Source organism: Arthrobacter sp. 05L417 (assembly GCF_056397865.1).
In genome coordinates this window covers 1-57,671 of sequence record NZ_JBFTOG010000016.1, presented here as the reverse complement: position 1 = coordinate 57,671, position 57,671 = coordinate 1, and the positions used below count along the sequence as shown (strand labels likewise).

At 64.5% G+C, this 57,671-nt stretch carries 47 protein-coding genes, 2 pseudogenes and 2 riboswitches (1 of these 51 running past the window's edge); of the genes and pseudogenes, 20 read left to right on the top strand and 29 right to left on the bottom strand.

Annotation, left to right across the window (positions count from 1 at the left end; translation table 11 throughout):
* The 5 genes and pseudogenes from AC1DJW_RS13520 to AC1DJW_RS13500 form a co-directional block, all read left to right on the top strand.
* A protein-coding gene (locus tag AC1DJW_RS13520) for a DUF6314 family protein (protein WP_476901639.1) crosses the window boundary here: on the top strand, window positions 1–429 show its 3' portion. The gene continues 27 nt to the left of window position 1, outside the view; the window shows 429 of its 456 coding nt (coding positions 28–456); its start codon lies beyond the left edge, outside the window; it ends in the stop codon at window positions 427–429.
* Window positions 426–842: an NUDIX hydrolase gene (locus tag AC1DJW_RS13515; RefSeq protein ID WP_476901638.1), complete on the top strand. Its 417-nt coding sequence runs from the start codon at window positions 426–428 to the stop codon at window positions 840–842. Before AC1DJW_RS13520 ends, AC1DJW_RS13515 begins: the two co-directional genes overlap by 4 nt.
* Before the next feature lie 88 nt (window positions 843–930).
* A pseudogene (locus AC1DJW_RS13510) lies at window positions 931–2,799 on the top strand (glycosyltransferase family 2 protein); the annotation flags it as partial.
* 148 nt (window positions 2,800–2,947) lie between these two features.
* Window positions 2,948–6,253 carry a response regulator gene (locus AC1DJW_RS13505; RefSeq protein ID WP_476901637.1) on the top strand — a complete coding sequence of 1,102 codons (3,306 nt, stop codon included), beginning with the start codon at window positions 2,948–2,950 and terminating at the stop codon, window positions 6,251–6,253.
* On the top strand, window positions 6,250–7,182 hold the full coding sequence (locus AC1DJW_RS13500; RefSeq protein WP_284752413.1) for a GGDEF domain-containing response regulator: 933 nt from the start codon (window positions 6,250–6,252) through the stop codon (window positions 7,180–7,182). The genes AC1DJW_RS13505 and AC1DJW_RS13500 overlap by 4 nt, the downstream gene beginning before the upstream one ends.
* A 16-nt stretch (window positions 7,183–7,198) precedes the next feature.
* On the opposite strand, the gene AC1DJW_RS13495 is transcribed toward AC1DJW_RS13500, so the two are convergent.
* Together AC1DJW_RS13495 and AC1DJW_RS13490 are read right to left on the bottom strand one after the other, a co-directional pair.
* Window positions 7,199–9,112, bottom strand: a complete 1,914-nt coding sequence (locus AC1DJW_RS13495) for an ABC transporter ATP-binding protein (RefSeq protein WP_476901636.1) — start codon at window positions 9,110–9,112, stop codon at window positions 7,199–7,201.
* Window positions 9,109–10,779 (bottom strand): ABC-F family ATP-binding cassette domain-containing protein, encoded by a 1,671-nt coding sequence (locus tag AC1DJW_RS13490; protein WP_476901635.1) that lies wholly within the window; start codon window positions 10,777–10,779, stop codon window positions 9,109–9,111. The genes AC1DJW_RS13495 and AC1DJW_RS13490 overlap by 4 nt, the downstream gene beginning before the upstream one ends.
* Before the next feature lie 273 nt (window positions 10,780–11,052).
* On the opposite strand from AC1DJW_RS13490, the gene AC1DJW_RS13485 reads away from it, so the two are divergent.
* The 5 genes from AC1DJW_RS13485 to AC1DJW_RS13465 all read left to right on the top strand — a co-directional run bounded on the left by AC1DJW_RS13485 (window position 11,053) and on the right by AC1DJW_RS13465 (window position 15,042).
* Window positions 11,053–11,778 (top strand): hypothetical protein, encoded by a 726-nt coding sequence (locus tag AC1DJW_RS13485; RefSeq protein WP_284752410.1) that lies wholly within the window; start codon window positions 11,053–11,055, stop codon window positions 11,776–11,778.
* Window positions 11,775–12,482 (top strand): hypothetical protein, encoded by a 708-nt coding sequence (locus AC1DJW_RS13480; RefSeq protein ID WP_459341569.1) that lies wholly within the window; start codon window positions 11,775–11,777, stop codon window positions 12,480–12,482. The genes AC1DJW_RS13485 and AC1DJW_RS13480 overlap by 4 nt, the downstream gene beginning before the upstream one ends.
* Before the next feature lie 246 nt (window positions 12,483–12,728).
* Window positions 12,729–13,547 carry an amino acid ABC transporter substrate-binding protein gene (locus AC1DJW_RS13475; RefSeq protein ID WP_476901634.1) on the top strand — a complete coding sequence of 273 codons (819 nt, stop codon included), beginning with the start codon at window positions 12,729–12,731 and terminating at the stop codon, window positions 13,545–13,547.
* A gap of 15 nt (window positions 13,548–13,562) precedes the next feature.
* Window positions 13,563–14,228: an amino acid ABC transporter permease gene (locus AC1DJW_RS13470; RefSeq protein WP_284752407.1), complete on the top strand. Its 666-nt coding sequence runs from the start codon at window positions 13,563–13,565 to the stop codon at window positions 14,226–14,228.
* Window positions 14,215–15,042, top strand: coding sequence for an amino acid ABC transporter ATP-binding protein (locus AC1DJW_RS13465; RefSeq protein ID WP_476901633.1), 828 nt, complete (start codon window positions 14,215–14,217; stop codon window positions 15,040–15,042). The genes AC1DJW_RS13470 and AC1DJW_RS13465 overlap by 14 nt, the downstream gene beginning before the upstream one ends.
* A gap of 143 nt (window positions 15,043–15,185) precedes the next feature.
* Here AC1DJW_RS13465 and AC1DJW_RS13460 read toward each other — a convergent pair whose 3' ends face one another.
* The 12 genes from AC1DJW_RS13460 to AC1DJW_RS13405 all read right to left on the bottom strand — a co-directional run bounded on the left by AC1DJW_RS13460 (window position 15,186) and on the right by AC1DJW_RS13405 (window position 31,577).
* A complete protein-coding gene (locus tag AC1DJW_RS13460) occupies window positions 15,186–17,249 on the bottom strand; it encodes a glycosyltransferase family 39 protein (RefSeq protein WP_476901632.1) in 2,064 nt (687 codons plus the stop codon).
* A gap of 47 nt (window positions 17,250–17,296) precedes the next feature.
* Window positions 17,297–18,616, bottom strand: a complete 1,320-nt coding sequence (locus AC1DJW_RS13455) for a bifunctional glycosyltransferase family 2/GtrA family protein (protein WP_390282236.1) — start codon at window positions 18,614–18,616, stop codon at window positions 17,297–17,299.
* Between the two features lie 96 nt (window positions 18,617–18,712).
* Window positions 18,713–21,736 carry an alpha-mannosidase gene (locus AC1DJW_RS13450; protein WP_476901631.1) on the bottom strand — a complete coding sequence of 1,008 codons (3,024 nt, stop codon included), beginning with the start codon at window positions 21,734–21,736 and terminating at the stop codon, window positions 18,713–18,715.
* Between the two features lie 91 nt (window positions 21,737–21,827).
* A complete protein-coding gene (gene fdhD / locus AC1DJW_RS13445) occupies window positions 21,828–22,703 on the bottom strand; it encodes a formate dehydrogenase accessory sulfurtransferase FdhD (RefSeq protein ID WP_284752402.1) in 876 nt (291 codons plus the stop codon).
* Window position 22,704: 1 nt separating this feature from the next.
* Window positions 22,705–25,041 (bottom strand): FdhF/YdeP family oxidoreductase, encoded by a 2,337-nt coding sequence (locus tag AC1DJW_RS13440; RefSeq protein WP_390282233.1) that lies wholly within the window; start codon window positions 25,039–25,041, stop codon window positions 22,705–22,707.
* 62 nt (window positions 25,042–25,103) lie between these two features.
* Window positions 25,104–26,429, bottom strand: a complete 1,326-nt coding sequence (locus tag AC1DJW_RS13435) for a molybdopterin molybdotransferase MoeA (protein WP_476901630.1) — start codon at window positions 26,427–26,429, stop codon at window positions 25,104–25,106.
* Window positions 26,426–26,713, bottom strand: coding sequence for a DUF6457 domain-containing protein (locus AC1DJW_RS13430; protein ID WP_390282232.1), 288 nt, complete (start codon window positions 26,711–26,713; stop codon window positions 26,426–26,428). The genes AC1DJW_RS13435 and AC1DJW_RS13430 overlap by 4 nt, the downstream gene beginning before the upstream one ends.
* 31 nt (window positions 26,714–26,744) lie before the next feature.
* Window positions 26,745–27,362 carry a molybdenum cofactor guanylyltransferase gene (gene mobA / locus AC1DJW_RS13425; protein WP_459341563.1) on the bottom strand — a complete coding sequence of 206 codons (618 nt, stop codon included), beginning with the start codon at window positions 27,360–27,362 and terminating at the stop codon, window positions 26,745–26,747.
* A 37-nt stretch (window positions 27,363–27,399) separates the two neighbouring features.
* Window positions 27,400–27,900 carry an HNH endonuclease gene (locus AC1DJW_RS13420; protein ID WP_028266173.1) on the bottom strand — a complete coding sequence of 167 codons (501 nt, stop codon included), beginning with the start codon at window positions 27,898–27,900 and terminating at the stop codon, window positions 27,400–27,402.
* Window positions 27,901–28,645: 745 nt separating this feature from the next.
* Window positions 28,646–29,407, bottom strand: coding sequence for an NlpC/P60 family protein (locus AC1DJW_RS13415; protein WP_284752397.1), 762 nt, complete (start codon window positions 29,405–29,407; stop codon window positions 28,646–28,648).
* 5 nt (window positions 29,408–29,412) lie between these two features.
* A riboswitch (cyclic di-AMP (ydaO/yuaA leader) is annotated at window positions 29,413–29,579 on the bottom strand.
* A gap of 145 nt (window positions 29,580–29,724) precedes the next feature.
* Window positions 29,725–30,543 carry a M23 family metallopeptidase gene (locus tag AC1DJW_RS13410; RefSeq protein ID WP_390282230.1) on the bottom strand — a complete coding sequence of 273 codons (819 nt, stop codon included), beginning with the start codon at window positions 30,541–30,543 and terminating at the stop codon, window positions 29,725–29,727.
* Between the two features lie 2 nt (window positions 30,544–30,545).
* Window positions 30,546–30,755, bottom strand: a riboswitch (cyclic di-AMP (ydaO/yuaA leader).
* Window positions 30,756–30,881: 126 nt separating this feature from the next.
* Window positions 30,882–31,577: an iron-dependent transcriptional repressor DtxR gene (locus tag AC1DJW_RS13405; RefSeq protein ID WP_269997631.1), complete on the bottom strand. Its 696-nt coding sequence runs from the start codon at window positions 31,575–31,577 to the stop codon at window positions 30,882–30,884.
* Between the two features lie 362 nt (window positions 31,578–31,939).
* On the opposite strand from AC1DJW_RS13405, the gene serC reads away from it, so the two are divergent.
* A complete protein-coding gene (serC, locus tag AC1DJW_RS13400; RefSeq protein WP_284752395.1) occupies window positions 31,940–33,070 on the top strand; it encodes a phosphoserine transaminase in 1,131 nt (376 codons plus the stop codon).
* A gap of 21 nt (window positions 33,071–33,091) precedes the next feature.
* Here the strand turns inward: serC and AC1DJW_RS13395 are convergent, their stop codons facing one another.
* Genes AC1DJW_RS13395 through AC1DJW_RS13385 form a run of 3 tightly spaced genes read right to left on the bottom strand, consistent with a single transcriptional unit; the run spans window position 33,092 to window position 35,467 of the window.
* Window positions 33,092–34,456 (bottom strand): MFS transporter, encoded by a 1,365-nt coding sequence (locus AC1DJW_RS13395; RefSeq protein WP_284752394.1) that lies wholly within the window; start codon window positions 34,454–34,456, stop codon window positions 33,092–33,094.
* 44 nt (window positions 34,457–34,500) lie between these two features.
* On the bottom strand, window positions 34,501–35,076 hold the full coding sequence (locus AC1DJW_RS13390; protein WP_476901629.1) for a DUF3027 domain-containing protein: 576 nt from the start codon (window positions 35,074–35,076) through the stop codon (window positions 34,501–34,503).
* A 7-nt stretch (window positions 35,077–35,083) separates the two neighbouring features.
* The gene (locus AC1DJW_RS13385; RefSeq protein ID WP_078106274.1) at window positions 35,084–35,467 is read right to left on the bottom strand and encodes a cold-shock protein; all 384 of its coding nucleotides are present in this window, start codon (window positions 35,465–35,467) and stop codon (window positions 35,084–35,086) included.
* A 244-nt stretch (window positions 35,468–35,711) separates the two neighbouring features.
* Here AC1DJW_RS13385 and AC1DJW_RS13380 point away from each other — a divergent pair, with 244 nt between their 5' ends.
* Genes AC1DJW_RS13380 through AC1DJW_RS13370 form a run of 3 tightly spaced genes read left to right on the top strand, consistent with a single transcriptional unit; the run spans window position 35,712 to window position 40,093 of the window.
* Window positions 35,712–35,927 carry a hypothetical protein gene (locus AC1DJW_RS13380; RefSeq protein WP_284752392.1) on the top strand — a complete coding sequence of 72 codons (216 nt, stop codon included), beginning with the start codon at window positions 35,712–35,714 and terminating at the stop codon, window positions 35,925–35,927.
* A gap of 49 nt (window positions 35,928–35,976) precedes the next feature.
* Window positions 35,977–38,439 carry a helicase-associated domain-containing protein gene (locus AC1DJW_RS13375; RefSeq protein WP_284752391.1) on the top strand — a complete coding sequence of 821 codons (2,463 nt, stop codon included), beginning with the start codon at window positions 35,977–35,979 and terminating at the stop codon, window positions 38,437–38,439.
* 10 nt (window positions 38,440–38,449) lie between these two features.
* On the top strand, window positions 38,450–40,093 hold the full coding sequence (locus tag AC1DJW_RS13370; protein WP_390282227.1) for a DNA repair helicase XPB: 1,644 nt from the start codon (window positions 38,450–38,452) through the stop codon (window positions 40,091–40,093).
* Window positions 40,094–40,110: 17 nt separating this feature from the next.
* Here AC1DJW_RS13370 and AC1DJW_RS13365 read toward each other — a convergent pair whose 3' ends face one another.
* Window positions 40,111–40,338 carry a hypothetical protein gene (locus AC1DJW_RS13365; RefSeq protein ID WP_284752389.1) on the bottom strand — a complete coding sequence of 76 codons (228 nt, stop codon included), beginning with the start codon at window positions 40,336–40,338 and terminating at the stop codon, window positions 40,111–40,113.
* A gap of 124 nt (window positions 40,339–40,462) precedes the next feature.
* A complete protein-coding gene (locus AC1DJW_RS13360; RefSeq protein WP_476901628.1) occupies window positions 40,463–41,371 on the bottom strand; it encodes a LysR family transcriptional regulator ArgP in 909 nt (302 codons plus the stop codon).
* A gap of 69 nt (window positions 41,372–41,440) precedes the next feature.
* Here AC1DJW_RS13360 and AC1DJW_RS13355 point away from each other — a divergent pair, with 69 nt between their 5' ends.
* The 4 genes from AC1DJW_RS13355 (at window position 41,441) to AC1DJW_RS13340 (ending at window position 44,795) form a co-directional block, all read left to right on the top strand.
* Window positions 41,441–42,076 carry a LysE/ArgO family amino acid transporter gene (locus AC1DJW_RS13355; protein ID WP_459341559.1) on the top strand — a complete coding sequence of 212 codons (636 nt, stop codon included), beginning with the start codon at window positions 41,441–41,443 and terminating at the stop codon, window positions 42,074–42,076.
* Between the two features lie 83 nt (window positions 42,077–42,159).
* Entirely contained in the window at window positions 42,160–42,870 is a 711-nt protein-coding gene (locus tag AC1DJW_RS13350) for a response regulator transcription factor (RefSeq protein ID WP_059388206.1), read from the top strand.
* 2 nt (window positions 42,871–42,872) lie between these two features.
* Entirely contained in the window at window positions 42,873–44,354 is a 1,482-nt protein-coding gene (locus tag AC1DJW_RS13345) for a sensor histidine kinase (protein ID WP_284752386.1), read from the top strand.
* Between the two features lie 150 nt (window positions 44,355–44,504).
* Window positions 44,505–44,795: a WXG100 family type VII secretion target gene (locus AC1DJW_RS13340; RefSeq protein ID WP_059388207.1), complete on the top strand. Its 291-nt coding sequence runs from the start codon at window positions 44,505–44,507 to the stop codon at window positions 44,793–44,795.
* Window positions 44,796–44,941: 146 nt separating this feature from the next.
* Here AC1DJW_RS13340 and AC1DJW_RS13335 read toward each other — a convergent pair whose 3' ends face one another.
* The 6 genes from AC1DJW_RS13335 to AC1DJW_RS13310 all read right to left on the bottom strand — a co-directional run bounded on the left by AC1DJW_RS13335 (window position 44,942) and on the right by AC1DJW_RS13310 (window position 50,974).
* Window positions 44,942–46,039 carry an RNase H family protein gene (locus AC1DJW_RS13335; RefSeq protein ID WP_459341558.1) on the bottom strand — a complete coding sequence of 366 codons (1,098 nt, stop codon included), beginning with the start codon at window positions 46,037–46,039 and terminating at the stop codon, window positions 44,942–44,944.
* A 311-nt stretch (window positions 46,040–46,350) separates the two neighbouring features.
* Window positions 46,351–47,979 carry a chaperonin GroEL gene (gene groL / locus AC1DJW_RS13330; RefSeq protein WP_476901627.1) on the bottom strand — a complete coding sequence of 543 codons (1,629 nt, stop codon included), beginning with the start codon at window positions 47,977–47,979 and terminating at the stop codon, window positions 46,351–46,353.
* A 297-nt stretch (window positions 47,980–48,276) separates the two neighbouring features.
* The gene (locus tag AC1DJW_RS13325; protein ID WP_476901626.1) at window positions 48,277–49,629 is read right to left on the bottom strand and encodes an ABC transporter substrate-binding protein; all 1,353 of its coding nucleotides are present in this window, start codon (window positions 49,627–49,629) and stop codon (window positions 48,277–48,279) included.
* Window positions 49,629–49,832, bottom strand: a complete 204-nt coding sequence (locus AC1DJW_RS13320) for a cold-shock protein (protein ID WP_059388209.1) — start codon at window positions 49,830–49,832, stop codon at window positions 49,629–49,631. The genes AC1DJW_RS13325 and AC1DJW_RS13320 overlap by 1 nt, the downstream gene beginning before the upstream one ends.
* A 139-nt stretch (window positions 49,833–49,971) precedes the next feature.
* The gene (locus AC1DJW_RS13315) at window positions 49,972–50,589 is read right to left on the bottom strand and encodes a LytR C-terminal domain-containing protein (protein WP_284752382.1); all 618 of its coding nucleotides are present in this window, start codon (window positions 50,587–50,589) and stop codon (window positions 49,972–49,974) included.
* Window positions 50,590–50,638: 49 nt separating this feature from the next.
* Window positions 50,639–50,974, bottom strand: a complete 336-nt coding sequence (locus tag AC1DJW_RS13310; protein WP_059388211.1) for a DUF3263 domain-containing protein — start codon at window positions 50,972–50,974, stop codon at window positions 50,639–50,641.
* A gap of 135 nt (window positions 50,975–51,109) precedes the next feature.
* Between AC1DJW_RS13310 and AC1DJW_RS13305 the strand changes: the two genes are divergently transcribed.
* Window positions 51,110–51,877, top strand: a complete 768-nt coding sequence (locus AC1DJW_RS13305) for a uracil-DNA glycosylase (RefSeq protein WP_284752380.1) — start codon at window positions 51,110–51,112, stop codon at window positions 51,875–51,877.
* A 15-nt stretch (window positions 51,878–51,892) separates the two neighbouring features.
* Window positions 51,893–52,732 (top strand): siderophore-interacting protein, encoded by an 840-nt coding sequence (locus tag AC1DJW_RS13300; protein ID WP_284752379.1) that lies wholly within the window; start codon window positions 51,893–51,895, stop codon window positions 52,730–52,732.
* Between the two features lie 44 nt (window positions 52,733–52,776).
* On the opposite strand, the gene AC1DJW_RS13295 is transcribed toward AC1DJW_RS13300, so the two are convergent.
* The 4 genes and pseudogenes from AC1DJW_RS13295 to AC1DJW_RS13280 form a co-directional block, all read right to left on the bottom strand.
* Window positions 52,777–54,255 (bottom strand): threonine/serine exporter family protein, encoded by a 1,479-nt coding sequence (locus AC1DJW_RS13295; RefSeq protein WP_284752378.1) that lies wholly within the window; start codon window positions 54,253–54,255, stop codon window positions 52,777–52,779.
* A gap of 78 nt (window positions 54,256–54,333) precedes the next feature.
* Entirely contained in the window at window positions 54,334–55,407 is a 1,074-nt protein-coding gene (locus tag AC1DJW_RS13290) for a lipid II:glycine glycyltransferase FemX (RefSeq protein WP_284752377.1), read from the bottom strand.
* 376 nt (window positions 55,408–55,783) lie between these two features.
* The gene (locus tag AC1DJW_RS13285; RefSeq protein ID WP_459341555.1) at window positions 55,784–57,214 is read right to left on the bottom strand and encodes an L-serine ammonia-lyase; all 1,431 of its coding nucleotides are present in this window, start codon (window positions 57,212–57,214) and stop codon (window positions 55,784–55,786) included.
* Between the two features lie 297 nt (window positions 57,215–57,511).
* Window positions 57,512–57,671, bottom strand: a pseudogene (locus tag AC1DJW_RS13280) (serine hydroxymethyltransferase); the annotation flags it as partial.

Sequence of the window (57,671 nt, the reverse complement as noted above, 5' to 3'; positions counted from 1 at the left end):
CCGACGCAAGACCTGCGGGCCTACCTGCTGGGCAGCTGGACCGTGGAACGGTCCCTGTGGGACCGGGCGGGCGGCACCCGCGGTACCTTCACCGGCGTCGTGCGCTATTCGGAAACCCCCGACGGCGGGCTCCTCCTTCGCGAGCACGGCACCATGACCTGGCCTACCCACACAGGCCCGGCCTTCCGCGAATACCTCCTGAGGCCTTCTGGTTCCCTCGAAGCCATGGATGTCTACTTCCCGGATGGGAAACCGTTCCACCGCATGAGCTTCCGCGACCACGCCAACGAGGACAGCCACTGGTGCGATCCCGATGACTACAAAGTCAATTACCTCTGGGGCGGGCAGGACGCTTTCAGCTACGCCTGGGACGTCCGCGGACCGGCCAAGGATTTGCTGCTGGAATCCCGGCTAAGGAGAGAGCTATGACCGGAAACAGTTCAACCAAGGACCTGATAGTCGTCAGCGCGGTCTGCGTGTACGACGACGCCGGACGGCTGCTGACGGTGCGCAAGCGTGGCACGGACAAGTTCATGCACCCGGGAGGCAAGCCCGAACCGGGTGAAACCGCGGCGGAGGCTGCATCCCGCGAGCTGGCCGAGGAAGTCGGAATCGACGTCGACCCGGCGGATCTGCAGCTCTTGGGGAGCTGGCTCGCCGTCGCAGCCAACGAGGCCGCGACGGAGATCGAGGCCACCGTCTTCACCGCACCTGGCACGTGGGAAGCCCATCCTTCGGCTGAGATCGCGGAGATCCGCTGGTTGGATCTCTCTGCTGAACTTCCGGACGATTTGGCTCCGCTCCTGACGGACCACGTCCTGCCCCTGCTCGTGAAAAGATGAAGAACCAGTAGAGCTTTCAGGCTACCGGTGGCAAAGTTTGATTTAACTTAATTCACATCTGCATCGTCAGATCCAGCTGGGGGATCGCATGCAATCTCTTGAACAGCGCCGACGCGCCTGGGGAGACGTCGGGGCAGTAACCGACGGAGCACGGACACAGTTCCGTGACACTCCTGCCGAGGTCAAGGCGTACTCGACCGCGGGAATGGCCGGCTGGGCGGCACAACTGGGTTCTCCCGCTCCCGAGGCTCCGCGTTCCCGCAGGATGGCCAGGACCGGTGGGATAGCTGCGATCGCGGCGTTGGTCGTCTATTTGACGTGGCGGATCGCATTTACCATGCCTCTTGGGGGCGGGGATCTCGTCGTCGCGTGGACGCTGGTGACGTTTGAGGCCCTTCCGCTGATAGGCCTGGTCCTGAAGTCCATCACGCTGTGGAACATCGACTGTTATGCGCCGGAGCCGGTTGCCGAACCTCCCAATGGCATGAGGGTCGCAGTGCTGATCCCCACGTACAACGAACCTGTTGAAGTCCTTGCGCCCACCATCGCCGCGGCCTGCGCGCTTCAGCCGAGCCACGAGACATGGGTGCTGGATGACGGGGACCGCCCGTGGGTTGCCGAGATGTGTGCGGCTTTCGGCGCGAGGGTTGTCACCCGCGCGGAGCATGACCATGCCAAGGCGGGCAACATGAACCACGCACTGGAGCTGATGGCCGCGGAGGAAGCGGCCGGGAAGGATGCAATAGGCATCATTGCCGTGCTGGACTGCGACCACGTACCGCTGCCGACGTTCCTGACGGCCACCCTGGGGTGGTTCGCCGACGAGGAAGTCGCCCTCATCCAGGGGCCGCAAGCGTTCTACAACTCCGGAGCCTTCGACGACGACGGAATCTCCGGGGAGCAGGGGTTGTTCTTCAACGTCCTCATGCCGTCGCGCAACGTTCCTGGCGCAGGCCCGTTCTGGTGCGGATCGACCTCCCTGCTCCGGGTCAAAGCGCTTCGCGAAGTAGGTGGTGTTGCCACCGAGACCATCACCGAGGACATGCATACGACCCTCAAACTCATCCGGCTCGGGTGGAAGACCGTCTACCACCACCAGACCCTGGCAGTGGGCCTGGCCCCGGCGACAGCCGATCAATACCTGCTGCAGCGCCGGCGTTGGGGCATGGGCGCGATGCAGATCCTGACGTACGAGCGCCTCTGGGCCGCCAAGACCTGGATGACCTGGCGGAACTTCCACGAATACATCAACGGAACCTTATGGTGGCTGGAGGGCATTGCCACGTTGATTGCCTTCATCATCCCCATGGCGGTCATGGTTTCCGGCGCGCAGACCTCCACCGCCGGGCCCGTGGAGTTCACCCTTGCGTTCGCAGCCATGTTCTGGGTCCGTTTGTGGGGCGCCAAGAGACTCATGCGCCACCAGATCCACTGGCCGACGGCGTTCGCCCTGCGGATTTTCCGGGTTCCCGTCGGCATGGCTTGCCTGTGGTGGCTCGTTTCCCGGAAGTCCTTGGAGTTCCAAGTGACACCGAAAGGCGCTGCGGAACTCCGACTCCGCGGAAGGGCCCCGCGGATCCTCATTGTGCTGATCGTCATCGTGGCCGCGATAATTCTCTATGCGAGCGCCGGGGTCCTCGGCTGGGTGCCTTGGCGGACGAGCCCGGGCTCCACCATTGCCGCCGGCGTCTGGTTGGTACTGGCAGGGGTTGTCCTGGTGCTGGGGACACTCCGGATCCGAGCCTCTGAATTCGCCACCTCGCGCAGGAGCGCCCACCGGGTTCCCATCAAGGTGCCCGTCACGGTTGCCGGGACCCCTGGCCAACTGCTGGACATCTCCATGGGGGGCGCCGCAGTCCGGGTCGGGGCCGATGCGTTGCCGGAATCCGGCCGTGTCCTTTTGGAACTCCCGGGAGCCGCACAGATTCCCCTGGATGTCGTCCGGATCTGGTCAAGTTCGAAGGGAGAGCACACCGCTTCGCTCCGGGTTCGTGACCGGGACTGGGAAGCGTATCGCAGGCTCTCACTCTGGCTGTTCCACACCCCCGATGATGTTCTTCCCGGCTTTCCCCCGGCGTCCCTGCCGTCGCAACCCGGGAGTCGGCATGAGCGGCCGCAGCCTGCCGAAGCCCAACCTGGCCTGGACAGTCATCGCCGCCGGTGCGGCGGTCGCTGTCCTGGCGATCGTCCTGGGAGCAAACCAGGGGACGTCCGCGGCGCAGTCCGCCGGGGATCTCGCCATCCTGGCGGCCGCGCTGCTCGCCACAGTCAGTTGTGCCCGGGCTGCACGGCGCAAAGACGAAAGCTCCCGCGCGTGGTGGGTCATGGCCCTGGCAACGATGGTCTGGACAACCGGCCAATCCATCTGGACCTTCTACGGGCTGACGCTCGACCATGACTATCCCTACCCCTCCATAGCCGACGCCGCATTCGTGGGCTATTCGATCCCGGCCGGGATCGCCCTCTACTTGTTCCCCCGGCCACGCGTTTCCCGGGTCGCTTTCGTGCGCGGACTCCTGGACGCGGCAGTGATCGCAGCCGCCGTGCTGTTCATGAGCTGGGCCACCGTGCTCGGATCCATGTACAAGGCCGAGGGGCAGGACCTCCTCGTCCATCTCACGGGCCTTGCCTATCCGATTGCCGATATCGTGATGGTCTCCATCGTCCTCATGCTCACCATGCGCAGGTCACCCGGGGAGCGCCTCAGATGGGTCTGCCTGGGCGGCGGACTCCTCATCCTGGCGTTCACCGACAGCACCTATGTGAAGCTGACGTCCGACGGCGTCACGGGGCTCACCGGAACTCCGCTGGCCACCGGCTGGATCGTTGCCTTCCTGCTGATCGCCCTCGCCCCACTGGTCCCCTACGCCCCGCGTCCCCGGACGGACGGGCGCCTCTACACCCTGGCGTTGGAACTCCTCCCCTACGTCCCCGTCTTCGGAGCCGTCATGGTGGCGCCCATACGGACCGGGCGGCCCAGCGACCCCTTCCTCCAGACCGTCGGACTCACCGTGTTGGCCCTCGCCGTCACGCGCCAGATCCTCATGATCCTGGAGAACATCAACCTGACACGGGATCTCGAATCCAAGGTTGCCGAGCGCACTGCGGAGCTCGAAGGCCTCGGCGCGATCGTGAACTCCTCCACGGACGCAATTGTGGGCAAGACCCTCGACGGTGTCATCACCAGCTGGAATCCCGGCGCCGAACGGATCTACGGTTACAGCGCCGCGGAGGCAATCGGCAGGGATGTTTCCTTCATCATTCCGGAAGATCTTCAGGACGAGGAAAGAGATCTCATGGCGGCCATCCGGGCCGGCGGAGAAACCCACAGCCACGAAACAACCCGGGTCCGCATCGACGGTTCCATCGTTCCGGTCTCATTGACAATGTCCCCGATCCGCGGCACCGGCGGCATCCGCGGAGTCGCCACGATAGCCCAGGACATCACTGAACGCAGGATCGCCCAGGCCGAGTTGGTGACCGCCCGGGAAGCCGCCGAGGAGGCCAGCCGCTTGAAGTCGGAGTTCCTCGCGACGATGAGCCATGAGATCCGCACACCGATGAACGGTGTGATCGGGCTGACCGGCCTGTTGCTGGACACCCCTTTGGAGGAAACCCAGCGCCAATATGCCGAGGGCGTCAAGGGTGCGGGCGAAGCCTTGCTGACCCTGATCAACGACATTCTGGACTTCTCGAAACTCGAAGCCGGAAAAGTCGATCTGGACCCTGCGCCCTTCAATCCACGCACCCTCGTGGAAGAACTCGCAGTCCTCCTTGCCGAAGCAGCACAGGCCAAAGGCCTGGAGCTGATTGCGTACTGCCGGCCGGAGGTTCCGGCGATGCTGGTGGGCGATGCTGGCCGCATCAGGCAGATCCTGCTCAATTTGGCCTCAAACGCCGTGAAGTTCACTCCCTCGGGGGAAGTCGTCATCAGCGTGAAGGTAGTGGAACAAGAATCCGCGAACGTGCGGGTACGTTTCGAAGTCCGTGACACCGGAATCGGGATCGAGGAGGCAGACCATCTCAGGCTCTTCGAGTCGTTCTCGCAAGCCGACGCCTCAACCACCCGGCGCTACGGCGGAACCGGACTTGGGCTGGCGATCTCGCGGAGGCTTACCGAGGTGATGGGCGGCGAGATCGGGGTGGACAGCTCCTTGGGCAACGGCAGCACCTTCTGGGCCACCCTTCCCTTGGCAGTGAGCGGAGCTGCGGCAGCTCCGCCGTCGATCTCGCCCGACCAACTCACGGGACTCAGGGTCCTCGTGGTGGATGACAACTCGACCAACCGGCTGGTGCTCCAAGCACAATTGGCGGGCTGGCGGATGTATCCGGAGGCTGTCGGCGACGCCCAAAAGGGCTTGGACCGTTGCCGCGAAGAGGCCGCCGCCGGACGTCCCTTCGACATTGCGGTGCTCGACATGTGCATGCCGGACATGAACGGGTTGGAGCTGGCCCACAAATTGAGCACCGACGTCGCACTGGACTCCACGCGTATCATCATGCTGACCTCCACCATGAATGTGGACAAAGCCGAACTCGTGGCCGCCGGGGTCCAGGAGTGGCTGACGAAGCCCGTGCGTAGCTCCGAGTTCTACGACCGCCTCATGCGTCTTGTGGCGGCCCGGCCGCTCCCGGCTCCCGCGGTTTCTCCAGCAATCCCCGTGACCATCAGCCAGCCTTCGCGCGGCCTGATTTTGGTCGTCGAGGACAACGAGGTCAACCAGCTCGTGGCCCGCAGCATGGTCGCGAAGCTCGGGTATGAGGCCGACGTCGTAGCCGACGGCAGCGAAGCCGTTGCCGCTACTGCTGCCACAGAGTATGCCGCGGTCTTGATGGATTGCCATATGCCCGTCATGGACGGATTCGAGGCCACCAAGGCCATCCGGGCACGGGACGATGGCCGCAGGAGGCTCCCCGTCATTGCCATGACCGCAGGCGCCCTGGATGAGGACCGTGAGCGCTGCCTTGCCGCAGGCATGGACGACTATTTGACCAAACCGGTGGACGCGGGCAATTTGGAGCGGGTTCTCTCGCGATGGATACCCGAAACATCGAAGGAAAGTGCCCTCGACCCCGCGAGGCTCGAAACGTTGCGTGACCTCGGCCCGGCAGACGGACTGGGGTTGCTGCCTGCCGCGGCCCAAGCCTTCAGGCAAGACATCCAACCGAGCCTGCAAGCGCTCCGCAAGGCTTTGGACACCGGAAGCGGAGATGCTTTCAGGCAAGTGGCCCACAAATTGAAAGGCGCCGCAGCCAACATCGGAGCAGCCCGCGCAGCCCGGATGTGCGAGGAATTGGAACGCAGCTCATCAAACGGCAAGCCGGTCGATCCCGCGCTCCTGGCCGGCCTTGAAACGGAACTTGCCCTCGTTGACAAAGCGTTGGACCATGCCCTGTCGGTGACCTCGTGAAGGTCCTGGTGGCGGACGACGACTTCGGTTCGCGTCTGGTGGCGAAAGCGGCAGTGGAGCAGTCCGGCCACGAATGCATCGTGGCCGCGGATGGCAGCTCCGCTTGGGAGCTGTACAGGCAACACCGGCCGCAAGTTGTCGTGACCGACCTGATGATGCCGGGGCTCAACGGGCTGGAGCTCTGCCGCGCCATCCGCAGCTCGGAAGAGGATTCCTACACATACCTTGTCCTTGTCACCTCGAAGGATTCACGCGAGGACGTCGTCGCGGGCATGCAGGCCGGTGCCGATGACTACGTGGCCAAGCCCCTTGACCCTTTCGCCTTGCATACCCGGCTGCTGGTGGCGCAGAGGGTGACTTCGCTGCATACGGATCTTGCCCGCTACCGTGCCGCCCTCGCGGAGCAAGCGCGTACCGATCCCCTGACGAAACTCCACAACCGGCTGAAGCTCTCGGAGGACCTGGAACAGCTGCACCAGAGATGCGCCCGATACGGGACGGATTACAGCCTGGCGATCTGCGACGTGGACAACTTCAAGCGATACAACGATCTTTATGGCCACCAGGCCGGTGATCTCGCCTTGCAGTCGGTTGCGGCCACCCTTGCCGGCCAAGGGCGCGAAAGCGACGGAATCTACCGCTTCGGCGGGGAGGAATTCCTCTTCCTGCTGCCCGGCCAGACGGTATCCGGCGCAGAGACAAGGCTGGCACGCGCGCTGGAGGCCGTGCGGGACCTGGGCATTGCACACTCGGGAAACCCCTCGGGCACCCTGACCTTGAGCGCTGGTCTCTCGGCCTTTGTGCCCGACCACCGAGTCAGCAGCGAACGGCTCCTCAAAGAGGCCGATATGGCGTTGTACGCCGCCAAGTCCGCCGGCCGGAACCGCGTGGAAGTCGCGCCGGAAGTCCGTCAACACACCCGGAGCTAAGAGCCCGGCACCGCGTCTACAGTTCCGGAACAGCTTCCTGGGCCACAGCCGTCGCCTCGGCGAACTGCGTGTTGTACAGCTCGGCGTAGCGACCGTCCGCGGCGAGGAGCTCTGCGTGTGTGCCGCGCTCAACGATCGATCCGTCTTCCACCACCAGGATGACGTCGGCGGCCCGGATGGTGGAGAGCCGGTGGGCAATCACGACGGCGGTGCGTCCCTCGAGTGCCTCGCCCAAGGCCGCCTGGACCGCGGCTTCGCTGGTGGAATCCAAGGCAGCCGTGGCTTCGTCCAGGATGACGACCCTCGGTTGGGCGATGAGGAGGCGTGCGATGGTCAGCCGCTGGCGTTCCCCGCCGGAAAGGCGGTAGCCGCGCTCCCCCACCACAGTCTCCAGTCCATCCGGCAAGGAGCGGACCATGGCTTCGAGCCGGGCGCGCCGGAGCACGTCCCACATTTCTTCGTCCGTCGCGCCGGGCCGGGCCAGTCGCAAGTTGGAGGCGATGCTTTCATGGAAGAGGTGGCCGTCCTGCGTGACCATGCCCAGGGTCGCCCGGAGGGAATCGAACGTTGCGTCCCGGATATCCAAGCCGGTACCTCGCCCGTGCCCGCCCAAGCGCACGGCGCCGGAGTCGACGTCGTACAGGCGTGACAGCAACTGGGCCACAGTGGACTTGCCCGCGCCGGAGGACCCGACGAGCGCCACGGTTTGCCCGGGCTCCACGCGGAAGCTGATCCCGTGCAGGACCTCCTCGCCGCCGCGGGTATCAAGCGTCGCTACTTCCTCCAGCGACGCAAGGGAGACCTTGTCCGCGGACGGATAGGCGAAGCGGACGTCGTCGAACTCGACCGCAACGGGTCCCGAGGGCACCGTGACGGCGTCGGGCTTCTCCTGGATGAGCGGCTTGAGATCCAGGATCTCGAACACCCGCTCGAAGCTGACCAACGCGCTCATGACCTCAACATGGGCACTCGACAGCGCGGTGAGCGGCGCATAGAGGCGGGTGAGCAGCAGCGCCAGCACGACGACGTCGCCCGCCGCCAGCTGCCCGCTCAGCGCAAGCCAACCGCCCAGTCCGTAAACGAGGGCGAGGGCCAGGGCGGAAACGAGGGTCAGCGCAGTGATGAACGTGAACTGCAGCATGGCGGTGCGGACACCGATGTCCCGCACACGGCCGGCGCGCAGGGCGAACTCGGCGGACTCTTCGTCCGGGCGGCCGAACAGTTTGACGAGCGTGGCGCCGGGGGCGGAGAACCGCTCCGTCATTTGGGTTCCCATGGCCGCGTTGTGGGACGCGGCTTCGCGACGGAGGTCGGCAAGCTTGGAGCCCATGCGGCGTGCGGGGATGAGGAAGATCGGCAGTAGCACCATCGCGAGGACGGTGACGAGCCAGGACGTGTTGAGCATGACAATGAGGGTCAGTGCCAAGGACACGACGTTGCTGACCACCCCGGAGAGCGTGCCCGCGAACGCCGACTGGGCTCCGATGACGTCGTTGTTGAGCCGGCTGACGAGGGCTCCGGTACGGGTCCGGGTGAAGAAGGCGATGGGCATGCGCTGGACATGGTCGAACACCCGGGTGCGCAGGTCAACGATCACACCTTCGCCGATCACGGAAGACAGCCAACGGGTCAGCAGTCCCACTCCGGCGTCGGCGACGGCCACAGCCGCGATGAGCGCGGCCAGCCCTACCACGACGTCCACGCCTGCATGGGCGATGATCGCGTTCACCACCCTGCCGGCCAGCACCGGGGTGGCCACGGCAAGGAATGCACCGGCAATGGAGGCCAGCACGAAGGCGATCAGCTTGTTGCGGTGCGGTTTCGCGAACGCAAGCACGCGCTTGATGGTTTCCCGGGAGAACGGCTGGGAGCCGCTCTTGGCCCGGGTGATGTTGTAGAGCGAGCGCCAGGCGACGCCATCCATGCTCATGGCTTGTGATTCCCCATTCCGGAAGTGTGGTGCAGTTCGGTCACGGTGCCGTTGTCAAGATGCCAGCGGGAATCGAGCCGGACGTTTTCGAGCAAGCGGCGGTCGTGCGTGACCAGCAGGAGCGCGCCTTCGTAGCCGTCGAGGGCTTCCTCGAGCTGCTCGATCGCCGGCAAGTCGAGGTGGTTGGTGGGCTCGTCCAGGACCAGCAGGTTGACCCCGCGGGCCTGCAACAGCGCGAGCGCCGCGCGGGTGCGTTCGCCCGGGGACAAGGAATCCACGGTCCGGGAGGTGTGGTCCGCTTTGAGGCCGAACTTGGCCAGCAGGGTGCGGACATCCGCGGAGTTCCACTCGACCAGGACGGATTCGACGGCGTCTGCCAGGGCGAGGTGCCCGGCCAGCAGTCCCCGGGCTTGGTCGATCTCACCGATCGCCACGGATGCACCCATGGAGGCGTCTCCGGCGTCGGGCTCTTGAATCCCGAGCAGCAGCCGCAGGAGCGTAGACTTTCCCGCGCCGTTGGGTCCCGTGATGCCAATGCGTTCGCCGGCATTGAGCTGGAGGTTGACGGGCCCCAGCGTGAAGTCGCCCTGGTGTGCCACGACGTCGCGCAAAGTTGCGACGACGGAGCTCGAGCGCGGAGCCTGGCCGATGCTGAACTGCAGCTGCCATTCCTTGCGTGGCTCTTCCACCTCGTCAAGCCGGGCGATGCGGGACTCCATCTGCCGGACTTTCTGGGCCTGCTTTTCCGAGGATTCGACGCTCGCCGCCCTGCGGATTTTGTCGTTGTCCGGGCTCTTCTTCATGGCGTTGCGGACGCCCTGCGAACTCCATTCGCGCTGCGTCCGGGCCCGGGACACGAGATCCGCCTTGGTGTTGGCGAATTCCTCGTAGCGTTCGCGGGCGTGCCGCTTTGCTACCGCCCGCTCTTCGAGGAAGGAATCGTAACCGCCGTCGTAGACCGCCACGCTGTTCTGGGCCAGGTCCAGTTCCAGCACCTTGGTGATGCAGCGTGCCAGGAACTCACGGTCATGCGAGACCAAGACGGCGCCACCGCGAAGGCCTTGCACGAATGATTCAAGCCGGGCGAGCCCGTCAAGGTCCAGGTCATTGGTGGGTTCGTCGAGGAGCACGACGTCGAAGCGGCTCAGCAAGAGCGCCGCCAAGGCAACGCGGGCGGCCTGACCGCCGGACAGGCCCGTCATGAGGGCATCGGGACCCGATTCCAGGCCAAGTTCCGCCAGCACCGCCGGGATCCGGTCTTCGAGGTCCGCGGCACCCGATGCCATCCAGCGGTCAAAAGCCACGGAGTACGCGTCGTCGGCCTCCGCGGTCCCGGCTGCGAGCCCTTCGGCGCCGGCCTCCATCTCGGCTGTGGCCTGGGCGCAGCCAGTACGGCGGGCAATGTAGGCGGCAACGGTTTCGCCGCGGGTGCGTTCGTGTTCCTGGGGCAGCCAGCCGACAAAAGCGTCGCTGGGAGCGAGGCTCACCGAACCTTCTTGGGGGCGGTCAGCTCCCGCAAGGATGCGCAGCAGGGTGGATTTCCCGGCACCGTTGGCACCAACGACGCCCACAACATCTCCGGGCGCGACAGTAAGGGAGAGCTTCGAGAACAAGGTGCGGTGACCGTGGCCGCCGGAGAGCTCTTTGGCGACAAGCGTTGCAGTCATTGGTCTATCCTCTCACTGCTCCGCTCCTGAGCGGAAAGGCCGGCCACGCGAAAGGGCGGCCGTGCGAATACCGTGCCGCGAAAAGACCGGGGCATGGAAGAACCCGCTGGTCCGTACTTGGGGGGTGTGCGGACCAGCGGGTTCGAGAATCAAGCATAATTCAATGTGCCCGCATCGTAAAATCGACCTCTCAGACCTGCCAGTCCTGCCAGTACGGGCGGAAACCGTCCGCCAGAAGCCGTCTTCCAGTCACCGTCCATCAGAAAGTGGTTCATGTCCCTCCCTTCCAAGGCGTTCCAACGCTGGCTGCACGGGATCGCCCCGAACACCAGCACGGCCGATGTCTGCCGTTTTTCGGGAGTGAAACGCACCACGCTGGCCCAGCAATTGGTCCGCGGCAAGGTGGCCGAGAGTTCGCTCGTGAGCATCAGCCGGGCCTTCGACATGAATCCTTTCGATGCCTTGGCACAATTCGAGGCCTACGCGGCGCTTCGCGGGACTCCGGTTCCGCCCACTGACGCGGAACTCGTCAGCCAGGTCTCCACCATGGATCTGCTGCGTGCAGTTGTCGAGCGCGAGGAGCCCAGGGAGGGCGTCGCGCCCTTGGTCCTGGCGGAGACCCCGCACGCGAGTTCAGTCAGGAACTGGGTGGACGCGATCGACGACGGCGAGCTGCGCCACCGGGTGAGCGACGCCACCGGGATCGCACCGCAGAACTTCTCCGCGCACCTGACCGCCAACCGGCTTCCCCCGGAACTGGCCTTGGCAACGTCCCGGGCGGGCGGCGTCGGACCGGCCGGAGGCCTCGTAGCCAGCGGCCTCGTCACTGAGGCCGAAGCAGGATGGCGCCCCGGAGCCCGGCGGGACGCCCTGGACAGGATGACGGAAGGCGAACTAGCCCTGCTCGCCGGAGAACGGCTGCAAGCCCTGGGCAAGGCCCTGCGCCGCCATGAACACGAGCTCGACCACACCAACAGAATCTGGGAGAACCTGGGATGACCACCGTGTTGGCGTGGGCCACGCTCTCCATTTGCCTCATTTTGACGGCCATTCGCATTCCCAGCGCCGTACGGGGCGAGAACCGGATGATGTTCGTCCTGTTCGCACTGATTTCCCTCGACATCCTTCTCAGCATCGAGGAACCCTACTTGCTGATTGACGGGTGGCTCGGCAACTTCAACCTCGGCAACCTGCTGCTCCGGTTCATGCTCTACGGAACGTTCCTGCTCATGGGCATCAAGGTGGCCAGGGCCTTTGGCTCAGCTAGCGGGGAACGTGCCATCCGGGGGCCGGTTGGCCTGGCCGTTTTGGGAGCAACCGGGGTCCTCACGGCCTTCTTTTTCTTCTCGATGGACACCCGGGACTCCACTGTCGGCCTGAATGACCTGGACCCGGGGCCGGCCCTTGATCTCTATGCGGCCCTGGGCAGGTTCTATCCGGGCTACGTTGCCGTATGCCTCATCCCGGGCATCTGGCGGTCCGTTCGAGGTTCCGGTCCCGTTCTGCTCCGGACCGCCTCTGCGACACTGCTCCTGGGCCTTGCTTTGCTGGCGGTTTCGCAGGTCTTTCCGCTCATCCCGCTATCGAATACGTGGCTGCGGCCGCTTATCAATTACTCTGCCGCTCTGGCCACTGCGCTTGGCTTGGGAGGCATTTGGCTGTCAAAAACCGTTGCCAGGCGGACTAGCCGCACGGTAATTTAAAAACATACCGCGTAACCTCTTTCATAAATCCATTATATCGTGCCATAATTATGAATGTGTGAAGGCGACGCAGCCTGACCTTTGAATCAATGAACGGGTTTCCAAGGTTCGTGGCGCGTGCGGAAGCACTTTTGGGGGGATGAGTGGTGGCGGGCTGTTGGGGACCGCCCCCACTCAGCCTTTTAAGCGTCCTTTCGGGCACCGCCCGCAGCACCCCAGTCCGGTCCCGTGACTAAGATGGCTTTCATGAAGAGCCTGCCCACTCGCCGCACAGCACTGTCCGCAACCCTTGCCGCCGTCGCGCTGGCACTGTCCGCTTGCGGCGGCGGCTCATCGCCGTCGTCGACGTCGGGTGGAGACACCTCGCTGTCCGCCATCAAGTCCAAAGGCGAGATCGTTATTGCCACGGAAGGCACCTACCGGCCCTTCAGCTTCCATGAGAACGGGGCAGGTCCACTGACGGGCTTCGACGTCGAAATCGCCCAGGCCGTGGCCGCCAAGCTCGGAGTAAAGGCGACATTCCAGGAAACCCAGTTCGATGGCATCTTCGCGGGCCTCGATTCCAAGCGCTTCGACACGATCGCCAACCAGATCTCCATCAACCCTGAGCGCACAGCCAAGTATGACTTCTCGGCGCCGTACACTATCTCCAATGGCGTCGTCGTGACCAAGTCCGACAACAACTCCATCAACAGCTTCGCCGATCTCAAAGACAAGACCACCGCCCAGTCACTGACCAGCAACTTCTACAAGATGGCAGTTGACGCAGGCGCCAACGTCCAGTCCGTCGAAGGCTGGGCGCAAGCCGCCACCCTGGTCCGCCAAGGCCGCGTCGACGCAACCGTCAACGACAAGCTGACCTACCTCGACTACGCCAAGAGCACCCCGGACTCCGGTTTGAAGATCGCCGCGGAGACCACCGACAAGACCCAAAGCGCCATGGTCTTCCGCAAGGGATCAACCGAACTCAAGGCCGCAGTGGACAAAGCCCTGGCGGACCTTCGAGCCGACGGAACCCTGGCCAAGATCTCCCAGAAGTACTTCGGCGCAGACGTTACCAAGTAGCCGGCGGCCAAACAGATGACCTTCAACTGGGACCTCGTCTGGAGTTCCTTCGGGCCAATCATCGGCGGCGCCGTCACGGGCACCATCCCCCTGACCTTGGCCTCGTTCGCTTTTGGCCTGGCATTGGCGCTCCTCGTCGCGCTCTTGCGCTTGAGCCCCAACAGCTTGCTCTCCGGCATCGCACGCTTCTACGTCTCGGTGATCCGCGGGACCCCCCTGCTGGTGCAGTTGTTCGTGATCTTCTATGGCCTCCCAAGCATCGGCGTGAAGCTGGAGCCGTGGCCCAGCGCCATCATCGCGTTTTCGCTCAATGTGGGTGGCTACGCGGCCGAGGTCATCCGCGCGGCGATCCTGTCCGTGCCCAAGGGCCAATGGGAGGCCGGGCACACTATCGGAATGTCGCGGCCGCAAACGCTCGTGCGGATCATCCTCCCGCAAGCGGCAAGGGTCTCGGTGCCTCCACTGTCCAACACCTTCATTTCCCTCGTGAAGGACACCTCGCTGGCTTCGCTCATCCTCGTCACCGAGCTTTTCCGCAACGCCCAGCAGATCGCCGCGTTCAGCCAGGAATTCATGATCCTGTACCTCGAGTCCGCCTTGGTTTACTGGGTCATTTGCCTCGTCCTCTCCACGGGCCAGTCCGCCCTGGAGCGCAGATTGGACCGTTATGTCGCCCACTGAGCCCAGCAACGCCGCCCAAGGGAACTCCGGGCTGGTGCTGTCCGCCCGGGACCTCGCCAAAGCTTTCGGCAGCAACAAGGTGCTGCGCGGAATCGACATCGATGTCCGCCGCGGGCAGGTGGTCGCCTTGATCGGGCCGTCCGGTTCGGGCAAGACGACGGTCCTGCGCTCGCTCAACGGCCTCGAAGTGCCCGACGCCGGCACGGTCACCTTCGGGGACGCCGACGCCGGTACGGTCCGGGGGTCCGGCGCGGGACTGACCCTCGATTTCGCCGGTACCGTCGGGAAGCGGGAGATCGCCGCCCTCCGGGACCGTAGCGCCATGGTGTTCCAGCACTACAACCTGTTCCCGCACATGACGGTGCTCAAGAACATCATCGAGGGACCGCTCCAGGTCCAGAAGCGTCCCCGGGCGGAAGTCGTGGCAGAGGCCGAGCGGCTCCTGGCCCGGGTAGGCCTCGCAGACAAGCGGGACGCCTACCCCTTCGAGTTGTCAGGCGGTCAGCAACAACGCGTGGGAATCGTGCGCGCATTGGCCCTGAAGCCACAACTTCTGCTCTTCGACGAGCCCACCTCAGCCCTGGACCCGGAGCTCGTGGGTGAAGTGCTCGGTGTCATCAAGGAACTCGCCGACGAGGGGTGGACCATGGTGATCGTGACTCATGAGCTCGCCTTCGCCCGCCAGGTTGCCGATGAAGTCATCTTCATGGACGGCGGCGTGGTGGTGGAACGCGGTCCCGCCGCGGAGGTCTTGCGGGAGCCGCGGGAGGAACGTACCAAGCAATTCGTCAAGCGCCTCCAGCACGACGTCTGACCCTCCCTCCCAACTAGTCCCCACCGCCACCCTCGCCTCGCAAGCTCGGCCAGGGAACCCTGGCGGCGTGGGCCCACGCATTTGTTGTCGTTTTGGGCCTCCTAACGACAACAACTGCGAGCCAGTTGGGTGGGGCCGCCCGCTCATTGGTGCAGATGGTAGACGGTGCTGTTACCGACCCTTGTGGCCGGGAACGTTGCTTCGACCCACTGGGTGATGGCCGACGACGTGCCGTTCCCGCCTGCCCGTCCCAGGCCACCCGGACCCCCAAACGGACTGCCCGGGACGAAATAGGAAATTTGTCCCGTGGCAACCATTTGCTTGAACTGGTCCAGGGTCGGAAACGGATCAGAGCCACTGAATCCGCCAATGGCCATCACCGAAGTATTGGAACCAAGCTCAAGGGCGGCTGCACTGTTCGCCCCGACCGTGGCGGCAGACCACTTCGTCTTCGTCGTCTGCAGAAGGGTATTCACGGCGGAATTTCCGAGGGGCTCGGTGAATCCCCCTGCCGCGGCAGGGGCGTTGGCGGGACCTGAACCACGGAAGCGGCCGAATGCCCCGCCGCGCGAGGCTGCACCGGCCGGGCTGGTGATGCCGGCCAGCCCCATCGCCTGGTTGTTCGTCCCTGGGTCCGGTCCGGCGGATGGCGACCCTCCCGTGTGGCCCGTCGCCGCAGTAGCTACGGTCCACGCACCAGTGCCAAGGCCAGCTGACAGGAGCGCCAGAATCGCCACTGCCACACCGGCCCTCCCAAGTCGGACCGGACCAGCCGCGATCAGGACCGCGCTCAAGACGCCCGCAGCGAGAACCGTCCAACGGAGCCACGGGAGCCACCCCGGGTCGCTGGACAGCAGAACGAAAGACCAGATCGACGTAAGCAGGACCGCCGACGCGAGCACGGCCCGGGACGCAGGCTGGGACCGGTGTTTCCAGAGTTGGACCCCAACGATGCCGATCACCGCGGCTACGGCAGGGGCAAGCTCAACCGTGTAGTACGCATGGATGGTGCCACTCATGAAGGAAAAGACGGCGGCGGTGATGACCAGCCACGTGCCCCACAAGACCAAGGAAGCGCGGATTGCGTCGGTTCTCGCCGCCCGGCGCGTGAACCATAATCCTGCCGCAAGGAGGAGCAACGCGGTGGGCAGTAACCACGCCACTTCCGCGCTGAACTCGCCGCCGAACAGGCGGAGGATGCCGGGAGGGCCACCAAAGGAAAATCCGCCTCCGCCGGGTACGGCGCCTCCGGGCTCCGCGCCGATGCCACCGGGATAACGGGCGAAGTCCGGTGCCGCACCCCCGGGGATCCCGTTGCCCCGTCCCACGATTCGGCTGAGCCCGTTATAGCCGAACACGAGTTCCCACAGGGAATTTCCCTGCGACCCCGCCATGTAGGGCCGCACGGATACCGGCGTGAGCTGGAAAACAAGTGCGTACGCGCCAGTGACCAGCGTGATGCCTCCTGCGGCGCCGAGCAAGTGCAGAAGCCTCTTCTTGAGGGGAACCGGGGCGGCCAATAGGTAGGCAAGTCCGAGCGCCGGGATGGTCATGAACCCTTCGAGCATTTTGCTCAGAAAGGCCAAGCCAATGAATGTGCCGGCCCAGAAAAGCAAGGCAGGGCTGGCCTTCTGGGTGGCGGTCACGGTCATCCAGGCGGCCACCATAAGGCAGAAGACCATCATGGCGTCGGGGTTGTTGAAACGGAACATGAGTGCGGCTACCGGCGTCGCGGCAAGCGCGGCTCCTGCAACAAGGCCTGCGGCCGGTCCCGCCGCCCGCTTAACGGCCAAGTAGAGCATCCCGACGGAAGCGATTCCCATGGCGGCTTCGGGCAGCAGCATCGTGAAGGAACTGAATCCGAAGACGCGTCCCAGCAGGGCGGGTATCCAGAACGCTGCGGGCGGCTTATCGACCGTGATGGCGTTCGATGGGTCCAGGGATGCGAAGAGCAACGCTGTCCAGTTCTTTGTCCCCGACTGGATGGCTGCCGCGTAGAAGGAATTGGCGTAGCCGGAGTTCGTCAGATTCCACAAGTAGACAAGCGCAGCTACCAGGAGGAGTGCCGCAGCCGAGGGCCGGACCCATCGCGCTTGCTTCTCGCCGAATGCCAGGCGCTCCCACCGTTTGGCAAAAACGGCCTCTCGGGAAGTGGCTGCGTTCCGGTCCCGGTCCGTAGGGCTGACAGTGATGGATTTGGAGCTCATTGTGTCTTTCACTTGATCATGGAGCGTTTGTGGGCCCCGCGGCACGACTAGGGCAATCGCGGTTGTTTGAAGACCCAGACCCTGAACAGGATGAACTTCAGCAGGGTTGCCAGGAGGTTGGCACCGACGACGCCCGCTATTTCGACCCCTCTGGAGGGTTCACCTCCGGAGGCCAGCCAGAAGAGTACCCCCGAGGTCAACGCCAGGCCGAGGGCGAAGACCACGAGGCCCTGGAACTGATGCCGCACGGCGCCCGTGGTTCCGGAGACCCCGAAGGTCAACCGCCGGTTTGCCGCCGTGTTGGCAACCGCGGTGACAAGCATTGCCACGAAATTGGCGGTCTGGGCATCGGCGATCGTGCGCATGAAGACAAACAGGGCGAGATAGGCCAATGTCGAGACGACACCGACGACGCCAAATCGGAGCATTTGCCCGAGGAGTGCGCCGTTGCTTTTGTCCGGAGCCTTGCGGCCGAGGGCGCTGCGCAGCTCGGCGACAGGGATGCGCCCGGTCATCATGTCCCGCCCGATCCGCGCGATCCCTTTCAAGTCATCGATGGAAGTGCGCAGTATGTCAACCGACGAGTCCGGGTCGTCAACCCAGTCCACCGGCACCTCGGCCACCCTCAGGCCGGCGCGGTCGGCGATGACGAGCAGCTCGGTGTCGAAAAACCAGGCGTCGTCGACGGTGCACGGCAGGAGTGCACGCGCAATGTCGGAACGGATCGCTTTGAAGCCGCACTGGGCGTCTGAGAAGCGGGCGCCTAGTGAGCCGCGGAGGATGAGGTTGTAACTCCGGGAGATGAACTCCCGCTTGGCCCCTCTAATCACGCGTGAGTTGCGGTTCAGGCGTGTTCCGACCGCCAAATCCGAATGCCCTGACAAGAGCGGGGCAATGAGCGGTCCGAGGGCAGCCAGATCCGTGGACAAATCGACATCCATGTATGCCACCACTGCCGCCTCGGACGCGAGCCACACGGTGCGAAGCGCTCGCCCGCGCCCCTTCCGGTCGAGGTGCTCGACGCGCACTTCACTGAGTTCGCTGCTGAGCTTACGTGCAATCTCGAGGGTCGAATCTGTGCTGGCGTTGTCCGCGATCGTAATGGTAAACAGGTGCGGGAAACTGCCTTTGAGGTAGGAATGCAGGCGACGGACCGCCGGTTCGAGGGCCTCTTCTTCGTTGTACACCGGTATCGCGACGTCAAGAATCACGCTGCCGTCGGACGTGCTGATCGGCGCCCGTTCGGGCCGGATGGCAGGGATGTGGCCGGCGCCGGACTCGGCCGCTTGCCTTGGTCCCCCAGGCTGCTGCCGCCCCGGTTGTCCGGCAGGCAGCGGCCCGGAGTGGGTCGTCATCGCATTGGACATAGTCCCAAGGTATGCAACGAAGGTGAGGGCTTCCCTGACGGAGCCTGTGCGTCCGCCGTAAACCGGATCGGACGCCACCCGGCTCCGCCGCCACCACTAACTGAAACGCAAGGTCACCAACTGGAACGGGCGCAGGGTCAGTTCGGCGGCGCCCGCTCCGGGCGTCACTCCGGGAGCATCGACGGGGCGCTCCAGGAGGTCCACGGATTGCACCGTCCGGGAATCGAAGTTGGCCGTGATGAGACCGGTGGAGCGCTCTCCCAGCGATTCGTAGAGCCGCACAATGACGTCTCCGGAGCCGTCTTCGGCAAGCTTGACGGCCTCAATGACCAGCGCTTGGTTGAACACCGTGAAGAGCGGCTCCACTGGGTTCGCCCCCGCCAGCAGCCTCGGTTTGAGGTTGGTCCGGTAGCCCTCCTCCACTGCGTCGCCGATGCTGGCGCCGGGCCGGACGCTCAGATCCAGGACATGCATACCGAGGTCGGCCCGGGGGTCCGGGAACTTGGGCGCCCGCAACAGTGACACACGGACGTTGGTGGTGGTTCCGCCGTCGTCGCGGATGGTCCGGGTGACGTCATGCCCGTAGCTTGACGCATTGGAAATGGCGACGCCGTAACCCGGCTCTGCCACATGGATCCATCGGTGGGCGCAGAATTCGAACTTGGCGGCTTCCCAGGAGGTGTTGGTGTGCGTAGCCCGGAATACGTGCCCGAATTGGGTCTCCGAGGCGGAACGGTCCGCACGGACATCCAGCGGGAAACCGATCTTCAGCAGCTTCTCGTGTTCCTGCCAGTCCACCGTGGTGGAAATCCCGAGGGATTCCGCGCCCGCCTCGAGGGAAATGCGCTGCGTGATGGTGGAGGAGCCGATGGTCCGCTCCACCACGACGACGGCGTCCCAGCCCGCGCTTTCCAGCGTCACCGATCGCGCCTCGACTACCGAGACGACATTCCGGCGGTAGAACTCGTCGATGTCCCAGGCATCCCATTCGTTGGGCGTGTCCCGGTGGAGCTCAAGATGGTTGCCGAACTGACCGGGCGCAATGGCTTCGCGGCCTGTTGCGTAATCCGAGAGGGAGGTCAGCAATCCGTTGGCGTCCAGCACCGCGCGGATGATGCCGTTGTCCAAAACATAGCCGCCGGCGCGTTCTGTGACGTTGACTGGGCTATCCGAGTGGACCGCCTCCGCTGCGGCGAGCGCCGGAACACCGTTGCGCTCATGCGGGGCCGCATTGAGCAGGAACATGGTGTCTCCCTCGCCCAGAAGGGCAGACGCGGCACCGGCAATGATGCCTTCCAGCTCCCTGGCGATCGCGGCATAGTTCCGCTCCGCATCCTGGTGGACCCACGCAATGGCGCTGCCCGGCAGGATGTCGTGGAACTGCTGCAACAGTACAAGCCGCCACAAGCGCTTAAGGTCCGCCGCGGGATAGGTGAACGAACCGGCAGTCCGCACTGCCGCCGTCGAGCACCAAAGTTCGGCCTCGCGGAGCAGGTGCTCCGAGCGGCGGTTGCCTTGCTTGGTATTTGCCTGGCTCGTGTAGGTGCCCCTGTGCAGCTCGAGGTACATCTCGCCCACCCAGACCGGGAGGTTGTGGTACTCGGCCTCGGCCTGCGTGAAGAACTCCTTAGCGGTTCCCATGCGTACTTTCGGTGAACCTTCCAGGTCCGCCGTTCGGTGGGCTGCGGCAACCATTTCGCGCGTGGGTCCGCCACCGCCGTCGCCGTATCCGAAGGGGACCAGCGAAATGGTGCCCCGGCCGTGCTCCCGGTAGTTGCGCTGGGCGTGGGCGAGCTCGCGGCCGTGGAGCTCGGAGTTGTAGGTGTCCACGGGCGGGAAATGGGTGAAAAGCCGCGTGCCGTCGATACCCTCCCAATTGAAGGTGTGGTGCGGCATCTTGTTGACCTGGTTCCAGGAGATCTTCTGGGTCAGGAACCACCGGGAACCAGCGGACTTGACGATCTGCGGGAGGGCCCCGGAATATCCGAAGGAGTCAGGCAGCCAGGCCTCCTGGCAGTCGATGCCGAACTCCTGCAGGAAGAAGCTCTTGCCCTCGACGAATTGGCGGGCCATTGCCTCGCCGCCGGGCATATTGGTGTCCGATTCAACCCACATGCCGCCAACCGGCACGAATTGCCCGGCCTTCACCTTCTCCCGGATCCGGATGAACAGCTCAGGATAGAACTCCTTCATCCATGCCAATTGCTGCGCCGAGGAGCAGGAGAAGACGAAATCGGGGTTCTCATCCATGAGGGCGACAACGTTGGAGAAGGTGCGGGCGCATTTGCGGATGGTCTCACGGACCGGCCATAGCCAGGCCGAGTCAATATGGGCGTGGCCAGTGGCCAGAAGTTCGTGGGCCGAGGCGTAAGCAGGCCGGCTCAAGACCTCGGCTAGGGCATCCCTGCCGGCGGCTGCGGTACCCGCAATATCGTCCGGGTCCATGACGTCCAGCATGCGCTCAAAGGCGCGGAGAATCTCGTGCCGCCGCGGCAGTTCGAAGGGCAGCTCGTGCATCAACCCGCTGAGGGTCCAGATGTCTTGGTGGAGCTCCCAGACCACCTCGTTGAGTTCGGCTATGGCGATGCGTCCGAGCCGGTAGCGGGGCTCGTCTCCGGAGGTGGACTTGTCCCCCAGGGGGGTTGCCGCGAAGCTCCACTCCTGGCTGAGATCCGGATTAGCTGCGGCTTCGACGTAGAAGTCGACTGACAGGCCGCCACCCAAAAGCTTCAGCGGGACGTGCTGATTGCGGGGAGAAATGGCCTTGATGATGGTGCCGTCGGGCCGCCAGGCGATGCCCTCGCACTGGAATCCGGGGGAATCGTTGCTGAACCCGAGATCGACGACGATCTCCACCGTGGTGCCATCGGCAACTCCCCAGCCCTCCGGAACCTCGCCCCGAAGCCGCAGCCACTTGGTGCTCCAGGCCTTGCCCCACGCAGCACCGTGTTCCTGGGGTTCGAAGACCTGGCGGAGTGCTTCCGAGGCTGGAACCGGCTCGCCCGGGGCATCCCAGCTGCTCAGTTCAAGGGGCAGCGCGCGGCCATAGATGGCGGGGGCTATCCGCTCCCGGACAAAACGTTCGAGCCGCTTCTCAGTGATCCGGCGGTCGTCGTGCAATTGAAGTCCCCTTTGGCGGTGGGCTAGGTTGAGATTCCATTCGATGGATAAAATCTACGTTGTTCCGGGACAATAGCCAAGTGATTGGCGGCTATCCCTGCAGGTCCTTAGCCCCCACCGCCACCCTGTCACTGCCCGCGTAGACGTTCAGGCTGGTCCCCCGGCTGAATCCCACCAGGGTCAAACCAGTCTCCTGGGCGAGTTCCACGGCGAGGCTGGAGGGTGCGCTGACGGCGGCCAAAACCGGGATTCCTGCGAGCGCCGCCTTCTGGACCAGCTCGAAGGATGCCCTCCCGGAGACCTGCAGGACCGTGCCACGCAAGGGCAATAATCCTTCGCGCAGAGCCCAGCCCACTACCTTGTCCACCGCATTGTGCCTGCCCACGTCTTCCCGGAGGCACAGTAGCTCAGCCTCGCCGTCGTCGTGGATTCTGAAGAGTCCGGCGGCGTGCACTCCCCCGGTCTTGTCGAAAACCGCCTGTGCTTCGCGGAGGCGGTCAGGCAGCGAGGCAAGAACCTCCACCGGAACGCTCAGGGGGTCGCCCGAAGGGCTGAAGTGTGAGGATTTGCGCACTGCCTCGATAGAGTCGGTGCCGCAGATCCCGCACGAGCTGGAGGTGTAGACGTTGCGGCCCGTCTCCGGAAGGACGACGTCGGGACGCAACTGGGCCTCCACCACGTTGAAGGTCTGAACGCCGTTCTCGTCCTCGCCGGCGCAGAAGCGCAAGGAAATGAGCTGGGCGGGGTCCCAAATGACGCCTTCGGAGACCAGGAAGCCCGCCACGAGGTCAAAGTCGTCGCCAGGGGTCCGCATGGTTACGGAGAAGGACATGTGCCCCAGGCGCACCTCGAGCGGTTCCTCGACCGCAAGGAAGTCTTCGCGGTAGCGGACCGGGTGCTCCAGCGCCTGTTCGGAGCCATCCAGGACGAATTTGTGCACCTTGCGGCGCTGGGTCACCCGTCCCATCTCAGATACCCACCGTCCCGGCAGCTTCAGCGTGCTCGGCGGCTTCCCCGTGCTTGACGAACCGCACCGTCATGGCCTTGTAGCCCGGCGTGTTGGATTCGCGGGCAACGAGCTCCCGGTGGACCAGGGCGTTGGCCTCCGGGAAGTACGCGGCCGCGCAACCCTTGGCTGTGGGGTAGGCAACCAGCCGGAACTTGTTCGCCCGGCGTTCCGTTCCGCCGAAAGTGGAGATGACGTCCACCATGTCCCTGTCCCCGAAGCCGAGCTCGCTGAGATCGTCCTCGTGGACCAGGATGACCCGGCGGCCTTCGGAAATGCCCCGGTAGCGGTCGTCGAGGCCGTAGAACGTGGTGTTGTACTGGTCGTGGCTGCGGACTGTCTGCAGGATCAGGTGGCCGGCCGGGGCTTCAAGGTACTCCAGCGGGCTCACGGTGAATCGTGCTTTGCCGATATCCGTGGCGAACGTGCGGGTGTCGCGTGGCGGGTTGGGCAGCACGAAGCCGTTCTTGGTCCGCACCCTTGCGTTGAAGTCCTCGAAGCCGGGGATCACCCTGGAGATGTGGTCCCGGATGACGTCGTAGTCCTCGGCCATGGCACGCCAATCCACGGGGTGGCTATCGCCGAGCACCGCCTGCGCCATGCGTGCGACGATGACGGGTTCGCTGAGCAGGTGCTCCGAGATCGGGGTCAAGCGGCCCTGGGTGGAGTGGATGACGGACATGGAGTCTTCCACGGAGAGGATTTGCCGTCCGCCCGGGTGTTTGTCGTCCGTGTCCGTGCGGCCCAGGGTGGGCAGGATCAGGGAGGTCTTTCCGTGCACCACGTGGGCGCGGTTGGGCTTGGTGGAGATGTGGACCGTCAGCCCGGCCTTCTTGAGCCCTTCTTCCAGCGCGACAGTGTCAGAGCCTGCCGCGGCGAAGTTTCCGCCCATGGAAACGAACACATCCACGTCGCCCTTCTCCAAGGCGTGTTGGGTTTCCACGGAGTCGTATCCGTGTTCCCGCGGCATGGTGAATCCAAACTCTTTGTCCAGGGCTGCCAGGAAGCCTTCGGACGGCTTCTCCCAGATGCCCATGGTGCGGTCGCCCTGCACGTTAGAGTGGCCGCGGACGGGGCAGGCGCCGGCGCCACGCTTGCCGAAGTTTCCCTGCAAGAGCAGCAGGTTGATGATTTCCCGCAAGGTGTCTACGGAGTGGGGTTGCTGGGTCAGTCCCAGCGCCCAGCAAATGATGGTGCCCTTCGACGCGGCCAGCATGCCGGCCACCTTGGTGATTTCGATGCGGCTCAGGCCCGTGGCGCGTTCCGTCTCTGCCCAGTCCAGCGTAGCCCGGGTTTCGGCGTAGGCCTCGAATCCGTCGGTCTGCGCCTCGATGAAGGCTCGGTCCACCACTGTTCCCGGCTGCCGCTTCTCCTCCTCCAGCAGGAGGTGGCCCAGCGCCTGGAACAGAGCGAGGTCGCCACCTACCTTGATCTGCAGGAATTCATCGGCAATGTCCGTGCCACCGCCCACCACGCCGTTGAGCGACTGGGGATCCTTGAAGTTCAGGAGTCCGGCTTCCGGCAAAGGATTGACGGCTACAACCTTGCCGCCGTTGTTCTTGCAATCACGCAGGGCTGAGAGCATGCGCGGGTGGTTCGTGCCCGGGTTCTGCCCCACAACGAGCACAAGCTGCGCTTCATGGATGTCTTCGAGTGAGACAGTGCCCTTGCCGATGCCGATGGTCGGGTTGAGTGCGCTTCCCGAAGACTCGTGGCACATGTTCGAGCAGTCGGGCAGGTTGTTGGTGCCCAGGCTCCGGGCGAACAACTGGTACATGAAGGCTGTCTCGTTGGCCGTGCGCCCGGAAGTGTAGAACACGCAGCGCTCCGGCGTGGTGGCATTCACGTGCTCGCCGATCAGGCTGAAAGCATCCGTCCAGCTGATGGGCGAATAGTGCGTGTCGCCAGGGCGGATGACGACGGGCTCGGCGATGCGCCCTTGGCTGCCCAGCCAGTATTCGGTCTTGTCCTCGAGCTCGGCCAGGGAGTGCCGGGCCCAGAACTCCGCGTCGACTACGCGCGTGGTGCTCTCCTCGGCGATTGCCTTGGCCCCGTTTTCACAGAACTCGGCGGGACTGCGTTTGCCGGTAATGGACTCCGGCCAGGCGCAGCCGGGACAGTCGAACCCGTCCCGCTGGTTGACGCGGAGCATTGACTTGACAGTCCGGCTGACGCCCGCTTGGGCCCAGCCCCGTTCCAATGCCACGGTGACTGCCTTGACGCCCGCGGCGGAGCGCTTGGGTGGGTGGATCTGGAGGTCATCTTCATTGATGTCCTGTTCGGGAGCATGCCTGTTCATGTCCCCATCATTGCAAGGCCTGACTCGCTAATCCACCCGCGTCCATCCTGCACGGGAAGTTCTCAGCCTGTCAGGGCGCTCCAGTCCACCGGCCCGGACGGAACTTTGCGGGCTGGCCGGGCGGGAGTCTTCTTGGCCTTGTCCTGTGTGGGCTTCGGCAGGGGAAACGGCGGCCCCCACGGCAACGGAAAAGCGGGCACTGCTTCGCCCAGTTGCACGCCGTGCGGTGGCACCACCATGACGCCGTCCGCGCCGGCGAGGCCGCGCATCATCCCTGGCCCCGCATGCTGGGCAGGCGACGCCAAGCCGTACACGAACCTGAAGGGAAGCAAACGCGTTCGCCCGGGATCGGCGTCGAGCATTGCGCCGCAAGGCACCTCTCCCACCTCGGGCAGCGTCCCGTGGCCCAGCCCCGCGAGGAGGGGTGCGCCGATCGTGAAGAGAACCATCATGGCCGCGAGCGGATTGCCGGGAAGACCCAACACGAAGCGGCCGTCCGGCAACTCGGCCAGGACGGCAGGATGTCCCGGACGCATCGCGATTCCATCGATCAGCAATCGGCCGCCGAGTTCCGCAATGGCCCGCCGGAAGTGGTCCGTCCCCGAACGGCCGGTTCCCCCGGTGGTGATGACGACGTCGGCGGGTGGCGCGTCCGGCGACGGCTCGCCTTCCTCAAGGGCCGAGAGCCATTCCTCATAGGAGTCGCCCACCTTGGTTTGCCCGCCGCGGATCCCGCCAAGGAGTTCGACGACGGTGCCAAGCTGGGGACCGAAGGTATCCCTCACCCTGCCGGGGGCCGGGACACCCGCGGTCACCACTTCGGAGCCGGTCAGGAGCATCTTCACGAGGGGTTTGCCCAGGACGTCCAGTTCGTCGCGGCCGGCCAAGGCGGCGAGGGCGAGATGGGCCGGATTCAAGACAACGCCGGATTTGATCAGCAGCTCGCCCGCCGCGGCTTCTTCTCCCGCGTTGCGGATATGTTGCCCGTTGCGCGGTTCGCCGGGCTTCGCGTTCCCGCCGAGGGCGAGTAGCGGCAAGCCGTCTTCGTCGGTGGTCAGGACCCCGCTCTCGCTCCGCAGCACGGCTTTGGCCCCCGGCGGAATCAGGCCGCCGGTGGCGATCGGGCTCGCTTGGTGCGGGGCCAGCCGATGGCCCGGCTCCGCCAGGATCCACGGGCCGCTGCCGTTGACCGCCCAGCCATCCATCGCCGACGACGCATAATGCGGCAGGTCCTGCAAGGCATGGACATCCAAGGCCAGGGTCCTGCCGATGGCGTCCTTCAGCGCAACGGGTGCGGCGGGAATGGGCGTGGCACTATCGAAGGCAAGTTGCCGCGCCTCCGCCCACAAGTGGTCGGCGTGCGGGACATGCACGGGGGCTTCCGTCATCCGGCGTCGGTTCCGGGGTTCGTATAATCTTTCGCGAGCGTGCGTGCCAGGCCCATGGCGGCATCCATCGACGCGGATTGAGTGGCTTGTCCCGAACCCGCGGCAAGTCCGGCCGCGAAGCCGGCAATGAAGGTAGTCAAAGGAGCCGCCGGCCGAACCACTGAATGGGCTGCAACGCCTGCCAGGGACAGGACATCGTTGATGTCGATCTCGACGTCTTCCAACTCATATGCTTGCAGCAGGCTCCTGCACCATTCCTCGAGCGTTTCTTCCTGGCTCTTCACGATCCGCCTCCACAGTCCGGTACAGCTGTTGTCACGGCAGGTCGCCGTCCACTCCAAGCGCCGCGGCATCGTCCCAGGTATCCACGTCATCGGTGGATCCTGCGGGGACAGGCACGGCCAGCAGATCAAGCGTAGCAAGCAGCCGGAACACCGCGGCGTTGACCAGGCCACCTTGTTCTGCCGCAGCCTGCACTTCCCGCCGCAAAGCGGATACCTGGTAGATCCCGAGCAACGGTTGTTTCCGGCCATCTGCCGATACGGACATGGCCCCTTCCGCTTCCGGGTGGGCGGCAAGTTCCTGGAGCAGTACCGGAACCGCGGCCGCGGCCAGGGGCATGTCGCAGGCCAGGACGAGTACCCAGGGCGCGCACTTCGGGGACGGACTGTCGCCGTCTTGTCCCTCTAGCACGGCGAGTCCGGCGGCGATCGCGGCTGCCGGTCCGGCGAAGGGCGGGTCCTCCCGCGCTGTCAATGTGCCGTGCGGCAAAGTCCCGGGATCAGGCCCGACGACGACGACAGTCCCGGCGCCGCGCGCTGCCGCCACGGCGCGGTGAAGGAGCGTGGCGCCGTCGTACCTCAGCTGGGCTTTGGGCACGCCGCCGAGACGGGAGGACTTGCCACCCGCCAATATCACCGCATCAAAGTCCACCCGCCCAGATTACCCGGGGAGCAGGCTCAATTCCGGTTCAGGCCGCCGATTCAGGCAGGAGGAAGGGATCCCATGCGGGCGCAGGTTTCTCAAGCTCCTTGATCTGCCAGATAGTCCCGGTGGGCGCCGCGGGAGTGAACCTCAGTTTCCAGCCCATCTCCGCCGGCGTGTGGTCACTCTTGGCGTTGTTGCAGCGCAAGCACGCTGCCACCAGGTTTTCCCAGGAATCCGCGCCGCCCCTGGATTTGGGGTGGACGTGGTCAATGGTGTGGGCTGCTTTCCCGCAATAGGCGCAACGGTGGCCGTCGCGGCGCAAAACGCCGCGGCGTGTAACCGCTGTGATGGTGTTGTATCTCGGCCGGATGTAGCGATTGAGTAGAATCACGGACGGACGTCCGAGAATCTCCTGTGGCCCGACGACAGGCTCGTCGCCTTCGGCCACTACGCTCGCTTTTCCGGTGAGCACAAGGACCAGCGCCCGGCGGAAGGTTACTACCGCCAGCGGTTCATATCCAGCATTCAGAACGAGTGTGCGCATGCACGTACCTCTTCACGGCCGCACCCGTCAGGGGCGCGAGGGCCGGCTGCCCTCTGCATGTACGGGCTGTGGATCGACAACCTAAGAGTAAACACCCGGAGGCCAGATCAACGAATCCTTGCGGAGGTTCCGGCGCAGTGTCGGTCAAAGTTCATGTGCCGGACACGTAGCCGGAACCTTCCAAACCGCCCGAGGTCCATGACCAGATCCAGATCGACGGGATCTAATGGACGCTGTCGGATTCTGCTGGATCCACGGATGCCGTCGGATTCTGCTGGATCACTCTCTTCGCCGAAGTTGCCGGTCCCGTGATTCCGTGGGCCCGGCAATGGTCCATTCGAATGATTGAGCAGAATCCGACATCCGAGCGAAAACAATCCCGGGACGGACATGACCCGCCCGGGGCCGAGCGAGCGCTACAGCAAAAGCCGGGCGACACGCCAAATCCCTGTCGACACATGTATTCAGGTGTCGACAGGGATCTAGCGCATCCCCAGGTAATTTGCGCGTCGCGAAGTAGTCGGGTTATAGGACAAAACGTGTGTATGGGAGGTGCTTGCTTCCCACCAGAGCTCTACAGCACCGGGCTCCGCCGAGGAGGGCCTATGGCACCGCCTAGGCTGGGCGGGACGGACATAGCGCGCCCGGGATTTACACACGTTTTGCCCTGTAACCCGTTAAAACAGAACATCCCCGCGGGCGGACCAGCGGGGATGTTCCAGTGAAGCTCTGTAGCCGGAGCTATTTAGCCACCAACGCGGATGAAGACCGGGCCGGAGCCGACGTTGACGCTGTACAGGGCGGTGGTGCCGCCGTTCCAGCCACCGTGGACTGCCATGCCGTTGCCGACGTAAACGGCGATGTGGGCCATGCCCATGCCACCGTTCTGGTAGTAGACCAGGTCTCCCGGCTGCGCTTCAGCAGCGCTGACCGTGCGGCCAAGGGAGAGGTAGTCTGCCGGCCAGCCGTGGAAGTTGATGCCAACAGCGGCCAGGGAGTTCGAAGCCAGGGCGGTGCAGTCCTGGGCAACGCCAAGCTGTGCGTAAGCTGCGGCAGCAATTGCTGCTCCCTTGCCACTGGCAACCTTGGTGGCGGGTGAAACAGCAGCCGTGACAGAAAGCGTTGAGACGCCGGTAGCGGCACCCGCAGCCTGCGAAGCCGGAGCGGCTTCCTGGGTGGCAACCGGAGCTGCGACAACCGGAGCAGCTTCGGTGGAAACCACCGGGCGCTCGTACTTGATGGCGACGGAGGAGTCGGCCGAAATGCTGGCTTGGGCGATGGACTGGACTTCCAGGGCGGAGGTCGAAGTGGACTCGCGGGGGACGTTGGTTTCTGCAGCGTTGGCTGCGATACCGCTAGTAAGCACCAGGCCGGAAGCAGCAGCGATAACTGCCGCCTGGCGGCCTACGCCACCGGCGTTGCTGCCGACAGTCTTAGCGATAACGGCAAGCGAGTTGGTCTTGGTGACCGCGGCACGGTGGCGCGCAACAGTAGAGCGTGAAGACACGTTAAGAGGCCTCTCCCTATGCCCGCGAGGTAAGCTGTCGGATTCGGATGGGAGTCATCCGGCCACACTTCTCCCTCTCGGAAGTCATGCGACTTAACCCCAAGGCCATCGGTGAAGATGACCAAAAGTGGGTCCCCCGCCTCTGCCAGACGATGTTTTGCGAACGGAACCTCGGGCAGTGGCAGAGCTAGGCAATCCACCCGAGTGCATCAACTCTCTAAAAGTTGATGCGAGTTAGACGGTACATGAGTTTTGGCTGAATGTCACATTCAGGTCACGGAGCGTGACAAGCATGCGAGAGACGTCCATCGGATTGGCTACAGCCAGCCCAGGGGGTCAACGACGTCGCCGTTGACCATGACTTCAAAATGGAGGTGGCAGCCCGTAGAGGCGCCAGTGGTACCGCTCAAAGCGATCACATCGCCGCGGCTGACCGTTTGGCCCACTTGGACGCTGAACGAAGACAAATGGTTGTACGTGGTTTCCAGGCCGTTGCCGTGGTCCACCACGATGCGGTTTCCGCCGCCATACGGATGCCATCCAGCGAATGTGACCTTGCCGGCCGCGGCCGCGTGGACCTGGGTGCCGCACTGGGCCACGAAGTCCTGGCCCCGGTGGAACTCCCCCAAACCGCCCGTGATGGGATTCACGCGGTAGCCGAACGGCGAGGCGGTGACCAGCGTGTCCAGCGGCGCCCCCAGGGTGCCCTTGGAGGACGACTCCTTGATGGTGCCGACGGACTGCGCACTCAAGAGCTGCTTGAGCTTGCTGTCCGGATCCGCCGTGGTGGAAACCGCAGCGCGGCTGAAGTCGATCGTGGCGCTTGCCGCGGCCGGAATCTCGGGCTGGGTGCCCACGGCCGACGCGACTTGGTTTGAGTTGGCAGTGGCCGTCAGGGCGCCGGTGCCCGGCATGGCGACCGTCAGAATGAGGCCTGTGGCGGCAAGGGCCACTCCGGCCTTCTGTCCTGCTCCGCTCGCGGCGGCGAACTCGGCCATTTGCCGCAAGGGACCCTTGCGGCGGCGGACTTCGCGATGGGGATCGCGGGGCCGCTCGTGCACGACGGCGCTTGTGCTCCGCAGCTCAGCAGTAGGACCGGACGCGCGTCTGCGGCCCCTGGTGTTCTGCGTAGTCAAGGTTTTCCTCTCTGACAAGCCTGCGAAGTTAGCTGTCGGATTCGGGCCAGAGAGATCGTGGACCCGGTCCGCGCGAAGGGCGCGAAGCGCAGGTATGTCCCGGAGGAACCCTGCGCTGCTTGCACTTCCGCTGCGGACTTCACCCCAAGGCCGCCTTTCGACAGCCGATGGTGGTTCCCCCGCTTCTGCCAGTGAATGGACTAATCCACCTGATCCGCTGGCAGAACTCGGCTTCGGATCAGGTAACGCTTTGGTATCGGCGCCAGTAGTCAACTATAGGGGATTAACCCCCGCAGTAATAATTTCGTTATCTTTGCCGACGGCCCTTACCGGGCAGCTTAGGCGACCGTGACAAACACGTGCGAGGCAACCTCGGGCGGCAGCTCCAGCGCGCCGTCGATATTGGGTACGCGAACGGAGATGTACTCCCCCACACGTTCCAGGGAAACCCTCGCGCCGGGCCGGATTCCGCCCTCGTCCAGCTGCACGAGCAGTTCCGGTTCCACCTGGATCGGTTCGGCCAGCCGACTGACGGTGACCCTGTTTTCCGGTGAGTATTCGTTCATTGCTTCAAGAAGGTTGACCACGCCATCCGTGAAGGCATGCGATGCGGCTCCACCCAGTGCTTCGAGTCCGGGAATGGGGTTGCCGTACGGCGATTCCGTGGGGTGGTCCAGGAGCTCGTAGAGCCGCCGTTCCACGCGCTCACTCATAACGTGCTCCCAGCGGCATGCCTCATCGTGGACGTAGGCCCAGTCCAGTCCGATGACATCGGCCAGGAGCCGCTCGGCGAGCCGGTGCTTTCGCATGACCTCGGTGGCGCGTTTCCGGCCGGTTTCGGTCAGCTCAAGGTGCCGGTCATTTGAAACAATAACCAGGCCGTCGCGTTCCATGCGTCCGATGGTCTGGGAAACGGTTGGGCCGGAGTGCCGCAAGCGCTCGGCGATGCGTGCGCGAAGAGCCACGATGTTCTCTTCTTCAAGCTCCAAAATGGTCCGAAGATACATCTCAGTGGTATCGATCAGATCCGTCATCCAGCTCAGCTCCTCGAGCGCAGTATCTTGCGTATTTTCCACCGTACCGCAGCCGACTCAGTGGTCGAACAATGGCCGAACCGGCCGGCCGTCCCGGTCCGGGCGCCAGCTCCAAGCTTAGCCTATTTTGAATTACTCCGGATAATTCCGGCACCCGCTCAGCGTCCCGCTCCAGCGCCCCTCCGTCGCCCGGTCAGGCACGGGCCCCACGCCCGGTGGAACAAATGCTTTCCACGTGGCGGACTATGACACCTTCGGTTCTGTCCCCGCCCGCGGAGTCAGGCAGAATTGGGGAGTCGAAGGGGGCAGCTTGCCGCCTGCCACGACCCATCTAGGCCGCTACTTCACCATTGGAGCATCCCGTGAGCGACAACAGCATCACCATCCCTGCCGATTTGCTGCCCAAGGACGGCCGCTTCGGCGCCGGGCCCTCCAAGGTCCGCCCCGAGCAGATCGAGGCACTGTCCGCCGCCTCGACAACGATCCTCGGCACCTCCCACCGTCAGGCGCCGGTCAAGAACCTGGTGGGCTCGGTCCGCGAGGGGCTTAGCCAGTTCTTCCGTGCACCCGAGGGCTACGAGGTGATTCTCGGCGTCGGAGGCTCCACCGCGTTCTGGGATGTCGCCAGCTTCGGCCTGGTCGAGAAGAAGGCCCAGCACCTCTCCTTCGGTGAGTTCGGCTCCAAGTTCGCTTCGGCCACCAACAAGGCACCGTTCCTGGAAGCTTCGTCCATTATCAAGTCCGAGCCTGGCACCCGGCCCGTTTCCCAGGCTGAAGCAGGCGTGGACGTATACGCCTGGCCGCAGAACGAAACCTCGACCGGTGTGGCCGCTCCGGTCAAGCGCGTTCACGGTAGCGACGAGGGTTCACTTGTCTTGGTCGACGCGACGTCCGCAGCCGGCGGCCTGGATGTCGATGTTACCGAGGCCGACGTTTACTACTTCGCCCCGCAGAAGAACTTTGCCTCCGACGGCGGCCTGTGGCTTGGCCTCTTCTCCCCCGCCGCCCTGGAGCGCGCCGCCCGCATCAAGGCAAGCGGCCGCTGGATCCCCGATTTCCTGGACCTGCAGACGGCCATCGACAACTCGAAGCTCAACCAGACCTACAACACGCCGTCCCTGTCCACCTTGGTGACCTTGGATGCCCAGGTCCAGTGGCTCAACAGCAACGGTGGCCTCGACTTCGCCAGCAAGCGCACCGCGGACTCCGCAAGCCGCATCTACAATTGGGCGGAGGCTTCCGAGTACGCCACCCCGTTCGTGGCGAAGGCAGAGGACCGCTCCAATGTCATCGCCACGATCGACTTCGATGACTCGATCGACGCCGCTGCCATCGCCAAGGTGCTCCGCGCCAACGGGATCGTGGACACGGAGCCGTACCGCAAGCTGGGCCGCAACCAGCTGCGCATCGCAACCTTCGTCGCCATCGAACCGGACGACGTCTCGGCACTGCTCGCCAGCATCGACTTCGTGGTGGGCGAACTGAAGAAGTAAGGGCCTGCCGCGTTCCCGCGGTCAGGACTGGTCGGCGTCGTCCGGGTGAGGATCCCGGGCGGCGCTAGCTTCCTTAACGGCGCTGTCCCTTTTAACAGCGCTGTCCCCTTTAAGAGCATCCCCCGCGCCTTGGGACTCAATGCGGAAGAACTGCAGTCCCCGGGCGCTGCGATCGAAACGGAGCCGCAACTGGCGGGCGCGGATGATCCACACGATCCCGACGACGGCGGTGCTGGCGCCCGCGGCCGCGGCCACGCCCACAGCCCATCGGGGTCCGGCCACGTTGGACACCCAGCCGACGAACGGTGCACCGATGGGCGTTCCACCCATGAAAATGGCCATGTAGAGCGCCATGACCCTGCCGCGCATGACGGGTTCGGTGGTGGACTGCACATAGCCGTTGGCACTCGTGATCATGGTCAGGGCAAACAGGCCGCAGGGAATCAGGGCCAAGGCAAACATGGTGTAATTCGGTGCCAAGGCGGCCAGTCCGCTCGCGAGGCCGAACCCGCCCGCCGCCGCGAAGATGAGCCGCATTCGTGGCCGTCCGCGCCGGGCGGCCAACAATGCTCCTGCGACGGAGCCGATCGCCATGACTGAGTTGAGCAGCCCGAATGCTCCCGCATCCATGCCGAACTCCGTGCCGACCATGGCAGCGATGAACAGGACGAAGTTCAGGCCGAACGTGCCCATGATGAAAATCGCGACGAGCACAACCACGATGTCCGGGCGATTGCGGACATAGCGGAGCCCTTCGCGGATGCGGCCCTTGCCCGCGGCCGCCCGGGGTTGGACGCGCAAGGAAGAAAGGGGAATGGCCCGGATCGCGCCAAGCATTGCGAGGAAGGTCAGGGTATTGATCATGAATACCCAGCCCGGCCCCACCGCAACCGTCAACACGCCGGCCACGGCGGGACCGATCATGCGGGCGACGTTGAAGGATGCGCTGTTCAACGCAACGGCGTTGGACAGATAGTCGTCCTTGACCAGCTCCGAGACGAACGTCTGGCGAACCGGGGCGTCAAGTGCCGAGACGACGCCAAGCAACAGCGCGAACACATAGACATGCCATAACTGCGCTGCACCGCTTAGGACCAGGAGTCCCAAGCCAGTGCTCAGGACCGCCATGGCCGATTGAGTCACGACCAGGAGCCTGCGCCGGCTGTAGCGGTCGGCAAGCAGTCCGGCCCACGGGGCCAGGAAAAGCTGCGGGCCCAGTTGGAGCGCCAAGGTCACGCCCATGGCGCCGGCATCGTGGTTGCTCAGATGGGCGAAGACCAGCCAGTCCTGGGCGGTGCGTTGCATCCACGTGCCGATATTGGAAACGAGCGCACCGATGAACCAAATGCGGTAGTTAAGGACACCGAGCGACTTGAAGGTGGACATCAATTTCCACCTTCACGGAATTCACTCGCCGGGTCCGCCAAGGGCTAGTCAGCCTCGATGTCGTCGGCGTCGTCGTTCTCTTGACCGTCACTGGAGGCGGCAAGGTCCTCAGCGGAGGGGTCGCCGTCGTCGTCCGCGTCAACGGGGGCGCCAGCCTCCTCCGCCAACTCTTCGGCGGCGGCCGCCTCGTCCTCCGGACGGACGCGCTTTGCCCAAGGCACCCATTCAGGAGCCAGGATGGAGTCCTCCGACGGCAGCAGGCCAAGCTCGCTGACGGTGACCACTTTGGAGCGCGAGTTGCGGGTCACCACCGCGTACCACTGCCAACCGCCGTATCCGGCCAGCCGCGATTCGAAAAGGTGCGTGACCACGCGTTCGCCTTCGGAGCGCGCGGCAATATGCGGTCCGATTTCACTCGGTTTGGCAATGGTCTCCACCGCGTTGCGGGCGACGTCGACTGCGGCCGCCAGGAAGGCGTCCGGCTTGCCGACCCGCCACACAGGAATGCCGGTGCGGGGTTTCGCCGTTGCCGGCTTCCGCTCAGCACCGGGTCCAGCCGTGGCTGGAACGGCACCAGTGCCGTTTTCTTCAGGACTGGCTTCAGCGGATTCCGATGTCATGGCAGCTTTAGGCTTCCAGCTCGTCGGCAACCTTGCGCAGGGCTGCGGCGATGGCTTTGCCCTTGGCGCCTTCAGGGTACTTGCCGGCGGACAACGTTCCGGAGAGGTTGTCCAGGACAGATACGAGATCCTGGACTACCGGGGCGAGCTCGCGGGCGTTCATGCGCTTGGCTTTGGCGATGGATGGCAACTTGTCCAGCACACGCAGGCCCAGCGCCTGGGCGCCCCGGCGACCGTCGGCGACGCCGAACTCAACCCGGGTGCCTGCCTTGAGATCCGCTACGCCTTCGGGCAGTGCGGATTTGGGCAGAAACACTTCCTGGCCGTCCTCTGCTGCGAGGAATCCGAAGCCTTTGTCCTTGTCATACCACTTGACCTTGCCGGTGGGCACGTAATCAACCTTCTTCGTTCTTACTTGCGAGACACAGCAGGCGCGCCACCGCATCCGCAGGAAACTGCGGGAATAGGGGTGACTGCCTGGACCGTGTTGGTCTATTGCTTCAAGGTTATCCTGCCCGGCCACGGATTCGCGCTTTGAGACCCCCGCAGGCAGGTCTCGCCGCCTTTTGCCCGCAACCAGGCTGCACCCTGGCCTGGAACAGGGGATGCGGCCCGGGACTGTTAGCGTTGCTTGCATGATTCCCCACGGCTTCCGCCGCCCGCTCACGATCGTTGCCGCCGTCGTCGCAATCCTGTCCCTGGCGGCCGTAGCCGCCGTCATGGCCGTCGCTTTTGCCAACGGCGTGGCTCCGGTCTGGGTCACGTCAACTGCTCTCTACGGGCTGCCGCTCGCCTTCATTCTGATGGCCGCATTGGTGGTTGACTCGGTGTGGGCACGGCGTCGCCAATGAGCAGCCGGAAAGCCCGACGGCGGGCCCGGCTGGCGGTAACGTTGAACTGATGTCCCTTATTCGCGCGCTCAGCAAGGAACTGGAAGCGCGCAGCGACGATTCGCTGCGGGCCTTGTTTGCCGCGCGGCCGGACCTCATCTCCCCGATAGCCCCGGACTTCGCTGCCCTCGCGGCGCGGGCAAGCGCACGGGTGAGCGTGCAGCGTGCCCTGGAGCGGCTCAACAAACCGGAGATGCAGGTACTGGAGACACTCCACCTATGCACCAACACGGACACCGGCCACAGCGTCTCCGCCGCGGGATTGAAGAAATGCATCAACGGCGCCACCCTTGCCGCGCTCGAACCGATCCTGAACAAGCTCCAGGAGCTGGCCCTCATCCACCGGGCTGATCCGCCGGCCACGGTGCACAATCCAGGCAGGCAGCGTTTCTACTTGCCGGTGGGCAGCCTCAAGGACGTCATCGGCATCTACCCGGCCGGTTTGGGCCGCAGCTACACCGAGTTGGTACGGCTTCAACCGGCCTTCGCCCAGCGCGTGGTGCATCTCGTCGCCGAACTCCACCAGAGCGGCGCCAAGGTCCTGGCCGCCACGACGCCCATGGACGCGGCGCTGGCTCTGCAGCGATGGACCTCGACGCCGGAGAACCTTCAGCACATCCTGTCCGAGGCACCTGTACGGACGCGTCCCCTTTTGAACAAGTTCGGCAGCTGGGCCATGGGTGCCGTTCCCCAGGCACAGCGCAAGGCCTCCGTCCTCCACGAAGGTCGCGACGTCGGTCCCGTGGACTGGCTCTTGGCCCGCGGCTTGCTTGTCCCCCTGGACGCCGGCCACGTTGAGCTCCCGCACAGCGTCGGCCTGTCGCTGCGCGGCGGCGCGATCGTGGACCACTTCACGTTGAAGCCTCCCGTGCCGGAGCTGGGCCAGACGAGTGCGGCCTTGCGCCGGAATGCCGCCATGGGTGCCATAGCCGAAGCGCTCCGACTGGTGGGTGAACTCCTGTACGCGGTCCGCGAGCAGCCGGTGGTCACCTTGCGCAGCGGAGGGGTGGGCGTTCGTGAGCTCAAACGCCTGGCCGACAGCCTCCGCTTGGGGTTGTCCGAGACGGCGTTGATCCTTGAGCTCAGTGCCTTGTCCGGATTGCTGCGCCTCGATGTGGACAGTTCCACCTGGGTACAACCGCCATCGCTGGAATGGCTCACGCTCCCCCGCCAGGAACAATGGCTCTGGCTGGTCAACGCCTGGCTCGCGAGCGAGCGCGCCCCCTCCCTCGTGGGCCAGACCCTCCCCGGGCCTGCCACCACGGCACCGCGATCCGGCTCTCCGGCAAGTTCCATCAATGCCCTGTCCGCCGAGGCCCAACGCCCTGACGCCCCGCTGGTCCGAAAACGGATCCTGGAGATCCTCGAAGAGCTGACCCTCGAGGTGGAAGCACCGGACGGAAAGGCTCCGGTGCTCAACGCCGAAGCCGTCATGGAACGCGCTGAATGGGCCCAGCCCCGGATGTCGCGGCGGTTCAGCTCCCTCGTCCGTGGCATCCTGCACGAAGCGGAACTCCTGGGGCTCATGGGTTCCGGCGCCCTGACCCAGCTTGGTTCGGCGATTGCCACTGAACAGCCCGAGCTGGCCCTGAGGATCCTCGGCGAACACCTGCCTGCCGCGGTCAACCATGTCCTGCTCCAAGCAGACCTGACCGCCGTCGCGCCTGGGTACCTGGCACCTGAGCTGAGCGAAAAACTGCTCTTGATCGCCGACGCCGAAGGCCAGGGCCCAGCCACGATCTTCCGCTTCTCCGGAGATTCGATCCGGCGCGGTTTGGACGCAGGGCAGGACGCGGAAGCCATCCTCGCGTTCCTGCATACCCACTCGGCCACCGATGTTCCCCAGCCGCTCCGGTACTTGATCAAGGACATCGCATCGCGGCATGGCCGGATGCGCGTCGCCAGCAGCCCCAGTTTCATCCAGAGCGACGACGAGGCCGCCATCGCCGAGCTCGTTCAGGAGCCGGGGGCCGCAAGCCTCGGGCTTGTCCGGATCGCCCCCACGGTACTGACCTCCACAGCGAGCCCCCGGGAGACCGCCAGGGTGCTGCGCGAGCTGGGACTTTCGCCCGCCGTGCAGGAGGCGGAGACCGCCGTCGTGCGCTATAAGAGGACGGCATCGGTGGCCGCTGGCGTCCGCCCCGTGTACACGGCGCCCCGCACCGCACCGCCGGACGACGACGTCGACGCCCAGCTCGCGGTCTTGAGGCACCATCGCGCGGTCCACGGCGACGTGACCGGCGAGGCGGCAACGCAACTGGGACTCGAAACCCTGCAGAGGGCCATCCGGCTGAAGCAAGCGGTCACCATGAACGTGGTTGACGGCTTGGGGAATTCCAACACCGAGACCGTTGTTCCGGTATCGGTGTCCGGAGGGCGCGTCCGGGTGTTCGACGCCGCCAGGGACACCGAGAGAGTCTTGTCCATCCACCGCATCATCGATGTGGAACCTGCGGGCGAGCCGCACAAGTGAGGAAGCAATAGTGAGCGACGGTCCGCTGATCGTACAGAGCGACAAAACCATCCTGCTGGAAGTCGACCACGAGCTCGCCACCGAGGCTCGGCATGCGATTGCGGCGTTCGCCGAGCTCGAGCGCGCCCCCGAACACGTCCACAGCTACCGGCTCACCCCTCTGGGCCTATGGAATGCGCGCGCCGCGGGACTGGACGCCGAAAAAGTCCTCGACACGCTCCTGCGCTACTCCCGTTTCCCGGTGCCACACTCATTGCTGATCGACATCGAAGAGACGATGTCCCGCTACGGCCGCTTGCGCCTGGAAAAGGACCCGCAGCACGGGCTGGTCATGCGGACCACCGACTACCCCGTGCTCGAGGAAGTCAGCCGGGCCAAGAAAATCGCACCGTTGCTGGGGCCCAGGATCGATGGCGAAACCGTGGTGGTGCATTCCTCCCAGCGGGGTCAGCTCAAGCAATTGTTGCTCAAGCTCGGATGGCCGGCCGAGGACCTCGCGGGCTACGTGGACGGTACTCCGCACCTGATCGCCTTGAACGAGGACGGCTGGCACCTGCGGCCATACCAGAAGCTCGCCACGGAGAACTTCTGGGCGGGCGGCAGCGGCGTCGTCGTGCTGCCCTGCGGTGCGGGCAAGACCCTGGTGGGGGCTGCAGCCATGGCCACCAGCTCGACAACCACGCTGATCCTGGTGACCAACACGGTCGCGGCCCGGCAATGGAAGGACGAACTCCTCAAGCGGACGTCGCTGACGGAGCAGGAGATCGGTGAGTATTCGGGCGCGGTCAAGGAAGTCCGGCCTGTCACGATCGCCACCTACCAGGTCCTGACCACCAAGCGCGGCGGCCTGTACCCGCACCTGGAGCTCGTGGACGGGCACGACTGGGGACTCATCATTTACGATGAGGTCCACCTCTTGCCTGCACCGATTTTCCGGATGACGGCGGACTTGCAGGCCCGGCGGCGTCTTGGACTCACGGCGACGCTTGTGCGTGAGGATGGTCGCGAAGGTGAGGTCTTCAGCCTGATCGGTCCCAAACGCTACGACGCACCGTGGAAGGACATCGAAGCCCAGGGCTACATTGCGCCGGCGGACTGCGTGGAGGTCCGCGTGGACCTGCCCCGGGACGAGCGCGTGGCCTACGCGATGGCCGAAGATGCGGACAAGTACCGGCTCTGCGCGACGTCCGAGACCAAGACCCACTTGGTGGAGCAGCTCGTGGCCCTGCACCAAGGCGAGCAGCTGCTGGTGATAGGCCAGTACATCGACCAGTTGGATGAGATCGGCGAGCGCTTGGACGCACCCGTGATCAAGGGCGATACAACAGTCAAGGTGCGGCAGAAGCTGTTCGACGCCTTCCGCGCCGGCGACATCAAGACCCTCGTGGTGTCCAAAGTGGCCAACTTCTCGATCGACCTGCCCGAGGCATCCGTGGCGATCCAGGTATCGGGATCTTTCGGTTCCCGCCAGGAAGAAGCTCAACGCTTGGGGCGCCTGCTTCGTCCCAAGCAGGACGGCCGCGCGGCACGCTTCTACTCCTTGGTGGCCAGGGACACCCTCGACCAGGACTTCGCCGCCAAACGGCAACGCTTCCTCGCCGAACAGGGCTACGCCTACCGGATCATGGACGCCAAGGACGTCCCCACCGGGTAGGGCTGGGTTAACTCAAGTTAGGCAACCAGCTGTTGTGCGCGCTCCTGTTGCTGCGCTGCTTGCAGCACGACGACGTCGACGACAGCCCAAGAGTCCTCGTCCTTGAGCTGCGCGTCGGCGAAGCGTTCAGCGGCGGGGCGGTCGCTGAACTCCTCGTGCTCGATGCGTCCGGAGAGCGTGTCAAGGTAGCTGACATGGAATTCGACATGCTGAGTTTCAACGCGTGATTCTTGTTTGTTTTCCATGGCTCAAGTGTGAATCGGGGGTCCGACAATTTAGGACTGTGCCCGCGGCGTGTTGGCTTTTGGCCGGTTTGTCAGGCCCTGCGCAGCTTTGTCAGGCCTGACGCAGCACTGTTCGGCCGCTTGTTTAGGCCCTGCGCAGCACCTCCTCGGCGGTGCTGCGGACCGCCCCGGTCACGGCGTCCAATATCCGCGACGGTGTCCGCCACCGCTGCCAGTACAAGGGAACGTCCAACGGCCGCTCGGGCGCGAGTTCCACCAGGGACCCATCGGCTACGTCCTGGCCGCATTGCGATTCAGGCAGCAGTCCCCACCCAAGCCCCAATCGAATGGCCTCGGCAAACTCCTGGCTGGACGGAACATAGTGGCGCGGCCCTGCCGGCTCCGTCCCACGCGCCGCGCCGCCCAGCAGTTCCAGGAAACGGTGCTGGTACTCATCCTTGCGGTCGAAGTCCACGGCCGGAGCGGCGCGCAGCGAGGCGACATCGACGCCGTCGGGAAGCCACCGTGCCCTGAATTCCGGGGTGGTGACGGCGCGGTATCGCATGCTCCCCAGCGGCTCCACGCGGCAGCCCTGTACCGGCTCGGGTGTCGCGGTCACGGCGGCCATGACCGTTCCGGTGCGCAGCATGGACGTGGAATGCTGTTCGTCGTCCCGGTGAAGATCAAAAACAGCGTTCAGCTCCGCGGGGACCCTCGTGAGGGCCTTGAGGAACCAGACGGACAGGGAATCCGCGTTGACCACGATCGGAACCGAGACCATCGGCGATTCGCCCGGCAGGCCCAGTTCCAGTTCGGCGTCGGCCTCCAACTGGGCGAGCTGCCGCGCCAGCCTGAGCACCACATGTCCCGACTCCGTGGCCTGGACCGGATTGCTGCGCTGGAGCAACACCCTTCCGGATGCTTGTTCAAGCGCCTTGAGGCGCTGGGAGACCGCCGACGGTGTGATGTTCAGTGATCGGGCGGCGGCGTCGAGCGTGCCTTCCGTGAGCACCGCGGCGAAGGTGTGCAACTGTTCAGAAGAGAATCTGGCCATAAGGTGATCTTACGATGCATAAGAATATTTAGCTGGACTAATGCCGAAGGCGAAACTTAGCCTCGAAGCATGAACTCCCCCGATGTCTTCCACGCTGCCGGTTTGGGCCTCGGCACAGGCCTGGCCCTCATTGTTGCCATTGGCGCTCAAAATGCCTTCGTCCTCCGGCAAGGAATCCGCGGCGAACATATCGGCCCAATCGTTGCCGTGTGCGCCATCTCGGACGCCGTGCTCATCGCGGCCGGGGTACTCGGCACAGGCGCCCTGCTCACTGCGGCGCCTGCCGCCGTCGTCGTCCTCCGCTATGTCGGCGCAGCATTCCTGGTCACGTACGGCGTAATGGCGGCACGGCGGATCCTCAAGCCGCAAGCGCTCGTGTCCGCGGAGCCCGGGCCTTCGGGTGCCGGCCGAAGCGGACTGGGGGCAGCGCTGGCGACCGTCACGGCACTGACATGGCTCAACCCGCACGTCTACCTGGACACCGTGCTGCTCCTGGGGTCCGTGGCGAACGCGCAAGGGCCCGGGCTGCAGTGGTGGTTCGGCGCGGGAGCCATGCTGGGCAGTATTTTGTGGTTTTGTTCGCTCGGGTTCGGCGCGAAACTGCTGCGCGGCTTCTTTGCTCGCCCGGCGTCTTGGCGGATTCTCGACGGCGGGATTGCCGTCACCATGGTGGGACTCGGCGTCGGGCTGGCTCTCGGCAGTTAGCCGGGCCAACTACCGCGACACCCCGATAATTCTCACAACAAGCATCCAGTCAACTCCCAGAAACTGGGAGCATCATGAATGGTATGAAAAAGAACGGCCCCGAAGCCAAGCTGCTCGTCGTCGACGACGAACCCAACATCCGTGAGCTGCTCTCCACCTCGCTGCGCTTTGCTGGCTTTGAGGTCGTTGCGGCGTCGAACGGCCGCGAAGCGCTCGCTGCCGCCGATCTTCACGCACCGGACCTCGCGGTCCTGGACGTCATGCTCCCCGACATGGACGGTTTCACTGTCACCCGCCGCCTTCGGGCCGCCGGAAAGCACTTCCCTGTCCTGTTCCTGACTGCCAAGGACGACACGGAAGACAAGGTCACGGGCCTGACCGTGGGCGGCGACGACTACGTCACCAAGCCTTTCAGCCTGGATGAAGTGGTGGCCCGGATCCGCGCCGTGCTGCGCCGCACGCAGCCGATGGAAGACGACGACGCCGTCATCCGCGTGGATGACCTGGAGCTCGACGACGACGCGCACGAGGTCCGCCGCGGCGGCACCATCATCGAGCTGTCGCCCACCGAGTTCAAGCTGCTGCGCTACCTCATGCTGAACCCTAACCGGGTGCTTTCGAAGGCGCAGATCCTGGACCACGTCTGGGAATACGACTTCAACGGCGACGCCTCGATCGTGGAGTCCTACATTTCCTACCTCCGGCGCAAGGTAGACATTGATCCGGATGCCACCGCCTTGATCCAGACCAAGCGCGGCGTCGGCTACGTACTGCGGACGGCCGAGAAGCGCTGACCTTGTTCAACCGTTGGAAGTCGGCCTCCCTCAGGTCGCAGCTGGTCGCCATCATCATGGGGCTGCTGCTTCTTGCCCTGGCCGCCACAGGCGCCGGGACGCTGACGCTCGTCAAGAGCTACCTCCAAGGGCAAGTGGATGACAAGCTCAGGGCAGCTGTCCAGACCGCCCAGCAACAGCAATCTTTCGCCAACTTGTCCGAGGCGAGCCCCGCCGTGCCCACGGACTATTCCCTGACGCTCTACGTCCAGGGCCAGCCACCCTATCCGTTCGGCGGAAGCAAGACCGATCGGCCGAGCATTGCCAACATCACCCCGGTTGAAGCCAAGAACCGCAATTACGCACCCTTCCAAGTGAGTGGCACCGCTGGCGGGGATTGGCGTGTGGTGGCGGTCAACGTCGTGGACAACCGGACCGGGCAGAACGCGGTGGTGATCGTGGGCCTCCCACTGACCCCTGTGGACCGAGTCATGGAACACGCCACCCTCGTGGTGGTCGGCGTCGGACTCTTGACGCTCGTGCTCGCGTTCTTCATCGCAACGTGGACCGTTGCACGTTCCTTCCGCCCCCTCGCTCGCGTTGAAAAGACGGCGGCCGCTATCGCTGCCGGTGATCTCTCGCGTCGCGTGGACATCGAGAATCCGGTCACCGAGGTCGGCCGCCTGGGCGCCTCCCTCAACGCCATGCTCGCGCACATCGAATCATCCTTTGCGGCGCGTGCCGCCTCCGAGGCCAGGATGCGGCGATTCGCCGCCGACGCCTCCCACGAGCTGCGCACCCCGTTGGTCACCATCCGCGGCTTCTCCGAGCTCTACCGCCACGGCGCCCTTGCCACGCCGGAAGATGTAGGCACCGCCATGGGCAGGATCGAGAGCGAAGCCAAGCGCATGGGATCCATGGTGGAAGACCTGCTGCTGCTTGCCCGCCTGGACGAACAACGGCCGTTGCAGCTCAAGCCGGTGGATCTGCACCTCCTGGCGAACGACGCCGTCGTGGACTCACTCGCAACGTCGGGCGAGCGGAAGATTTCACTCACAGGGCTCGACGGCGGAGCGGCAGCGTCTGCCCCCGTCCAGGGTGACGAGGCCAAGCTTCGTCAGGTGCTCGGTAACCTGGTTGGCAACGCCTTGCGATATACCCCCGAAGGAACGCCGATTGAGCTCGCTGTCGGGGTGCGGAACACGCCCGCCGGCCCGCTATCCGTTCTCGAGGTGCGGGACCACGGCAGCGGCATTCCGGCCGAGGAACTGCCCCGGATTTTCGAGCGCTTCTACAGGGCGGACACTTCGCGCACGCGGGAGACAGGCGGTAGCGGGCTCGGCCTCGCGATTGTCGCGGCAATTGTGGGGTCCCACCGCGGTACCGTGAGGGTCGAAGAGACCGACGGCGGCGGCGCCACCCTGGTTGTCAGCCTCCCCTTCCAGGACGAGCTGTCCGAGGTGCCTGACGATGCGGGTATTGCCGAGGCGGAGATCTCCGACTAGGAGTTTTCTACGCCGGGCGGCTTGATCTAGCGAGTTGTCCACATAGGGAGATTCGGCTCTGTCCGGGCCATGTGACGGCTTCTAGGCTCATTGTGTGGACCACAAGCCAGCCGCAACCTGCGGACCCGTTTAGTCGAAAGGCAACGCCCTATGAGCGTCATCTCCGTCGATACCGAACTCCTCCAGCTCAAGTCCGCCAACGTCAAGGCCACCGTGGATCGCATCAGCGCCGACGTCCAAGCGATGAAACGTGGCCTCGACGAGCTCCAAGCCACATGGAAAGGATCGGCAGCCAACAATTTCCAGGCCCTCGTCTCGGAGTGGACGTTGACCCAGAACAAAGTGGAGGCTTCGCTGGCATCCATCAACCTGGCACTGTCCTCCGCCGCGGCAAGCTATCTCCAGACCGAGCAGGGCAACACCCAACGGTTCAGCTACTAAGAGCCGAGGTGGGATCCCGGCGGGACGGCCAATCCGCCTTCCCGCCGGGATCCAATTGCTTTCCAGCACCCGGTTTCTTTCCGGGTCCGTTCCAGTGTCCGCGCCCGCTTCTGCGCCGTTACTTCTCCGGTGTTACTTCTCCGGTGTTACTTCTCCGGCGTCGACTGGTGGAAACGCAACCGCCAGCGGCCGTCGTCGAGCAACCAGATCGAACTCCGCAATGCCGAGCCTGTTCGCCCATAACTTCTGTAGCTGAGCAGCATGGTGTTGCTGGAGAGGCGCTCTGCGGAAATTATCTCTACCTCCGCGGTTTCGCCCGGGTTGCCCTCCAGCGCCATCATGAGCTCGTCGCGGGACCAGACACGCCCGGAGCTGCCAATCTCGGTAAAGTCCGGGTGGAGCAGGATCCCTGTGCGCCCAAGGTCTCCCCTGACATCGGGCCTCAGGAGCTCCCTCTCAAGGAGAATGACCGTTTCCTCGTCTGAGCGCCCGCCTGCCTGGCCAAGGACCGCTTCTTCGTCATCACCAGCGAACAAAGTGGGCTCGATGAACCTCTCCTGCTCCGGGAACTCAGCCGGCGCGTTCGGCATGGAACCGCTCGAGAGATCCTGACCGCCGAACAGCGTGAGGTCTTCATCCTGGGCATCCGTGTCGTCGTCGTCGAAAAGCGATGGCGCGTCCACAGGCGCTGTGCGGACTGATGGTGTGCGGACTGATGGTGTGCCAACTGATGGTGTGCCGACTGACAGCGTGCGGGACAAGGACCGTGCGGCTTCAGCTCCCGGATAGCCCGGCCCGGCAGGAGCGGCTATTCCCTGCTGGAACGCTGTGGCGACCGCACGCGCGCGATCGTCGGCAGCCTCGTTGAGGTCGTGGCCGGCGTGGCCCTTGACCCACTCGAACGAGTACTTGCGGCCGACAATAGCCTGGTCGATGTCCTTGAGGAGATCGACGTTCAAGACGGGCTTCCCGTCCGCCTTGCGCCAGCCTTTGCGCTTCCAACCCGGCATCCACTTGGTGATGCAATTGATGACGTACTGGCTGTCGCAGAGAATCTTCAGCTCTTCATCGGGAACATGTGCCGTGGACCGGAAGAGGTCCAACACAGCCATGAGCTCGCCCTGGTTGTTGGTTCCGTGCGGCCACCCGCCGGCCCTCCAGCAAGAGTCGTTCACGTACCAGGCCCAACCGGCAGGCCCGGGATTGCCGAGGGCAGAACCATCGGCGGCAGCAATAATCGTCATGGTTTCCATCCTGCCAGACCACCCCGACACTCCCGGACCGAATGCCCCAGCCGCCGGGTCACACCGCTCCCCGAACGACGCTCGCTCACATATATGGCCAAAAATCCAAACCCTCTTTCAGATCTGGCGCCCTAACCCAAAACCCCTCTGCAGCAGAAGTGAGCGAGCGTCCGCCCAGAACCCGACACACGTGAGCGAGCGTCCGGCCAAAACCCGATATAGGTGAGCGAGCGTCGTTAAACGGCGACGACGGCCCCCACCTGAGGTGGGGACCGCCGTCGTGCGTGTGGCTAGTGAGCTAGACCGGGGGCTTAGAAGCCGCCCATGCCGCCCATGTCGTCGCCGCCACCCATAGACGGAGCGTTCTTCTCCGGCTTGTCGGCAACAACGGCCTCGGTGGTCAGGAACAGACCAGCGATGGAGGCAGCGTTCTGGAGAGCCGAGCGGGTGACCTTTACGGGGTCGTTGACGCCGGCAGCCAGCAAGTCCTCGTAAACGCCGGTTGCAGCGTTCAGGCCGTGGCCCGACGGCAGGCCGCGGACCTTGTCGATGACAACGCCCGGCTCGAGGCCAGCGTTGTAAGCGATCTGCTTGAGCGGAGCGTCGATGGCAACGCGGACGATGTTGGCGCCCGTTGCTTCGTCGCCTTCGAGCTGCAGGTTGGCGAATGCCTTGGCACCGGCCTGGATGAGGGCAACGCCACCACCGGCGACGATGCCTTCTTCAACGGCAGCCTTCGCGTTGCGGACTGCGTCCTCAATGCGGTGCTTGCGCTCCTTGAGCTCTACCTCGGTTGCGGCACCGGCCTTGATGACTGCAACGCCGCCGGCCAGCTTGGCCAGGCGCTCCTGCAGCTTCTCGCGGTCGTAGTCGGAATCGGAGTTCTCGATCTCGGCACGGATCTGCGCCACGCGGCCGGCGATGGCGTCGGCGTCGCCGGCACCTTCGACGATGGTGGTCTCGTCCTTGGTGACAACAACCTTGCGGGCGTTGCCGAGCAGTTCGAGGGTTGCGTTCTCGAGGCTGAGGCCGACCTCGGAGGAGATGACCTGGCCACCGGTGAGGATGGCGATGTCGGCGAGCTGTGCCTTGCGGCGGTCACCGAAGCCCGGAGCCTTGACGGCAACGGACTTGAAGGTGCCACGGATCTTGTTGACGATCAGGGTGGCCAGGGCCTCGCCCTCGATGTCTTCGGCGATGATCAGCAGCGGCTTGTTGGACTGCATGACCTTCTCCAGGACCGCAACGAGTTCCTTCACGTTGGAGATCTTGGAGTTGACGATCAGGATGTACGGGTCCTCGAGGACCGTTTCCTGGCGCTCTGCGTCGGTGACGAAGTAAGCGGAGATGCAACCCTTGTCGAAGCGCATGCCTTCGGTGAGCTCAAGCTCCAGTCCGAAGGTGTTGGACTCCTCGACAGTGATGACGCCTTCCTTGCCAACCTTGTCCAGGGCTTCAGCAATGAGGTTACCGATTTCGGTGTCGCCGGCAGAGATGGAAGCAGTGGCTGCGATCTCTTCCTTGGTCTCGATCTCCTTGGCGGAGGCGAGCAGCTCGCGGATGACGGCTTCAACAGCCTTCTCGATGCCGCGCTTGAGGGACAGCGGGTCGGCGCCGGCAGCTACGTTGCGCAGGCCTTCCTTGACGAGGGCCTGGGCCAGGACCGTGGCGGTGGTGGTGCCGTCGCCAGCGACGTCGTCCGTCTTCTTGGCAACTTCCTTGACCAGCTCGGCGCCGATCTTCTCGTAAGGATCGTCCAGCTCGATCTCCTTGGCGATGGAAACACCATCGTTGGTGATCGTGGGGGCGCCCCACTTCTTTTCGAGGACGACGTTGCGTCCACGCGGGCCGAGGGTAACCTTGACGGCGTCGGCGAGGATGTTCAGACCCCGCTCGAGACCGCGGCGTGCCTCTTCATCAAATGCAATGATCTTGGCCATAACGGCGGTAGTCCTTTCGGGACAGTCGTTAAGAAGGTGCCTTCACTGCGGTGCCCGCGACGGACGATCCTTCACATTCGGCCTCTGTACGCCGCGTGCTCCGGACCTCACCCCAGCAAGGTTTTCTTTGTTCTCCCAGGCACCGCCATTATTTCCATACGGCCGGAGCCGCGAAGAATTAGCAGTCAGTGCTTGAGAGTGCTAATCAATAATTAGCACTCACCCGAGGAGAGTGCAAGCAGCAAGCGCAGGAAACTACTCGCCACGCCAAGGGAATTCGCTACCGGCACAAGCCGATCACGGGGTCCGTGAGGCGGTCTCCTTGCCACTCACCCGAGCAGTATTGTCGGCACCGTACGTGAAGACCATGTAATTGGACGAGGTAACGTCGCCGTTGGCGTCGAAACCGATGGTGCCGGACTCGCCGTCGTAATCCGGGAGCTTGGCCCCCTTCAGCACCTCGACGCAGTCCTTGTATGACGTACAAGACGTGCGTTCCTTCGTTGCCGCATCGCCCCACGTCGGACGCGCCCCGCCGGACACAGTGGTGAGCCAGGCCGCGATCGAGCCACCGGCGTCGTCGCCCGCCGCTGCGGCCGCAAGCGCCGCGAGGGTGACGGCGTCGTACGTCTCGGCGGCGTACGTCGTGTCCTTGAGTTTGGGGTCGATCCCCGTCAGATCTGCCTGGAATTCCGCACTCGGGAAGACCCCCGGAAGAATTCCCCGCGCGCCGTGGAGGCCGCCGGCGCCGAGTGCGGTTCCGTATTGGCGGATGGCACCGTCGCTCAAGATCAGGCTCTTGCCGCTCAGACCAGCGTTCATGAGCTCGGCCAAGGCGCCTTGGGCACCATCACGGGCAACCACGACGACGGCGTCCGGCGTGCCGGACTTGATCCCCTCCGCGGCCGGAGCTGCTTTGCCGGCCGTGAATTCTACGTTGGACACGGCCTCTATTCCGAGGCTGCGGGCGGCATCCATGACCGCTCCCGAGACCCGCGTACCGTAGTCTCCGGCTTCGTGGAGAACGGAAATCCTCTTGGCGCCGGCGTCGTGGGCCAGCTTCGCCAAGACGCTGCCCTGCGCGGCATCAGCGGCCGAGGTGCGGAAATAGAAGCCGCCGCTCTTGTAGCTGCTCAGTCCAGATGCCGTGTTGGCCGGCGAGATGAGCGGAATCCGGGCGGGCGAGAGCACATCGATAGCGGCGGGCGCATGGCTGGAATCGGTCGGCCCCACAACCACGTCGGCGTGGGCGGACAGCAACGCCTTGGCTTGGGCCGCTGTGTCGGCAGTGAAGGCCGCCGCGCCGGCCCCCTGGCTTGCGCTGCTGCCTTCGCCGGCCGCCGATGCCGGGAGCAACTCGACGGGGCGGCCCTTGTATCCGCCGGCGTCGTTGATCTGCTTGATAGCCAACTTGGCGGCAGCCAGCTCGGACTCGTTGAGGAACGCGGAACTACCGGTACTGTCCAGGATCACGCCGATGCGCAAGGTGCCGTCGCCGCTCGGGGTAACCGAGGCAAGCCTGGCGTTGCCGATGGGGGCGGAACATCCGGCCAGTCCGAGGGCCAGAGCTGCAAAAGCTGCGAGAAGAGAAACTACCCGGGAGCGGTGCCTTCCAATAGGCCAGGACAGCTCTGTTGCCGCAACACCCACTAGATAAGCCGCACGCTTTCTGCCTGCGGGCCCTTCTGGCCCTCGCCCAGTTCGAAGTCGACCCGTTGTCCTTCTTCGAGCGCACGGAAGCCATCCATCTGGATAGCGGACCAATGCACAAAGATGTCGTCACCGGACTCATCCACGGTGATGAATCCGTAGCCCTTTTCGGCATTGAACCATTTGACGGTTCCCAAAGCCATGATCCCCACACTTTCAACTAGCAGTGGCCGGCTTCCGGGATCTCCGGGCCAGCTCACAACTACTGTAACCACAGTCACGTTGCAGTGGCGCAACCTCGGGTGTGGGTGGCCGCAATGTTATTGAGGCGTAACCGAGTTGCTACTTGTAACCTGGACCCAGAATGACAACCACGGGCTGCTGGAATTCGGCGCTGTCCACAAGATTGGAAATGCCCAGCAATTTGCCGAGGGCTTCGGCATTGCCCTTCTGGGCAGCGCCTTTGTAGAAGACCGACGACGTCTGCTGGGGCATGCCGCCCCAGTTTGCGACGGTGGACAACGGCCAGCCACCGACTTGCACCATGCCGGCCACACGGGCAGCCAGGCCACTGGTGGTGGTGCCGTTGTAGACCGCGACTGCCGCGGTCTTGTCCAATGGCGCCGTGCTGGGCGTCGGCGTGCTGGATGGAGTGTCGCTGGGGCTCGGCTGGGTGGACGGCTGGCTGGATGCCTGCGCAGAACTGTTCGCCGAAGGCGACGCCACGGTGCTCTGCTTGGAGGCGTCAGCGGTGACGACGGCTTGCGGCGTCGTCGACGAGGTGAAGCCAAGCTTCGGAAGGATGAGGAACGCAACGAGGCCGACAGCCAGCGCGATGCCACCCAGGAGCAGCACCGGCCACAGGGTGGGCCGGGAAGCGGACGCGACGAGCCTGTGGACACCTTGGCGCGATGAGCTCTGCGGGACGCGGTCGAATTCATCCCGGGCAAATTTGGTCATGGTGAAGCCTTGTCCTTGCTGCTTGCTTGCTGGGGGATCAGCGTGTGCTTTATGCGTCGGAACCGAGACGGCGCGCGGTGCGGGCCCTCTGACGTGACATACGTAGTCTACGCAATCTCTTGACCAGCATAGGATCGTGCGCCAATGCTTCCTCGGTGTCGATGAGGGCATTGAGCAGCTGGTAGTAGTGGGTAGCGGAGAGATCGAAGAGTTCCCTGACGGCCTGTTCCTTGGCCCCGGCGTACTTCCACCATTGCCTCTCCAGGGCGAGCATCTGCTGTTCACGCTCGCCGAGCGGCGAATCGCTCCGGAGTCCGGCGGACAGGTCCTCGAGCACCAATCCAGTTGCTTCGGACGCCATGGGTTCCCGTGCGGGTTCTGCCACGACACACTCCTTCGACGCATTGACTGAAAAATGTCCCCCGCCCATGCTAACCGGCGAATAACACCGATGTCATTTGCCCCGCCGCGGGAGTCCCGGCGCTTTCCCTCAGTGCCTCACGACAGGGACAATGGCTGGGTGGCAGGCGAAGAAGCGTTATTTGAGCTCGAATCCGAGGATCACTCCGCCGGGTTCGAAGCACTACCCGGAATGGCCTTGGAGGATCTCATGGCGCCGGACTGGGCTCACGCGCTCTCCGGCGTCGAGGACGACTTGCGCTCGGCACTGGCCTTCGTGGCGGCGGAGGCCACCCGCGGAACCCACGTGCTGCCTGCGGCGTCCAACATCCTTCGCGCCTTCCGGCAGCCTCTGGCAGACGTCAAGGTGCTGATCCTGGGCCAGGACCCCTATCCGACGCCGGGACACGCCGTCGGGCTCTCTTTCGCGGTTTCCGGGCAAACCCGGCCCATCCCCCGCAGCCTCGCAAACATCTACCGGGAGATGGAAACCGATCTCGGGCTGCCACCGCGGGTCCACGGCGATCTATCGGCCTGGACAGGCCAAGGAGTGCTCCTCCTGAACAGGGTGCTCAGCGTCGCGGCCGGCGCAGCCGGCTCGCACCGGGGCAAAGGCTGGGAGGCCATCACGACGGCGGCGGTCACCGCCGTCGCCCGCCGCCGCACAGTTGCCGGGCAGCAGAGTCCGCTCGTCGCGATCCTGTGGGGCAAGGACGCTGAGGCCGTACAGCCGCTGCTTGAAGGCGCCCCCGTGATCTCCTCCGCGCACCCCAGTCCGCTCTCCGCCTCGAGGGGTTTCTTCGGCTCGCGGCCGTTCAGCCGGGCCAACGCCCTGCTCCGTGTGCAAGGCGCAGATCCCGTCATCTGGGAGCTTCCACCGCTGCCCTAGCTTAGGCTTGCCTACATGACATCTTTGCCCGCGACGTCGTCCGCGTCCCGCAATACCCGCCCCCAAGTGAACCTGACTGTGTTGCGCACGGAACAGCTTTCGCCCCACATGGTGCGCATCATTGCAGGTGGACCCGGTTTTGCCGGTTACGCGAACAACGACTTCGTGGACCGGTACGTGAAGATCGTGTTCCCGCAGCCCGGCGTCGACTATGAGCTGCCGCTGGATCTTTGGGCGATCCGCGAGACCATGCCACGCGAACAGTGGCCTTACACCCGCACTTACACTGTCCGCTGGGTGGACCAAGCTGCCCAGGAACTGGCCATCGACTTTGTGGTCCACGGCGACGAGGGCCTTGCAGGTCCGTGGGCCCTGGCAGCTCAGCCCGGCGACGCGCTTGTTTTCACGGGTCCCGGCGGCGCCTACAACCCGGCGCCCGACGCCGACTGGTACCTTTTCGCGGGCGACGACGCCGCCCTCCCGGCGATTGCCGCCGCAATCGAATCCCTGCCGGCCGGCGCCGAGGGCCTTGCTTTCCTCGAAGTCGATAGCGACGCCGACATCCTTGATATCGCGGCTCCCGACGGCGTGGAGCTGCGCTGGCTCCTTCGCTCCGGAGTCCCGGCGGGATCAAGCTCGATCCTGCTCGATGCCCTGGGCGAAGCCGAGTGGCTGCCCGGCCGCGTCGACGTGTTTGCGCATGGTGAACGCGGCTACATGAAGGGCCTGCGGGACATCTTCTTCAAGCAGCGTGGTCTGGAGCGTTCCCAGGTATCGCTTTCCGGTTACTGGGCCCAGGGGCGCGTGGAGGACGATTTCCAGGCGGAAAAGAAACTCCCGATCGGGCAGATCTAGGGCCTGCATACACTGGCGGGCTGCGGCCTGCGGCCTGCGGCGGCCTACCGCCGGCGCACGCGGCGGCGCTCGTTGCTGGCCAGTCCCTTGGTCAGCGGTCGGGCGAGGTTGTCGCCCAGCACGATTCCCGCGGCCACGCCCAGCACAATTGCTCCCGCGTTGAGCATTCCACCTGAGCCCAGCAAGACGTCCGCTTCCTGCACCGTCAATACATACATGGAACGGAATATCTTCAGCCCGGGGAGCAGGATGAGGGCTGCCGGTACGGCCACCACCAATTGCGGGGCCCCGAGTTTCAGCGCCACCATTCGGGCGAGCAGACCGATGACCACAGCGGAAATCGCGGGCGAGAGCCGGTCTCCGAATCCGAGATTGGAAGCCCCCCACAAAACGAAGTAACCCACCAAACCCACTGCCGCCGTCGGGAGCAGAAGTTTGAGCAGGGTCTGCTCCGTAATGCCGATGGCAATCACGGCCACAGCGATCAGGATCGCCTGGCCCCACAATGGATACGCCTCGGGGAATGTTTGGGTGACGTCGATCGCCACGCTGCCGATGAGTTCACCCACAACCACCGCGACAGCGATGCCCGCAACGATCGCGCCGAAGGTCAGGATGGTGGACAGGAAACGTCCTGCCGCAGTCACGGGGAATCCGTTAATGGCATCTTGCACCGAAGACACGAGCCGCCCCGTCGGCAACAGCAAGAGGATGCCGCCCGCCACCACAATGGACGGCGGGATGTCGGCACCGGCCCAGTGCAGCATGAGCGCGATGAACGTGACCAGGAAGGAGCAGGCCGCCGTTACGAAGAAGTCAGGCGTGCGCCACTTGCCCAATTGCCGGGCCACGAGATTGACAAGCATATTGGAGACGAAAGCCAGGGCGGATGCTCCAAGTCCCCCACCCAGGACCCCGACGAAAACAGCGGAGAAGACGCCGAACGCCATGGTGACCATCCACCGTGGGAAGGGCTTGCTGCTGCGGATGATGTCATCCAGCCGGTTCACCGCTTCTGACCTGCCCACACCGCCAGCCACGATATCCGTGACGAGCTGGTGCACCTGGGCCAGGCCCGCGTAGTTATTGGTCCAGGAGCGAACAACCCGGAGCAGTGTAATGGGGGTCTGGTCCTTGGGCGCATAGTTGAGCGCGACTGACTGGTTGGTGATGTCGACTTCGATATTCTTCAAGCCGAGCGCAGCCGTGACCGCGATGATGCTGGTCTCCACTTCCAGGGCACCTGCCCCGTAGCGGAACATCGTTTCGGCCATATGTAGCGCGAAGTCGATGGTCTTGCGGGCCGAAGCATCAACACCGCCCACATGGATGATGGGGTTGGCATAGGGACTGCCCGCCAGGCGGTCGACGATGCTCATGGGAGCGGTGGGAGGATTCTCGCCCTGCACGAGCCTGCGGAGCATGCGCTTGGCGTTGACATTCTGGCGCACCTGGGATGGCTTCAGAGGCTGCGTCTTGGGCAAGCCGTCCGTGTTGGGCCTGTTGTCGGGGCGTTCAGTCACGCGGGTGTTCCTCCAAAGGGCGTGGTTCCTCCAAATACGGTGTCATGCACATGCGATAGGCGGGGTGGCGCTGCGATTCTAGTAGAACTGCTGCCCTGTGCGTCGGGTGTAGATCTGCCGTGCGATACGTTCCCCGGCAGCGGTCCACAGCTTGTACTTCAGCGGGCTGATGACTTGGTCGTAGCAGCCCACGAAGTCGGTGACGGTCTTGCTGAAGCTGGTCTTGAACAAGCCAAGTCCGTGGAACGGGTGCGAGGTGTCTTTGAGCCGGTCCGCGGGCGGAGTGCCGCAGAAATCGTACTCAGTGCAACCCAGTTCCTTGACCTGGTTGATGGCCGTCCACTGGACCAAATGCGAATCGCCGTACTGCGCGCGCTTCTGCAGCGATCCGCCGTCCTTGTAGGTGCCCTTTCGGCCATAGTTGATCACGAAGGCTCCGACGGAGGGGACACCGTTTTCGAAGACAAACAGGAGCCTGCCCTGGCCACGGTCGATGAAATTCGTCCAGAACTGGCGGTAGTACCCGAATTCACGGACCCGCACTTGGGACTTCGCCTCGACCGTGTTGGTCATCAGCGCATACATGGAGCGGAAGTTCTCTTCCGTCGGTTCCATCGTGTGGACTTCGACGCCTTCGCGGATGGCCCGGCGAACGGCGTTGCGGCCGCGGGAATGCAGGTTGCGCAGCAGCTGGTTCTCCTCGGGAGAGATGTCCAACAGGGCTGTGGAGTCGTTCGGCTGCAGGTTGGGGGTCTTGACCACTCCGGTGGCCTCAATCGCGTCCCGTGCTTCGCCGCTGAGGACGATGTCCGGCTCGATTTTCACGGCGAAAACCCCGAGCTTGTCCCGCTTCACGAATTCCCGGTTGGCCTTGATGATCCCGGGGATGTCCTCGACGCCGGCAACGTCAGGGCCCTTGATGAGGTACCAGAGCTTGCCGAGCAGTGGAAAGGACTTCTCCAGGACCAGGTTGTAGCTGCTGTAGTCCGCGGTCTCGTAGACGAGATGCAAGGGCTTCCAGCCGAAGTGTTGCTTCACGTCTGCGAAGGCCTCGGATTGGAGGAGGTTGCCGCCGTTGGGGTTGGCCGTGACGTGTTTGTCCCAGTGTTCGATTTCCTCGGCGGTGGCAAAGCGTGCGGTAAATTCTCGCAAGGGGGCCGTGTCCAATCAGTTGCGTACTTGAGGCAGCAGGCACCGGTGTGCGGCGCAGGCGTTCAGCCTCAAGTCTATCGGCCCCTACAGGGAGCTACCGCCTGATCGGTTTCAATCGCCTCCAAGCGGATCCCCTTCGATTTCTCACAGCCACGGCAAAGGTTCCCCAAAGTCCGCAACTATTCCAGCGGCGGAAAGTGGTTATCACAAAAACCGAACCGGGAGGATCCCATGATCGTCTACCGCCCCATTCCGCCGCTCTCGACCGGCCGCAGCAACAGCTTGTGGTCGGTATTCGCTGCCATGGCATCGGCGGCATTGCTGGGCCCTGCCTGGCCGTCCGGTAGCCGCCGCGTCGAATATCAGGAAGCGGGCGCTAGCACTCCACAACGTTGACGGCGAGCCCGCCCATGGCGGTTTCCTTGTATTTGGAGGACATGTCCTTGCCGGTCTCGCGCATGGTCACGATGACCTCGTCCAGGGAGACGCGGTGGGTGCCGTCCCCCCAGAGCGCCATCTTCGCGGCGTTGATGGCCTTCGCCGCTGCGATCGCGTTGCGTTCGATGCACGGGATCTGGACAAGTCCGCCGATCGGGTCGCACGTCAGGCCCAGGTTGTGTTCCATCGCGATCTCCGCTGCGTTCTCCACCTGTCCCGGGGAGCCGCCCATGACTTCGGCCAAGCCGGCAGCGGCCATCGACGAAGCGGAGCCGACCTCGCCCTGGCAGCCAACTTCGGCACCGGAGATCGAGGCCTGCTCCTTGTAGAGCACCCCGACGGCACCCGCGGCGAGCAGGAACTTCACCACGACGTCGTCGCGGTCCTGCTGCGTGGCCTTGTCCATGCCGGGGGCGAAGTGCAGGGCGTAGTACAGCACGGCGGGGATGATCCCGGCGGCGCCGTTCGTGGGCGCGGTGACCACGCGGCCGCCCGAGGCATTTTCCTCGTTCACAGCCAGGGCGATGAGGTTCACCCATTCCTGCCAGTACTTCGGATCCCGGTAGTCAGGGTCCTGGTCTTTGGTTTCCTTCAGGAGCCGCTCGTGCCAGTCGGGAGCCCGACGGCGGACCTTCAGTCCGCCAGGCAGCACGCCTTCGCGCTTGAGGGACGTCTCGACACAAGCCTCCATGACGGAGTAGATGTGCAGCAGCCCTTCCCGGATTTCCTCTTCCGTCCGGGAGGCACGCTCGTTGATGAACATAATGTCCGAAATGCCGAGCCCCTTGGACGAGCAGCGGCCCATGAGCTCGGCGGCAGTGCGGAAAGGCAACGGGAGTTCCTTCTTGGACTCCTCCAGTTCCTTCTGGGCCGCGTCCTCTTCGCCTTCGCGGACGATGAAGCCACCGCCGACTGAGAAGAACGTCGCCTCGTGCAGCACCTCGCCGTCGGCGTCGGACACGGAGAACTTCATCCCGTTCGTATGCCGGGGAAGGACCGTGAGCGGATGCAGGATCATGTCCGACTCGCCGTACGGCAGCCGCACCCCGGAATCGGGATCGACGGCGCCGCAAAGGTTCAGCGTCCCGGTTTCGGCGATCGAGGCGAGCCGTTCCTCCACTTCCTCGGGAAGGATCTCCTCGGGGTGGTAACCCTCAAGGCCCAGCAGCACCGCAGTCATGGTGCCATGCCCCCGGCCCGTAGCAGCCAAGGAACCGTACAGATCAACGCGCAGGGAAGCCACCCGTTCGAGGGCACCGGACTCCCTCAGCTCACCCGCAAAGACCGCAGCAGCCCGCATCGGCCCCACGGTATGCGAACTCGAAGGACCAATCCCAATAGAGAAAAGATCGAAGACGCCAACAGCCATTGTCGGATTCCTTAGTTAGTTGTGGTCGGGTTTGGGGCGAGTGAGCGAGTTCCTCCGCGTGCTGCTCCTTCGTCGCTTTGACGCACGCTTCCGGAACCCACTCACCCGCCATGTAGCCGTCACCAGAGCGAACGGTCAATGTTCTCGCGTTTCAAAGGAGGCGACCAGAGCGCCCCTTCGGGCCCGGCCTCCGGCAGCATGCGTCTAAGGGAGCGTCACGTCCGCTCAGCGGGCGTCTACGCGACCGAGCATGCCGAGGAGGTCGGACCCGACGGGCGTTGCCGATCCGATCCCGGACTACGCGAGGTTCGCGACGCCCGGGTAGAGCGGGTGCGCGGCGGCGAGTGCCTCCACGCGGTGACGCAGGCCGGAGAGGTCCGCGTCGGCGTCGGCGATCAGCGCTTCGGCGATGATGTCCGCAACTTCACGGAACGCCGCTTCACCGAAACCGCGCGCG

Coding starts and splice junctions, on each gene's coding strand:
- AC1DJW_RS13515 (WP_476901638.1), top strand. CDS start 426: ATGACCGGAAACAGTTCAACCAAGGACCTGATAGTCGTCAGCGCGGTC.
- AC1DJW_RS13505 (WP_476901637.1), top strand. CDS start 2,948: ATGAGCGGCCGCAGCCTGCCGAAGCCCAACCTGGCCTGGACAGTCATC.
- AC1DJW_RS13495 (WP_476901636.1), bottom strand. CDS start 9,112: ATGAGCATGGATGGCGTCGCCTGGCGCTCGCTCTACAACATCACCCGG.
- AC1DJW_RS13490 (WP_476901635.1), bottom strand. CDS start 10,779: ATGACTGCAACGCTTGTCGCCAAAGAGCTCTCCGGCGGCCACGGTCAC.
- AC1DJW_RS13485 (WP_284752410.1), top strand. CDS start 11,053: ATGTCCCTCCCTTCCAAGGCGTTCCAACGCTGGCTGCACGGGATCGCC.
- AC1DJW_RS13480 (WP_459341569.1), top strand. CDS start 11,775: ATGACCACCGTGTTGGCGTGGGCCACGCTCTCCATTTGCCTCATTTTG.
- AC1DJW_RS13475 (WP_476901634.1), top strand. CDS start 12,729: ATGAAGAGCCTGCCCACTCGCCGCACAGCACTGTCCGCAACCCTTGCC.
- AC1DJW_RS13470 (WP_284752407.1), top strand. CDS start 13,563: ATGACCTTCAACTGGGACCTCGTCTGGAGTTCCTTCGGGCCAATCATC.
- AC1DJW_RS13465 (WP_476901633.1), top strand. CDS start 14,215: ATGTCGCCCACTGAGCCCAGCAACGCCGCCCAAGGGAACTCCGGGCTG.
- AC1DJW_RS13460 (WP_476901632.1), bottom strand. CDS start 17,249: ATGAGCTCCAAATCCATCACTGTCAGCCCTACGGACCGGGACCGGAAC.
- AC1DJW_RS13455 (WP_390282236.1), bottom strand. CDS start 18,616: ATGTCCAATGCGATGACGACCCACTCCGGGCCGCTGCCTGCCGGACAA.
- fdhD (WP_284752402.1), bottom strand. CDS start 22,703: ATGGGACGGGTGACCCAGCGCCGCAAGGTGCACAAATTCGTCCTGGAT.
- AC1DJW_RS13440 (WP_390282233.1), bottom strand. CDS start 25,041: ATGAACAGGCATGCTCCCGAACAGGACATCAATGAAGATGACCTCCAG.
- AC1DJW_RS13435 (WP_476901630.1), bottom strand. CDS start 26,429: ATGACGGAAGCCCCCGTGCATGTCCCGCACGCCGACCACTTGTGGGCG.
- AC1DJW_RS13420 (WP_028266173.1), bottom strand. CDS start 27,900: ATGCGCACACTCGTTCTGAATGCTGGATATGAACCGCTGGCGGTAGTA.
- AC1DJW_RS13405 (WP_269997631.1), bottom strand. CDS start 31,577: ATGACGGATCTGATCGATACCACTGAGATGTATCTTCGGACCATTTTG.
- AC1DJW_RS13395 (WP_284752394.1), bottom strand. CDS start 34,456: ATGTCCACCTTCAAGTCGCTCGGTGTCCTTAACTACCGCATTTGGTTC.
- AC1DJW_RS13390 (WP_476901629.1), bottom strand. CDS start 35,076: ATGACATCGGAATCCGCTGAAGCCAGTCCTGAAGAAAACGGCACTGGT.
- AC1DJW_RS13380 (WP_284752392.1), top strand. CDS start 35,712: ATGATTCCCCACGGCTTCCGCCGCCCGCTCACGATCGTTGCCGCCGTC.
- AC1DJW_RS13375 (WP_284752391.1), top strand. CDS start 35,977: ATGTCCCTTATTCGCGCGCTCAGCAAGGAACTGGAAGCGCGCAGCGAC.
- AC1DJW_RS13365 (WP_284752389.1), bottom strand. CDS start 40,338: ATGGAAAACAAACAAGAATCACGCGTTGAAACTCAGCATGTCGAATTC.
- AC1DJW_RS13360 (WP_476901628.1), bottom strand. CDS start 41,371: ATGGCCAGATTCTCTTCTGAACAGTTGCACACCTTCGCCGCGGTGCTC.
- AC1DJW_RS13355 (WP_459341559.1), top strand. CDS start 41,441: ATGAACTCCCCCGATGTCTTCCACGCTGCCGGTTTGGGCCTCGGCACA.
- AC1DJW_RS13350 (WP_059388206.1), top strand. CDS start 42,160: ATGAAAAAGAACGGCCCCGAAGCCAAGCTGCTCGTCGTCGACGACGAA.
- AC1DJW_RS13340 (WP_059388207.1), top strand. CDS start 44,505: ATGAGCGTCATCTCCGTCGATACCGAACTCCTCCAGCTCAAGTCCGCC.
- AC1DJW_RS13335 (WP_459341558.1), bottom strand. CDS start 46,039: ATGACGATTATTGCTGCCGCCGATGGTTCTGCCCTCGGCAATCCCGGG.
- groL (WP_476901627.1), bottom strand. CDS start 47,979: ATGGCCAAGATCATTGCATTTGATGAAGAGGCACGCCGCGGTCTCGAG.
- AC1DJW_RS13320 (WP_059388209.1), bottom strand. CDS start 49,832: ATGGCTTTGGGAACCGTCAAATGGTTCAATGCCGAAAAGGGCTACGGA.
- AC1DJW_RS13315 (WP_284752382.1), bottom strand. CDS start 50,589: ATGACCAAATTTGCCCGGGATGAATTCGACCGCGTCCCGCAGAGCTCA.
- AC1DJW_RS13300 (WP_284752379.1), top strand. CDS start 51,893: ATGACATCTTTGCCCGCGACGTCGTCCGCGTCCCGCAATACCCGCCCC.
- AC1DJW_RS13285 (WP_459341555.1), bottom strand. CDS start 57,214: ATGGCTGTTGGCGTCTTCGATCTTTTCTCTATTGGGATTGGTCCTTCG.